The organism is Nocardiopsis xinjiangensis YIM 90004 (assembly GCF_000341145.1).
Classification (GTDB): Bacteria; Actinomycetota; Actinomycetes; order Streptosporangiales; family Streptosporangiaceae; genus Nocardiopsis; species Nocardiopsis xinjiangensis.
This window is the reverse complement of the sequence record NZ_ANBE01000017.1, coordinates 57495-115165: the sequence shown is the minus strand read 5'-3', so window position 1 is coordinate 115165 and position 57671 is coordinate 57495. Positions and strand designations below refer to the sequence as shown.

49 protein-coding genes, 3 tRNA genes and 4 pseudogenes (2 of these 56 cut by a window edge) are annotated in these 57671 nt (G+C 67.9%); 30 read left to right on the top strand and 26 right to left on the bottom strand.

All coding sequences use genetic code 11. The features are described 5' to 3' along the window. Together D473_RS0110290 and D473_RS0110285 are read left to right on the top strand one after the other, a co-directional pair. Positions 1–481, top strand: partial view of a TetR/AcrR family transcriptional regulator gene (locus tag D473_RS0110290; RefSeq protein WP_026126808.1) — the 3' portion only. It extends 182 nt beyond the left edge of the window; only the last 481 of its 663 coding nucleotides appear in the window; the start codon falls outside the window, past its left edge; the stop codon is at positions 479–481. A gap of 43 nt (positions 482–524) precedes the next feature. Beyond that, positions 525–3041 (top strand): MMPL family transporter, encoded by a 2517-nt coding sequence (locus tag D473_RS0110285; protein WP_017608989.1) that lies wholly within the window; start codon positions 525–527, stop codon positions 3039–3041. Positions 3042–3133: 92 nt separating this feature from the next. Here D473_RS0110285 and D473_RS0110280 read toward each other — a convergent pair whose 3' ends face one another. After that, on the bottom strand, positions 3134–4354 hold the full coding sequence (locus D473_RS0110280) for a flavin monoamine oxidase family protein (protein WP_017608988.1): 1221 nt from the start codon (positions 4352–4354) through the stop codon (positions 3134–3136). Positions 4355–4678: 324 nt separating this feature from the next. Between D473_RS0110280 and D473_RS0110275 the strand changes: the two genes are divergently transcribed. Genes D473_RS0110275 through D473_RS0110265 form a run of 3 tightly spaced genes read left to right on the top strand, consistent with a single transcriptional unit; the run spans position 4679 to position 9175 of the window. After that, positions 4679–5707, top strand: a complete 1029-nt coding sequence (locus D473_RS0110275) for a LacI family DNA-binding transcriptional regulator (protein WP_026126807.1) — start codon at positions 4679–4681, stop codon at positions 5705–5707. Further along, on the top strand, positions 5700–7229 hold the full coding sequence (locus D473_RS0110270) for a sugar ABC transporter ATP-binding protein (protein ID WP_017608986.1): 1530 nt from the start codon (positions 5700–5702) through the stop codon (positions 7227–7229). The genes D473_RS0110275 and D473_RS0110270 overlap by 8 nt, the downstream gene beginning before the upstream one ends. Next, positions 7229–9175 carry an ABC transporter permease/substrate-binding protein gene (locus D473_RS0110265; RefSeq protein WP_017608985.1) on the top strand — a complete coding sequence of 649 codons (1947 nt, stop codon included), beginning with the start codon at positions 7229–7231 and terminating at the stop codon, positions 9173–9175. The genes D473_RS0110270 and D473_RS0110265 overlap by 1 nt, the downstream gene beginning before the upstream one ends. A 221-nt stretch (positions 9176–9396) precedes the next feature. Here D473_RS0110265 and D473_RS0110260 read toward each other — a convergent pair whose 3' ends face one another. Continuing rightward, positions 9397–9924, bottom strand: a complete 528-nt coding sequence (locus D473_RS0110260) for an ArsR/SmtB family transcription factor (RefSeq protein ID WP_017608984.1) — start codon at positions 9922–9924, stop codon at positions 9397–9399. A gap of 221 nt (positions 9925–10145) precedes the next feature. On the opposite strand from D473_RS0110260, the gene D473_RS0110255 reads away from it, so the two are divergent. Continuing rightward, a complete protein-coding gene (locus D473_RS0110255; protein ID WP_026126806.1) occupies positions 10146–10649 on the top strand; it encodes a DUF7144 family membrane protein in 504 nt (167 codons plus the stop codon). 110 nt (positions 10650–10759) lie between these two features. Here the strand turns inward: D473_RS0110255 and D473_RS0110250 are convergent, their stop codons facing one another. Both D473_RS0110250 and D473_RS0110245 read right to left on the bottom strand, forming a co-directional pair. Continuing rightward, a complete protein-coding gene (locus D473_RS0110250) occupies positions 10760–11614 on the bottom strand; it encodes an oxygenase MpaB family protein (RefSeq protein ID WP_017608982.1) in 855 nt (284 codons plus the stop codon). Between the two features lie 127 nt (positions 11615–11741). Continuing rightward, a complete protein-coding gene (locus D473_RS0110245; RefSeq protein ID WP_017608981.1) occupies positions 11742–12188 on the bottom strand; it encodes a carboxymuconolactone decarboxylase family protein in 447 nt (148 codons plus the stop codon). A 167-nt stretch (positions 12189–12355) separates the two neighbouring features. Here D473_RS0110245 and D473_RS0110240 point away from each other — a divergent pair, with 167 nt between their 5' ends. Continuing rightward, positions 12356–13714 (top strand): MATE family efflux transporter, encoded by a 1359-nt coding sequence (locus tag D473_RS0110240; RefSeq protein WP_017608980.1) that lies wholly within the window; start codon positions 12356–12358, stop codon positions 13712–13714. Positions 13715–13811: 97 nt separating this feature from the next. Here the strand turns inward: D473_RS0110240 and D473_RS25660 are convergent, their stop codons facing one another. From D473_RS25660 to D473_RS24610, 5 genes are all read right to left on the bottom strand, one after another. Then, the gene (locus D473_RS25660; RefSeq protein ID WP_241474754.1) at positions 13812–15125 is read right to left on the bottom strand and encodes an acyltransferase family protein; all 1314 of its coding nucleotides are present in this window, start codon (positions 15123–15125) and stop codon (positions 13812–13814) included. A 226-nt stretch (positions 15126–15351) separates the two neighbouring features. Continuing rightward, complete coding sequence (locus tag D473_RS0110230) at positions 15352–15996, bottom strand: TetR/AcrR family transcriptional regulator (RefSeq protein WP_017608979.1); 645 nt, start codon at positions 15994–15996, stop codon at positions 15352–15354. Positions 15997–16067: 71 nt separating this feature from the next. Then, the gene (locus tag D473_RS0110225) at positions 16068–16760 is read right to left on the bottom strand and encodes a response regulator (protein ID WP_017608978.1); all 693 of its coding nucleotides are present in this window, start codon (positions 16758–16760) and stop codon (positions 16068–16070) included. Next, positions 16757–17449 (bottom strand): sensor histidine kinase, encoded by a 693-nt coding sequence (locus tag D473_RS28085; RefSeq protein WP_017608977.1) that lies wholly within the window; start codon positions 17447–17449, stop codon positions 16757–16759. Before D473_RS28085 ends, D473_RS0110225 begins: the two co-directional genes overlap by 4 nt. 755 nt (positions 17450–18204) lie before the next feature. Then, a complete protein-coding gene (locus D473_RS24610; protein ID WP_017608974.1) occupies positions 18205–19437 on the bottom strand; it encodes an MFS transporter in 1233 nt (410 codons plus the stop codon). Positions 19438–19527: 90 nt separating this feature from the next. On the opposite strand from D473_RS24610, the gene D473_RS0110210 reads away from it, so the two are divergent. Continuing rightward, a complete protein-coding gene (locus tag D473_RS0110210; protein ID WP_017608973.1) occupies positions 19528–20097 on the top strand; it encodes a TetR/AcrR family transcriptional regulator in 570 nt (189 codons plus the stop codon). Between the two features lie 129 nt (positions 20098–20226). Here the strand turns inward: D473_RS0110210 and D473_RS0110205 are convergent, their stop codons facing one another. Further along, positions 20227–20880 (bottom strand): TetR/AcrR family transcriptional regulator, encoded by a 654-nt coding sequence (locus D473_RS0110205; protein ID WP_017608972.1) that lies wholly within the window; start codon positions 20878–20880, stop codon positions 20227–20229. Positions 20881–21102: 222 nt separating this feature from the next. Here D473_RS0110205 and D473_RS0110200 point away from each other — a divergent pair, with 222 nt between their 5' ends. Continuing rightward, a complete protein-coding gene (locus tag D473_RS0110200; RefSeq protein ID WP_017608971.1) occupies positions 21103–22278 on the top strand; it encodes an acyl-CoA dehydrogenase family protein in 1176 nt (391 codons plus the stop codon). A gap of 256 nt (positions 22279–22534) precedes the next feature. On the opposite strand, the gene D473_RS0110195 is transcribed toward D473_RS0110200, so the two are convergent. The 3 genes and pseudogenes from D473_RS0110195 to D473_RS0110185 form a co-directional block, all read right to left on the bottom strand. After that, complete coding sequence (locus tag D473_RS0110195) at positions 22535–22909, bottom strand: FKBP-type peptidyl-prolyl cis-trans isomerase (protein WP_017608970.1); 375 nt, start codon at positions 22907–22909, stop codon at positions 22535–22537. Positions 22910–23210: 301 nt separating this feature from the next. After that, positions 23211–24389 (bottom strand): annotated as a pseudogene (gene manA / locus D473_RS0110190) (mannose-6-phosphate isomerase, class I); the annotation flags it as partial. A gap of 527 nt (positions 24390–24916) precedes the next feature. Beyond that, a complete protein-coding gene (locus tag D473_RS0110185; RefSeq protein ID WP_017608968.1) occupies positions 24917–25243 on the bottom strand; it encodes a hypothetical protein in 327 nt (108 codons plus the stop codon). 99 nt (positions 25244–25342) lie between these two features. Here D473_RS0110185 and D473_RS26525 point away from each other — a divergent pair, with 99 nt between their 5' ends. The 3 genes from D473_RS26525 to D473_RS24595 are packed head-to-tail and all read left to right on the top strand — an operon-like array spanning position 25343 to position 26583. Beyond that, positions 25343–26116 carry a helix-turn-helix domain-containing protein gene (locus tag D473_RS26525; protein ID WP_033353141.1) on the top strand — a complete coding sequence of 258 codons (774 nt, stop codon included), beginning with the start codon at positions 25343–25345 and terminating at the stop codon, positions 26114–26116. Next, a complete protein-coding gene (locus tag D473_RS26520; RefSeq protein WP_017608967.1) occupies positions 26113–26277 on the top strand; it encodes a DUF397 domain-containing protein in 165 nt (54 codons plus the stop codon). Before D473_RS26525 ends, D473_RS26520 begins: the two co-directional genes overlap by 4 nt. Further along, positions 26278–26583, top strand: coding sequence for a GNAT family N-acetyltransferase (locus D473_RS24595; protein ID WP_083917962.1), 306 nt, complete (start codon positions 26278–26280; stop codon positions 26581–26583). A gap of 20 nt (positions 26584–26603) precedes the next feature. Here D473_RS24595 and D473_RS0110170 read toward each other — a convergent pair whose 3' ends face one another. Next, entirely contained in the window at positions 26604–27161 is a 558-nt protein-coding gene (locus tag D473_RS0110170) for a TetR/AcrR family transcriptional regulator (protein ID WP_017608965.1), read from the bottom strand. A gap of 432 nt (positions 27162–27593) precedes the next feature. Between D473_RS0110170 and D473_RS25650 the strand changes: the two genes are divergently transcribed. Beyond that, positions 27594–29183, top strand: a complete 1590-nt coding sequence (locus D473_RS25650; protein WP_017608964.1) for an MFS transporter — start codon at positions 27594–27596, stop codon at positions 29181–29183. Between the two features lie 162 nt (positions 29184–29345). Here the strand turns inward: D473_RS25650 and D473_RS24590 are convergent, their stop codons facing one another. Further along, on the bottom strand, positions 29346–30749 hold the full coding sequence (locus D473_RS24590; RefSeq protein WP_017608963.1) for a molybdopterin molybdotransferase MoeA: 1404 nt from the start codon (positions 30747–30749) through the stop codon (positions 29346–29348). Positions 30750–31125: 376 nt separating this feature from the next. Here D473_RS24590 and D473_RS0110155 point away from each other — a divergent pair. The 4 genes from D473_RS0110155 (at position 31126) to D473_RS27135 (ending at position 32850) form a co-directional block, all read left to right on the top strand. Next, positions 31126–31198 (top strand) — tRNA-Gly (locus D473_RS0110155). 42 nt (positions 31199–31240) lie between these two features. After that, a tRNA-Cys gene (locus D473_RS0110150) sits at positions 31241–31311 on the top strand. Positions 31312–31323: 12 nt separating this feature from the next. After that, a tRNA-Val gene (locus D473_RS0110145) sits at positions 31324–31400 on the top strand. A gap of 697 nt (positions 31401–32097) precedes the next feature. After that, positions 32098–32850: a hypothetical protein gene (locus D473_RS27135; protein WP_152436811.1), complete on the top strand. Its 753-nt coding sequence runs from the start codon at positions 32098–32100 to the stop codon at positions 32848–32850. Between the two features lie 187 nt (positions 32851–33037). On the opposite strand, the gene D473_RS0110140 is transcribed toward D473_RS27135, so the two are convergent. The 4 genes from D473_RS0110140 to D473_RS0110125 all read right to left on the bottom strand — a co-directional run bounded on the left by D473_RS0110140 (position 33038) and on the right by D473_RS0110125 (position 35379). Further along, on the bottom strand, positions 33038–33238 hold the full coding sequence (locus D473_RS0110140; protein WP_017608962.1) for a helix-turn-helix domain-containing protein: 201 nt from the start codon (positions 33236–33238) through the stop codon (positions 33038–33040). Beyond that, positions 33235–34005, bottom strand: a complete 771-nt coding sequence (locus tag D473_RS0110135; RefSeq protein WP_083917961.1) for a replication-relaxation family protein — start codon at positions 34003–34005, stop codon at positions 33235–33237. Before D473_RS0110135 ends, D473_RS0110140 begins: the two co-directional genes overlap by 4 nt. 418 nt (positions 34006–34423) lie before the next feature. Continuing rightward, a complete protein-coding gene (locus D473_RS0110130; RefSeq protein WP_017608960.1) occupies positions 34424–34606 on the bottom strand; it encodes a DUF397 domain-containing protein in 183 nt (60 codons plus the stop codon). Then, entirely contained in the window at positions 34603–35379 is a 777-nt protein-coding gene (locus D473_RS0110125; protein WP_017608959.1) for a helix-turn-helix domain-containing protein, read from the bottom strand. The genes D473_RS0110130 and D473_RS0110125 overlap by 4 nt, the downstream gene beginning before the upstream one ends. Before the next feature lie 97 nt (positions 35380–35476). Between D473_RS0110125 and D473_RS0110120 the strand changes: the two genes are divergently transcribed. Continuing rightward, entirely contained in the window at positions 35477–35845 is a 369-nt protein-coding gene (locus D473_RS0110120; RefSeq protein WP_017608958.1) for a hypothetical protein, read from the top strand. Between the two features lie 64 nt (positions 35846–35909). On the opposite strand, the gene D473_RS0110115 is transcribed toward D473_RS0110120, so the two are convergent. Together D473_RS0110115 and D473_RS28685 are read right to left on the bottom strand one after the other, a co-directional pair. After that, positions 35910–37262, bottom strand: a complete 1353-nt coding sequence (locus tag D473_RS0110115; RefSeq protein WP_017608957.1) for a tyrosine-type recombinase/integrase — start codon at positions 37260–37262, stop codon at positions 35910–35912. Positions 37263–37940: 678 nt separating this feature from the next. After that, positions 37941–38048 (bottom strand): annotated as a pseudogene (locus D473_RS28685) (transposase); the annotation flags it as partial. 732 nt (positions 38049–38780) lie between these two features. On the opposite strand from D473_RS28685, the gene D473_RS26505 reads away from it, so the two are divergent. Next, the gene (locus tag D473_RS26505) at positions 38781–39305 is read left to right on the top strand and encodes a DUF2087 domain-containing protein (protein WP_241474753.1); all 525 of its coding nucleotides are present in this window, start codon (positions 38781–38783) and stop codon (positions 39303–39305) included. Between the two features lie 86 nt (positions 39306–39391). On the opposite strand, the gene D473_RS28680 is transcribed toward D473_RS26505, so the two are convergent. Then, on the bottom strand, positions 39392–39655 hold the full coding sequence (locus tag D473_RS28680) for a TylF/MycF/NovP-related O-methyltransferase (RefSeq protein WP_394296765.1): 264 nt from the start codon (positions 39653–39655) through the stop codon (positions 39392–39394). Between the two features lie 558 nt (positions 39656–40213). Between D473_RS28680 and D473_RS27450 the strand changes: the two genes are divergently transcribed. Continuing rightward, positions 40214–40474, top strand: coding sequence for a hypothetical protein (locus D473_RS27450; RefSeq protein ID WP_161626417.1), 261 nt, complete (start codon positions 40214–40216; stop codon positions 40472–40474). 448 nt (positions 40475–40922) lie between these two features. On the opposite strand, the gene D473_RS27445 is transcribed toward D473_RS27450, so the two are convergent. Continuing rightward, on the bottom strand, positions 40923–41060 hold the full coding sequence (locus tag D473_RS27445) for a hypothetical protein (RefSeq protein ID WP_161626416.1): 138 nt from the start codon (positions 41058–41060) through the stop codon (positions 40923–40925). A gap of 510 nt (positions 41061–41570) precedes the next feature. On the opposite strand from D473_RS27445, the gene D473_RS0110095 reads away from it, so the two are divergent. The 10 genes and pseudogenes from D473_RS0110095 (at position 41571) to D473_RS0110055 (ending at position 55465) form a co-directional block, all read left to right on the top strand. Then, on the top strand, positions 41571–42731 hold the full coding sequence (locus tag D473_RS0110095; protein ID WP_017608954.1) for a 3-deoxy-7-phosphoheptulonate synthase: 1161 nt from the start codon (positions 41571–41573) through the stop codon (positions 42729–42731). A 74-nt stretch (positions 42732–42805) separates the two neighbouring features. Then, a complete protein-coding gene (locus D473_RS24575; protein ID WP_017608953.1) occupies positions 42806–44758 on the top strand; it encodes an MFS transporter in 1953 nt (650 codons plus the stop codon). Then, positions 44661–45743, top strand: a pseudogene (locus tag D473_RS25640) (glutamine amidotransferase-related protein); the annotation flags it as partial. The gene D473_RS24575 and the pseudogene D473_RS25640, both read left to right, overlap by 98 nt. A gap of 412 nt (positions 45744–46155) precedes the next feature. Then, entirely contained in the window at positions 46156–46737 is a 582-nt protein-coding gene (locus D473_RS28395; protein ID WP_275040648.1) for an anthranilate synthase component I family protein, read from the top strand. After that, positions 46734–47672 (top strand): 2-dehydropantoate 2-reductase N-terminal domain-containing protein, encoded by a 939-nt coding sequence (locus tag D473_RS0110080; protein WP_017608951.1) that lies wholly within the window; start codon positions 46734–46736, stop codon positions 47670–47672. Before D473_RS28395 ends, D473_RS0110080 begins: the two co-directional genes overlap by 4 nt. 7 nt (positions 47673–47679) lie before the next feature. Further along, on the top strand, positions 47680–48918 hold the full coding sequence (locus tag D473_RS0110075) for an aminotransferase class I/II-fold pyridoxal phosphate-dependent enzyme (protein ID WP_017608950.1): 1239 nt from the start codon (positions 47680–47682) through the stop codon (positions 48916–48918). 11 nt (positions 48919–48929) lie between these two features. Beyond that, positions 48930–51260, top strand: coding sequence for a peptide chain release factor N(5)-glutamine methyltransferase (gene prmC / locus D473_RS0110070; protein WP_017608949.1), 2331 nt, complete (start codon positions 48930–48932; stop codon positions 51258–51260). Further along, positions 51257–54388: an amidohydrolase family protein gene (locus tag D473_RS0110065; protein ID WP_017608948.1), complete on the top strand. Its 3132-nt coding sequence runs from the start codon at positions 51257–51259 to the stop codon at positions 54386–54388. The genes prmC and D473_RS0110065 overlap by 4 nt, the downstream gene beginning before the upstream one ends. Before the next feature lie 68 nt (positions 54389–54456). Next, complete coding sequence (locus D473_RS0110060) at positions 54457–55020, top strand: GNAT family N-acetyltransferase (protein ID WP_017608947.1); 564 nt, start codon at positions 54457–54459, stop codon at positions 55018–55020. Positions 55021–55060: 40 nt separating this feature from the next. Beyond that, positions 55061–55465: a RidA family protein gene (locus D473_RS0110055; protein WP_026126804.1), complete on the top strand. Its 405-nt coding sequence runs from the start codon at positions 55061–55063 to the stop codon at positions 55463–55465. Between the two features lie 150 nt (positions 55466–55615). Here D473_RS0110055 and D473_RS27660 read toward each other — a convergent pair. From D473_RS27660 to D473_RS0110040, 3 genes and pseudogenes are all read right to left on the bottom strand, one after another. Beyond that, positions 55616–55816: pseudogene (locus tag D473_RS27660) on the bottom strand (IS5/IS1182 family transposase); the annotation flags it as partial. Between the two features lie 491 nt (positions 55817–56307). After that, a complete protein-coding gene (locus D473_RS0110045; protein WP_017608943.1) occupies positions 56308–56826 on the bottom strand; it encodes a winged helix-turn-helix domain-containing protein in 519 nt (172 codons plus the stop codon). A 103-nt stretch (positions 56827–56929) separates the two neighbouring features. After that, positions 56930–57671, bottom strand: partial view of an MFS transporter gene (locus D473_RS0110040; protein WP_152436810.1) — the 3' portion only. The gene runs 488 nt beyond the window's last position; the window shows 742 of its 1230 coding nt (coding positions 489–1230); the start codon falls outside the window, past its right edge — the gene reads right to left on this strand; its stop codon occupies positions 56930–56932.

The following is a 57671-nucleotide window of genomic DNA, read 5'->3' as shown; positions in this document are numbered from 1 at the left end:
CTCCCTCGACGACCTCGTGCTCGAGGTGTTCGGCGAGATCTTGGAGTCGATCGTCGACGACATCGAGTCCGGTATCGACACCGAGGTCGGTACCCGCCCCGGCGCCATGTTCAACGAAGTCGCCGAGGCCCTGCGCTCGACCGACCTGGTCACCCCGATCACCCGTCTCAAGCGGATGCTCGCCCAGGGAGGAAGTGAACCCTCCCCGAGCCAGTCGGCGCTGTTCGAGAGCGCGATCACCGATGTGATCGACCGCCTCGCCGCCATCGTCCTGCACCACCGTCCCGAGGCCGATCCACTCGTGGTCGACCTCATGTGCGGCGGGTTGGTCAGCGGCGGCGTGGTCGTGGTCCACCACTGGGAGCGGGCCACCGGCGGGGTCGACACCGAGGAATCGCGCCGCACCTGGACCGAACTGGTGGACCGCATGATCTCGGTGAACCGCGACGGCTACGGGTCGGTCGGACCCGACACGTCCTGAGCGCAGGCCGCGCTCCTCACCCACATTCATTGGCGAAAGACCCATGGCTGAATTTCTCTACAAGCTCGGTCGCGCGTGTGCGACCCGGGCGAAGACCGTCATCGCGGTCTGGCTGGCCCTGTTGCTGGCCTCCAGTACCGCGTTCTTCCTCTTCTCCGGTGAGTTGGAGGACAGCTTCTCCATCCCAGGGACCCCCACCGACGAGGTGAACCAGCGCCTGTCGGAGGAGTTCGACGGTATGGGCGGCGGTGCGGGCACCGTCGTGTACCGGACCGAGGACGGGGAGCCCTTCACCGGGGAGCAGGAGGAGGCGATCGCCGACCGCGCCGAGCAGGCCTCCGAGGTCTCCGGTGTCGACGACGCGGTCGACCCCTTCGCCACGGAGCAGGACCGCGCCGACCAGCAGCAGGAGACGGAGGAGGGCCGCGAGGAGCTCGAGGAGGGACTCGAAGAACTCGAGGCTGGCCAGGAAGAGCTCGACCAGGGCCGCGCTCAGGCGGAGGCCGCCGGGATGCTCGACCAGGTCGAGGACGAGCTCGACTCCGAGCAGGCCCAGATCGACGAGAACCGCGAGGCCATCGAGGAGCAGGAGGAGCAGCTCGACCGGGGCGAGGCCATGCTCGAGTTCTCCTCCGAGATCAGCACGGTCTCCGAGGACGGCGCGACCGCACTGGTCAACCTCTCCTTCACCGAGGCCCAGGAAGAGATCTCCCAGGACACCCGCGACACCGTCATGGAGGTCTTCGAGAGCGACCCGATCCCTGGCACGGAGGTCGATTTCGGCAACGACCTCGCCATGAGCATGCCCAGCCTGGTCAGCACGGCCGAGATCATCGGCCTGATCGTGGCCGGCGTGGTGCTGGTGGTCATGCTCGGCACCCTCATCGGTGCCGGCCTGCCGATCCTGACGGCGCTGGTCGGTGTCGGGATCGCCACGCTGACCGCGATGTCGCTGTCGGACGTCTTGGAGATGGCGTCGGTGACGCCGATCCTGGGCCTGATGCTGGGCCTGGCCGTGGGCATCGACTACGCGCTGTTCATCGTCAACCGCCACCGCCGGCAGCTCAAGAAGAGCACCGAACTGCAGGAATCCATCGGCCTGGCCAACGGGACCGCGGGCAACGCGGTGGTCTTCGCCGGTACGACGGTGCTCATCGCGCTGCTGGGCCTGAACATCACCGGGATCGGCTTCCTGGGCCTGATGGGCAGCGTGGGCGCCATCGCCATCACCATCGCGGTGTTCATCGCGGTGACGCTGGTACCGGCCCTGCTGTCGCTGGTGGGCACCCGCGTCCTCTCGCGCCGTGAGCGCGCACACCTCGCCGAGAACGGGGAGTCCGACGGCAAGCACCGCCACGGGGACGAGGACGGCATCCGGCCGATGTCGACCGGGCGGGCACTGCTGCGTTCCGCGGTCGCCGTCCTGGCGCTGGGCATCATCGCCCTGCCCGCGCTGGACCTGCGCTTGGGCATGCCCGACGGCGCCTCCGAACCCAGCGACTCGACCCAGTACCGCGCCTACAGCGCCGTCGAGGAGAACTTCGGCGAGGGCATGAACGGGCCGCTCCTGGTCACGGCCGATCTCTCCGGTGGCCCCACCGACGATGCCGCCGAGGCCACCGCCGAGGAGGAGCAGTTCCAGGTCGCCGAGGAGCTCTACTCCCGCGACGCCGTGGCGGCCGTGGCACCCATCGGGATCTCCGACGACCAGAGCCTGGCGATCTTCCAGGTCGTGCCCGAGGACGGGCCCTCGAGCGAGTCCACCGAGGACCTGGTCCACACCTTCCGTGATCTGGAGGTCATCGAGGGCACCGGTCCACTCGGTGTCGCCGGCATGGCCAGCGGCAACATCGACATCTCCGAGACCCTGAGCGATGCGCTTCCGACCTACCTCGCCGTGGTCGTGGGCCTGTCGCTGGTCATCCTGCTGCTGGTGTTCCGGTCGGTCTTCGTACCGGTCGTGGCCACGCTCGGGTTCATCCTGTCCTACTTCGCCGCGCTGGGCGGGGTGGTGGCCATCTACCAGTGGGGTTGGCTCAGCGCGATCTTCGGGGTCGACAACCCCGGTCCGGTGCTGAACTTCCTTCCGACGCTCTTGGTGGGGATCCTGTTCGGCCTGGCGATGGACTACATGCTCTTCATCGGGACGGGCATGCGCGAGGCCTACGCACACGGCACGCCCGCACGGCTGGCGGTCGTGCGGGGCTTCCGGGCAGGGCGTTCGGTGGTCACCGCCGCTGCGATCATCATGGGTTCGGTCTTCGGCGGGTTCATCTTCTCCGAGACCGTCATGATCAGCTCGATCGGGTTCGCGCTGGCCTTCGGTGTACTCATCGATGCGTTCGTGGTGCGCATGCTGCTGATCCCGGCGCTGATGCACCTGGCCGGGGACGGGGCCTGGTGGCTGCCCAAGTGGCTGGACCGGATCCTGCCCGACATCGACGTGGAGGGCTCGGCCCTGGAGGAGCGCCACCGGAGTGAGCAGGGCTCCGAGGAGCCGGTTTCCCCGGGGGCGGCCCCCGCAGAAGGACCGGCGCCGGGCGGGCCTCCGACGAGGTGACCCGGAGCCGGTACTGACGGCATAGGAGGAGGGGTCCGGGGGCGCGGTCGTTCCCCGGACCCCTCGCGTGTACTCGGCCGGCCCGCGTGCGCTCAGCCGGAGACGATGCGGGCCGCGACGCGGCGACCGCTGCGCAGGGCGCTGTCCAAGTAACCGCTGATGATCTCGGTGTGCTCCCCGGCCGGATACAGGCGGCCGATGGGCTCGCGCAGGCGACGCAGCGAGTCGAGGTCGCCCGGGCCCCGGGCCGAGTAGGTGCAGCCGGTCTCGGGTTCCTCGCTCCACCAGGCCGCCACGGGGGCGCCGTCGGGGGCGCCGAGTTCGGGGAAGAGAGCACCGACCGTGTCCAGGACCTCCGGCTCGGGCAGGGGCCGGTACGCGTACGCGGTCAGGATCCCGGGGACGCCGGGCTGGTCCTCGGGCGCGTTGTCGTACACGTGCTGGAACCCGGCGCGGTCGACGTGGCGGTCGCCCGCGCCGGCGTCGGGGCGCTGCGCGTAGGGCACGAGGAGTTTGCCGCCCCGGCCCTGGTTCACGGAGGGCACCGACACCGCCGGGGCCAGGGTGATGCGTTCCAGAGCGGGCAGGGGCACGGCGATCACGGCGCGGTCGGCGGCGACCGCGCGTCCGTCTGTACGCACCACGACGCCGTCCCGGCCGTGTTCGACCATGCGCACGGGTTCTCCGCGAGCGATGCGGTCCTCCCCCAGCTCGCGCGCCATGGCGTCGGTGAGCTCGGCGGTGCCGCCGGCGATGCGGTACGCGGTCTCACCCGAATCGAGTTCCTCGCCCAGGGCCAGCACGAGCTCGGACAGCTCTTCGGGCTCGACCATGTACTCCGTGCGGACGTAGGCGGTCATCCAGGCACGCTCGCTCGGGGAAAGACCCGCGGTGTCCATCCAGTCGGTGGCGCTGCGGCGGTCCATCTCGCGGGCGACCGGGTCGTTCCAGGGGTGCTCGAGGTCGGTCAGGCGCCCTTCGAGGCCTTCGAGGGCCTCTTCCACGCGTTCGGCGTCGCCGGCTTCCTCGACCTGGGCCCACCCGTCGACGACGAGCGCCTCGAAGCCGCCGCCCGAGCGCAACCCGAGCCCGTAACGTTCGACCAGACCGAGCACTTCGTGGTGTTCGGGGTTGACCCACTCGGCCCCGGCATTGGCGAAACGGCCGTCGGGCAAACGAACGGTGTGGACGCGTCCGCCCACGCGTGCGCGGGCCTCGAGCACCTGCACGTCGTGCCCGGCTGCGGTGAGCTCGAGCGCGGCCATGAGACCGGCGGCGCCCGCTCCGATGACGACGGTGTCCTTGCGTTCCATACCGCCCATTGTGCGGTTCGGGGCCTGTCCATCGGGCGTGCGGCTCCCGGTTCCTACCACTCGGAACCTCGGCGGTAAAAAATGTGATCTGGATGATACAAAGACGCAGGTCCGCGCCACAGGAACCCCGGATCCCCCACTGCACCGCCCTCTCGGCCGCCTGAATCGCACCGCCTTGCCCCCGTGTGCCCCATTCTGTGAACTTATGTGTTACTCACGCATGGTGTAATCGTTTCCAATCATGTAATCGTTTCCACGGTGCACGGGCCCGAGGCTTCCCCCTGTACCGCCCACACGACGGTGACGGAGGAGGTGAGCTCGGACGTGGTGAGTATCAAGGACGTCGCCGAGGCGGCGGGGCTGTCGGTGGCGACGGTCTCCCGTGCGCTCAACGGGCAGTCGGCGGTCAGCGACACCGCCCGGGCCAAGGTCCTCTCGGCCGCCGAGTCGCTCGGGTACCGGCCCAACGTCGTGGCACGGTCCCTGCGCACCGACCGGACCCGCACCATCGGGCTCGTCATCAGCGATGTCCTCAACCCCTACTTCACGGAGCTCGCCAGATCCGTGGAGGAGGAGGCACGGGCGCTCGGCTACAGCGTCATCATCGGCAACGCCGACGAGCGCGCCGAGCTGGAGGCCCACCACGTGCGTTCCCTCTTGGAGCGGCGCATCGACGGCCTGCTCGTCTCCCCCGCCGACGGCCACTCCCCCCTGACCCTGGACGCGGCCGAGGGCCCCACCCCGCTGGTCTTCGTGGACCGCTGGATCCCCGGTTGCGACGCCCCCGTGGTCCGCGCGGACGGGCGCGGCGCCATCCGTGACCTGGTCGCCCACCTGTACGGCCTCGGACACCGCCGGCTCGCGATCATCACCGGGCCCGCCGCCACGACCACGGGCCGGGAACGGGTGGAGGCCTTCCGCGCGGCGCTGTCGGAGCTTGGCCTGTCGCTGCCGGAGTCCCACGTCGGACAGGGCGATTTCCAGGCCGAGAGCGGGCGTCTGGCCACCGAGCGCTTCCTGGACCTGCCCGAACGCCCCGACGCGGTCTTCGCCACCGACAACCTCATGGCTCTGGGCGCACTCAACGCGATCCGTGTGCGCGGCCTGAGCGTGCCCGACGACATCGGTCTGGCCGCCTTCGACGACATCCCCTGGTTCCCGCACACTGCGCCGCCCATCACGACGATCGCCCAGCCCACTGCCGCACTCGGGCGGGTGGCGGTGCGGGCGCTGGCCGACCTCATCTCGGGTGGGCCGGCCCAGTCGACCGTCCTGCCCGCCCATCTCCTCGTCCGCCGCTCCTGCGGCGAGCCCGAAACGTCTGCCCCGACCGGAGGAGCCACACGTGAGTAGTCCGGACGAACTGCTGCGCATCGAGGGCGTACGCAAGGCCTTCCCGGGCGTGGTCGCGCTCGACGAGGTCGACTTCGACCTGAGTCGCGGCGAGGTGCATGTCCTGCTCGGTGAGAACGGGGCCGGCAAGAGCACCCTGATCAAGGTGCTCTCCGGCGCCCACCGCCCCGACGCGGGTCGGGTGCTCGTCGAAGGACAGCAGGTCCAGCTCCGTGACGCCCAGGACGCGGCACGTCTGGGGATCGCCACGATCTACCAGGAGTTCAACCTCGTCCCCGACGTGACGGTGGCCGAGAACATCTTCCTGGGCCGCCAGCCGCGCCGGTTCGGCTTCATCGACACCAAGCGCATGGAGGCCGAGGCCGCGAAGCTCCTGGAACGGGTCGGGGTCGACGTCTCCCCCAGCGCCCGGGTGCGCGGCCTGGGTATCGCCCAGTTGCAGATGGTGGAGATCGCCAAGGCGCTGAGCCTGGACACCAAGATCCTCATCATGGACGAACCCACCGCGGTCCTCACCACCGAGGAGGTCGACCGGCTCTTCGCCATCGCCCTCCGGCTGCGTGAGGAAGGCGTGGGCCTGGTCTTCATCACCCACCACCTGGAGGAGATCGCGGCCCTGGGTGACCGGGTCACGGTCCTGCGCGACGGGCGTTCGGTCGCCCACGTGCCCGCCTCCGAGCCCCAGGAGGAACTGGTCCGCCTCATGGTGGGCCGCAGCATCGACGAGCAGTACCCCCGCGAGCGGCCCGAACCCGGGCAGATGCTCCTGCAGGTGCGCGGCCTGACCCGCAACGGTGTGTTCGAGGACATCGACCTGGACGTGCGCGCCGGTGAGGTCGTCGGGCTGGCGGGGCTCGTGGGCGCGGGCCGCACCGAGGTCGCCCGTGCGGTCTTCGGCGCCGACCCCTACGACTCCGGCGGGGTCGAGGTCCTCGGCAAGAAGCTGCCCGGTGAGGACGTGGGCGCGGCCCTGAACGCCGGCCTGGGCCTGGTGCCCGAGGACCGCAAGGGCCAGGGCCTGGTCCTGGACACCTCCGTGGAGGAGAACCTGGGCCTGGTCACACTGGGCCCCACCAGCAAGGGCGGGTTCGTGGACCTGGCCTCGCAGCGCTCGTCGGCAGCGCGCATCGCCGACGAGCTCGCGATCCGGATGGCCCACATCGGACAGCACGTGCGCACGCTCTCCGGCGGCAACCAGCAGAAGGTCGTCATCGGCAAGTGGCTGCTGGCCGGCTCGCGTGTGCTCATCCTCGACGAACCGACCCGCGGGGTCGACGCCGGCGCCAAGGTCGAGATCTACCGGCTCGTCAACGAGCTGACCACCTCCGGTCACGCGGTCCTGATGATCTCCAGCGACCTGCCCGAGGTGCTGGGGATGAGTGACCGGATCCTCGTCATGGCGCAGGGCCGAGTCACCGGGGAGCTCTCCGCCGAGGAAGCCACCCAGGACTCCGTGATGTCGCTCGCGGTCGCCGCCAACCCCGGGACCAGCCCCGAAGAGAACGAAGTGGAGGGCCGGTAGTGGCCACTGACACAGCAAAGAGCGGCGGCCTCTGGTCCGCCGTGCGTCGTTTCCTGTTGGACAACGGAGCACTGACCGCGCTGGCCCTTCTGGTCGTGGTCATGTCGCTGATGTCCGGTGACTTCCTGACGGCGCAGAACCTCCTCAACGTCGGCGTCCAGGCCGCTGTCATCGCGGTCCTGGCCTTCGGTGTCACCTTCGTCATCATCTCCGGCGGTATCGACCTGTCGGTGGGTTCGGTCGCGGCCTTGTCGGCGACGATGCTGGCCTGGTTGGCGACGGTGGAAGGGGTGCCCGTCTGGCTGGCCATTCCCCTGGCCGCTGCCACGGGCACCGCGGCCGGCCTGGTCAGCGGTGCTCTGGTCGCCTACGGCAAACTTCCCCCGTTCATCGCGACCCTGGCGATGCTCTCCATCGGCCGCGGTCTGTCCCTGGTGCTGTCCGAGGGCAGCCCCATCTCCCTGCCCAGCTCCGTCTCCCGCCTGGGCGACACCGTGGGTGGTTGGCTGCCCGTACCGGTGCTGGTCATGGTCCTGATGGGTCTGATCACCGCCGTGATCCTGCGCCGGACCTTCGCCGGCCGTGCAATGTATGCGATCGGTGGCAACGAGGAGGCCGCACGCCTGTCGGGGATCCGCGTCAAGCGCCACAAGCTGGGTGTGTACGCGCTCTCGGGCCTGTTCGCGGCCGTGGCCGGTGTCATCCTGGCCTCCCGTCTGGCCTCCGCGCAGCCGCAGGCCGCGCAGGGTTACGAGCTCGACGCGATCGCTGCCGTCGTCATCGGCGGTGCCAGCCTCGCCGGCGGTGTCGGGACCGCCTCGGGCACGCTCATCGGTGCGCTCATCCTCGCGGTGTTGCGCAACGGCCTGAATCTGCTCTCGGTCTCGGCGTTCTGGCAGCAGGTCGTCATCGGTGTGGTCATCGCGCTGGCGGTGCTGTTCGACACCGTGCGCCGTCGTTCCGGTTCTGGCGGTTCGGGCACCGGCGGGGGTGGCGCCGTCGGCGGTTCCGGCGGTCGCGGCAAGCGTGTTGCCGTTCTCGGTGCCGCGGCCGCGGTGACGGCGCTCGTGGTGGGTGTGCTGTCGTTCCTGACCCCCGACGCCTCCTCCGACAAGGCCCGGTTGGGCATGTCGGTCTCGACGCTGAACAACCCGTTCTTCCTGCAGATGCGGGACGGCGCCGAGGAAGAGGCCGAGGAGGCGGGTGTGGAGCTGACCATCACCGACGCCCAGGACGACCCCTCGCAGCAGGCCAACCAGATCCAGAACTTCGTGAGCACGGGGGTGGACACGATGGTGATCAACCCGGTGGACTCCGACGCGGTGGGACCACCGGTACGCCGGGCCAACGACGCCGGCATCCCGGTGGTCGCCGCCGACCGCGCGGTCAACGACGCCGAGACCGAGGCGCTCGTGACCTCCGACAATGTCGAGGGCGGGCGTCTGGCCGCCCAGGTCCTGGCCGAGGAGATCGGTGAGGAGGGCCGGATCGTGGTGCTGCAGGGCACCCCGGGCGCATCCGCGAGCCGTGAGCGCGGCGAGGGCTTCGGCGAGGGCATCGCCGAGTACGAGGACATCGAGGTCGTCGCCGAGCAGCCCGCCGACTTCGACCGCACCCGCGGCCTGGACGTGATGACCAACATGCTCCAGGGCAACGACGGCATCGACGCCGTCTTCGCCGAGAACGACGAGATGGCGCTGGGCGCAGCGGCCGCGCTGGACGACAGCGGCGACGACGCGGCGGTGATCGGTTTCGACGGCACCCCGGAGGGCTTCGAGGCGGTCGGGGAGGGCACTCTTCACTCGACCATCGCTCAGCAGCCCGCCGAACTCGGACGTGTCGCGATGCGCAACGCCATCGAGGCTGCGCGCGGCGAGAGCTTGGAGGAGGACGTGCGCGTCCCGGTGGAGATCGTCACCGAGGAGAACGTCGACGACTTCTCGTGACGCCGGCGCGTGTGCGCGGTCGTCGGCCCCTTCGGGGCCGCGGCCGGGCACACGTGCCACCCGCCCGGCCACACGAGGGGCTGGCCCCCAGGCCAGGTGAGATCTCCCCAACCACAAGAAACAGGCTTGCTCAACCACACGAAGAGCCGGGCCCCAGCCCCTCACGTGGCTGAGCGGACGTGATTCTTTCGGTTCGGTGGTACCGGACCCGGATTCCGCCGTCAGGGGGCGTCGCCGACGGCGGCCAGGATCACCAGCAGGGGCACCACACGTTCGGGCGGGATGGAGTAGTGGCCGCGCCGCGTGGGGGCCAACCATCCGGCCGAGGTGAGCTGGTTGACGTGGTGGTAGATCTGGCCGGTCGTGCCGAAACCGGGGCGTTCGGCGAGTTCGGCGACGGTGCCGGCACCGTTCCAGATCTCGTGCAGCAGGTTGAGGCGCACGGAGTTGCCCAGAGCGTCGATGCGCGGGGCCAGCCGGGACCAGTCGGATTCGTCGAGACGCTCGAGGGAGTGACCGTACTGCCATTCCAGGGGATCCTCGTCCTCACTGCGGCGCACGGTACCCGCGTAGAGGACCCCGCCGAGACCTCGGACGCGGCGGCGCAGCTCGTTGACGGCGAAGAAGGTGTCGTCGGTGAGGTCGGGAGCGGTCTCGGTGCGGGGCGGAACGGGTTGGCCGCGCCCCTCCAGGGCGGCGACACGGGCCTCCAGGTCGGCCAGGCGCTGTTCGGTCTTGTCGTCTGCCACGCATCCACCCTAACGGTGACGCGGTTACGTAATCCCCGGGAAACCCAGTGGTCACGGATTTCCCGCTCCGTGTTCCCGACTTTGCCCGATCCTGGGCAAACACGTGGACACCAATGACCCACCCTCGCCGATCATGAAGGGGCGGCGTGCGGAACGGCGCACCCGACCGTGACACCCGAAGGGCGCCCTCCGACCGGACGGCGCCCGGTGAGGAGCACGACATGCGCTACGAGGCCGCCAACGGTTGGCAGTTCTTCGTCGCGACGCTGTTGGTCGTCATCGGATGCGTCAACATCATCCAGGGGCTGGTGGCCTGGTTCGTTCCCGACTTCTACCTTGCCTCCGGCACCGAGATGCTCATGCTCGAGTACGCGTCCTGGGGTGTGCTCCTCGGGCTGTGGGGTGTGGTCCTGGTCGCGGCCGGACTGTCCGTGCTCTCGGGAAGCCCGTGGGCGCGGATCCTCGCGATCGTGCTGGCCTCGCTCAACGCGCTCGCCCAACTCGCGTTCGCACTGGCCATGCCCCTGTGGGCAATGGTGGCGATCGCGATCGACGTCGTCGTCATCTACGGGCTCACGGCCGGTTGGCCACGTGTCGACGGTTACGAGGACGAGGAGGACGAACGCGACGCCGTCTACCGCAGCGGGTACCGGGCCGCCCAGGCCTCGCCCCGGCCCGTGCGTTCACCGGAGGACTCCGGAGGACACGGGCAGCACACCCGCTGACCCGTCGCCCGCCCGGTCCGCACATCTCACGACCGCCCGCTCCCGAGCGGGGTTCTCCTGCCGGGACGGGCGGTCGCTCCTGTGCCGGGGTGCTGTACGGGGCCGCGGACCTACCACCGGCCCCCGCGCTGTCGTCTGCGGCCGACGGCGGCCAGGGCGCGTGTGTGGGCGCGCCGCAGCGGTGGCGGTGTGAGTGCGGCCGCGGCGCGCACGGTGGTGGCGAGCCGGCGCAGGGAGCGTTCCTGCACCGGCCCCCAGTGAAGACCGAAACGTTCCCGCAGCACCGGCGGCAGGCTTCCCACGGTGACGAGCAGGACGGGGCGCGACAGCAGGACCCCCACCGGTTCCCACAGGGCGCGTGGTATCCGGGCGGAGGGGCGGGCGGGATGCGCCAGGACCCACACGACGTCGTCCACGGCCCGGTTGTGTTCGAGCCGCTCGTGCACCATCGCGTCGTAGTAGCGGAGGAAGGATTCCCAGTCGTGCGGAAGGTGGTGTTCGGCCAGTCCCCACACCCGTCCGACCTCGCGCAGGCCCGTGTAGTAGGCCTCCAGTTCGGCGCGTTCCAGGCCGGGACCGAAGAGGCGGTGGGCCTCGACCGGGCCCTTGACCAGGGTGGCGTGCACCCAGTGGTAGGCCTCGGGGTGGAGCGCGTGGTAGCGGCGGCCGTCCTCGTCCACACCCTTGATGGTGGTGTGTTCGCCGCGCACACGCGCGGCCTCGGCCACCGCGGTCTCCTGTCCGCCGTAGACCACGGTGCTCAGTGAGACCAGGGTGCGCCACAACCGCCGCCAGGGGTGTTGCCGGAACTCGCTGTGTTCGAGCACGCCGGCGCCCACGACCGGGTGGGCGACCTGGAGCAAGAGCAGTTGCGGTCCCATCAGCAGGGACCGCACGTCGCCGAACCTGCGCCAGGCCGCCTCACCGGGCCGCGGAACCCTCACGCGTGCGGGGGTATCGGTCACCGTGTCCCCTCTCCGTGGGTGTGCGGGTACCGGACTTCCATCATGACGGGGACGGAGAGAGCCGGGACACGGGGGACACGCGAGGGCGGCGGCACCCGAGGGCGCCGCCGTGGCCGGAAAGCATTGCTCAGCGGCGCTTCGGCCGGAGTTCGCTGGTGACCGCGAGCCGGTTGTAGAGGTTCATCATCGAGATCGCCGCGATGAGCGCCGCGACCTGCTGGTCGTCGAAGTGCTCGGCGGCTTCCTCGTAGACCTCGTCGGAGACCCCGCGGTCGCCCAGGTCGGTGATCTCGTCGGTCAGCGCCAGGGCCGCGCGCTCGGCGCCGGTGAAGAGGTCGCCGGCCTCGTGCCAGGTGGAGACCTGGAAGAGGCGCTGCTGGCTCTCGCCCTCCTTCAGGGCCTTCTGGGTGTGCAGGTCGACGCAGTAAGCGCACCCGTTGACCATGGAGGAACGCAGCTTCACCAGTTCCAGGAGGCCGATCTCGAGATGGCCGCCGATGATCTGGTCGATCTCGTCGAGTTTCTTGTACACGTCGGGCAGTTGCTTGGCCCAGACCACGCGTTTTCCGTCCACGGGGACCTCCTCGAAAAGACCGCGGCCACGGCCGTGACCCGGCCGGGCCGGGGTGCGGACCGTCGTGGCAACGCTACCAAGCGGTCTCTCGGCGGCCCGGCCCGCTGCTAGGTTGAGCGACCGTGTTCGTCCCCGTCTCTTGATTTCCCGGAAACGGAAGACCCCCCGTGCCCCTCGACGAGAACCGCTCCCCCGCCCGAGAAGAGACCGTTTCGACTCCCCCGCGCGTCCGCACACTCGCCGGCCGTATCGGCCGCAAGTCCTTCCCGCTGTACTTGTCGATGCTGTCCAACATGGTCGGCGGCTTCGTCACCGCGGCCGTCCTGGGACACACCGCCGTCGCGGAGCTGGCCGCCTATGCCCTGGCCCTGGCTGTGCTGAACCCGCTGCTCATGGTCGTACAGGGGTGTCTGCGCGGATCGATGCCGTTCGTCGCCGAGAACGAGGACGACCCCGCGGCCCTCGGGTCGGTGGTACGCGACAGCATCTGGTTGTCCCTGATCGTGGGCGCTCTGGGCGCCGGGATGCTGGGCACGTTGCCGCTGACCGCACCGGCCCTCGGTGTCGCCCCCGCTGTCGTCGCCGCGCTCGGGGGTTTCCCTCTCCTGTTGGCCGCCCACATGCTCGTGCTCTCTGTGAAGTCGTCGGTCAGTACCCTGCTCGTCGGGCTCGGCGAGACCACGGGGGTCCTGGCGATCAGCATCGTCACGACCGTGCTGTCGGTGGCCCTGACCCCGGTGCTCGTGCTGGGCGCTGGTCCCGTCCCCGCCCTGGGACTGGCCGGTGCCGGGGCCGCGAAGCTCACCACGAGCGTGCTGACCGCAGGGCTGTCGCAGTACGTGCTCCGTGCCCGGAGCGTGCTGAGCGGACGCCGTGTGGGGATCGGGCTGCCCCAGTGGGCGAGCGTGTGGCACATGGCCCGGGTGGGGTTGCCGTCCGGGGCCACGCTCCTGGTCAAGTTCGGGACGATGAGCGTGCTCGCCGTCACCGTGGCCCGTGCCGGGGTCACCGAGGCCGCTGCCCACCAACTCCTCGTGGTGGTGGCGACGTTCGCGTTCCTGCCCGCGACCGCCGTGGGGCAGTCCACCATCCCCTTCATCGCCCGCGCCGCCAAGGCCGACGACCGTGCGGGTGTGCGCGCTGCGCTCCGTGCCGGCCACACCGTGGCGCTCCCGGTCGTCGTGGGCAGCGCGGTGCTGCTGTGGGCCGCGGCGGGGCCGGCGGTGTCGCTGCTGACCGCCGACCCCGACGTACAAAGGCTCGTCGTGGCGCTGCTTCCGGTGCTCGTCGCGGTGGTGCTGGCCGACACGCTCCAGGCTCTGCCCGGTATGGGTCTTCTGGGACTGAAGAGACCGCGCCCGTCGTTGTACGCGTTCGCGGTCTGTTACGGCCTGCTCGCCGTGACGGCGGTACCCCTCGCCGCCCACGGCGGCCTGGCGCTGCTGTGGTGTGCCTACGCCGTCACGACCGGGGTCCTGTTCCTGTGGCAGTCCACGGCCTTCCGCGTCACCACTGCCCAGCTGTGACCCTGCACCGCACGGGGCCCGGGCTGCCGCAGACCTGCGCACCCCGAGCTCCGACAGCAGACCCGCATCTCCCACCGACCCGCAGGGGGCCGGCCCACTACCGAAGGCCCCACGCCGCGCCGTGCGTGAAGACCGGCGCGCACGTACTTCGGTCCCGGTCCTGAGATGGAACTCCTGGGCCCAGAGTCTCGATCCGTTTCTCTTCCCGCCCCGGCCCTGTCCTTCGAAGGTGTCCGGGGCGGCGCCCCGCCCCGGTGTCAGAAGACACGGTCCGCGCGGGGAAGCGACCGCAGCAGAGCGGCGCACCCCCAGGACACGGGCAGGGCCAGGGCGGCCAGTCCCATGAACTTGGCCAGGGCCGGAGCCTCCCACCACGACAGCAGGTGGCCGCACGCGACGAGCACCGCGGTGTGCAGGAAGTAGACCGCGTAAGCGTTGTCGGAGAGGAAACGGCCGAGGGGCCCTGGCGGTCGAAGCGGCGTTGGAAGAGCCACAGCAGGAACAGGATGGCGCCGACCGCGAAGGTGTTCTCGAAGGCGGCCATGAGCAGTGAGCCCCACGTCCCCGGAAGCAGGGCCGTTTCCAAGGAGGCCAGGGCCGGCGGGGCCAGGAACACGAGGGAGGCGAGGGCGACCGCCAGGCCGCCCCACCCGGCCGCGCGCGGGATCGCGTCGAACCAGCCGCGCCGGTACGCCAGCACTCCGACCGTGAACAACAGGACGTACTGCGGCAGGAAGGCCGGGGTCGGCAGGCCCACGATCGGCCAGTACGTGGTGGCCGGAACCAGGACGCGCCACAGGTAGGTGAGGGTGACAAGACCCAGGGTGAAGCCGGCGATCGCGGCGGGGCCGGGCAGGCGGCCGGTCCGGCGGCGGGCGATCCGTTCCGGGGCCGGGGGCCGGAAGCGCCGGATGAGGAGATAGGCCAGGGCGAACACCAGCAACGTCTCGACGAACCACATGGGGCCGGGGTCCCAGGAGACGAAGTAGTAGAGCCAGTACGGCATCTCGCCGGCGGATTCTTCGATGTAGGTGCCCGCGTCGACCAGGGGGCGCAGCAGCAACAGGAACAACAGCAGTGGGACACCGAGGCGCACCAGCCTGCCGCGCAGGAAGGACCGTGCGCCCCTGCGGTCGGCGGATCCGGGGACGAAGATCCCGGAGACGAGGAAGAAGAACCCCATGAAGAAGGTCTGGTTCAGCGCCATGAAGGCGTCCAGTAGCCCGCCGGTGGGGTCCTGGGCGGGTTCGGTGTAGAACCACACCGGGAGGTTGCCGTAGGTCACCGCGGCGTGGTGGAGCACCACGAACACCGTGAGCAGGATCCGTAGGTTGTCGATGTAGGCGAGCCGGCTTCTCGGTGCGTTCTCGGCCGGCCGGACGTGGCCGGGGGCTGGGTCTTTGGTGGCCATAGGGCAGGCCCTTCCGTGTGGTTGTACTGAGGTGGCCACCTGGTCGTTTTTTTGGCCACGCGGTCAGTTTTCCTGACACACGGACAAACAGCCATCGGGGTTCACCCCGAGATCCGTCTCAGGGGCCCCGCATACGGCGTTCCGAGGTGGACCGCGCCATGGCCGGGCCCGACCGAACCGCCCGCGCCCCCGTCACGGGGGAGGGATCAGTACGGCCCCGGCCCCGTCAACGGTCCAGGGCCCGGGTGGCCCGGTCGAACATTTCCGCCAGCTCCCGGGCGTGGGCCTCCATGCCGCGCTCGGGGCGGGCGACCCAGTACCCGAACATGGAGTCCAGGGCACCCTGCAGGGTCACCGCCATCACCCGCACGTCGAAGTCACGGAACTCGCCCTCCTCCTGACCCCGGCGGAACATCGACTCCAGACCCTGGTAGATCGGCTCGTTGTCGGCGTGGCCGTACCGGGGTCTGCCGTCGCGCGTGCGGGCCCCGGCGAAGATCGCGGTCAGGGCGAGCAGCTGGGACCGGTGAGCCTGCATGTGGCGGGCCACCTCGAGAATGTGGGTGCGCAGGGCCTCGCGGCCATTGCCACGGGCTCGCACCTTGGGTCCCACCTCCTCGGCGATGGCCCCGTAGACCTGCACGACCAATTGCTGGAGTAGCTCGTCCTTGCCGTCGAAGTGGTAGGAGATGACACCTTTACTGATGTCGGCCCGCTGGGCGATACGCGCCAAGGAGGCATCGACGTAGCCGAACTCCGCGATGGTCTCGACCGCCGCATCGATGATCTGGGCCCGGCGGGCCTCCTCGATGAACGAGCGCCGCTTCCCCTCACCGGATCTTTGACCGGTCGACCGATTTTCTGACCCCATGCCTCGAACCTAACAAGGCCCACGCGGCGGGTGGATACGGAAGCCGCGTCACGGTGCTCACCCTCACCTGCTCAGGGGGCGTCCTCGGCCGCGTCGTGGGTGAGCAGCGCCAGCTGCACCCGGCCGGTGAGGTCGAGCTTGCTCAGGGCGTTGGACACGTGTGCCTTGACCGTGCCCATCGACATGTACAGGTGCTCGGCGATCTCCGCGTTCGACAACCCGGCTGTGACCGCCTCGGCGACCTCGCGCTCGCGATCGGTGAGCAGCGCCAGGCGCGCGCGTGCGCGGTCGCGGCGCGAGGTGCGTTCCACGGCGGTACCCGAACCAGCCACGCGGTCCATGAGGGTGCGGGTGACGCTGGGTGAGAGCACCGGTTCCCCCGTCGCGGCGCGCCGTACCGCCTCGACGATGCGTTCGGGATCGGTGTGCTTGAGCAGGTACCCGGCTGCTCCGGCCCGCAGGGCCTCGACGACGGTGGCGTCGGCGTCGAAGGTGGTCAGCACGAGCACCTGCGGGGCCGCGGCCTCCTCGGCCCGCAGTCGTGCGGTGGCGGTGATCCCGTCCATACCGGGCATGCGCACGTCCATGAGCACGACGTCGGGCCGGTGCTCCTCCACAGCGGCGAGCACCTGCGTTCCGTCCGACGCTTCCCCGACGATGGTGATGACCTGGTCTCCGGTGAGCATCATGCGCAGTCCGGAACGCACGAGCGGGTCGTCGTCGACCAACAGCACCCGCACCGGCGTGTTCGTGGTCTCGGTCAACCTCTCTCCTCCGGGGCGCCGCCCTGCGCCGCCTTCGTGGTGTCGTTTCTTCGGCCGTGCTCCCAGGGAAGCACAGCGGTGAGGTGGAACCGGCCGTCCTCGGCCCCGTGGGTGATGCGGCCGCCCTCCAGGGCCACCCGCTCGGTGAGCCCGGCCAGCCCCGCCCCGAGCCCGGGGATCTCGGCGGGCGTGATGCTGGAGGAGAGCCCGTTGGTCACCGTCACCGCCAATCCGTGTTCGGGGCCTCCGGACAGGTCCACGTGCACACGGGATCCGGGCGCGTGTTTACGGGCGTTGGTCAGCCCCTCCTGCACCACTCGGTAGGCGGTGCGTCCCACGGATCCGCCGGGCCCTCCGGCCCCGGGCAGGTCTTTTTCGAGGACGACACGTTGGCCGGCGGCCACGGCCTCCTCCACGAGGGTGTCGATCTGCGCGGCCCCGGGCCGGGGCGGTGCGGTACCGGTGTGTTCCTCGCCGGGGACCAGGTCGTCCGAGCGCAGCACCTCCAGCACCCCGCCGAGTTCGTCGAGGGCCTGGTGGGCGTTGTCCCGCACGACGGCGACGGCGGTGGCGAGTTCCTCGGCTTGCAGGGGTTCGGCCTTGCCCTGGCGGGCGCGTTCGGTGCGGTAGGCCAGCGCCCCGGCGTGCACGCTCAGCAGGGACATGCGGTGGGCGAGGACGTCGTGCATCTCGCGGGCGATGCGTCTGCGTTCCTCGGAACGGGCGTCGTCGAGGTGGCGTTCGCGGTCCTGCCGGGCGCGCGCGACNCCCCATGCACGCGAGCATGAACCCGACGGCGGCGACGAGGGTCACGAGCTGCATCCCCGTGCCGGGGACGACCAAGAGGATCCAGGGGAGCACCAGCACGCTCAGGACCACGAAGGGCACGATCCATACCCGCCAGGACCGGTAGATCGCCGCGCCGGTCAGTCCCACGAACAGGGCCCCCATGGCGCTGACGGCCATGGCGGCGATCAGCCCGACCACCCACATGACGGCAATGGGATGGGAACGCCGCCACCACAGGCTCAGGCAGGCCACCAACCCCATGGTCCCGTCGAGAACGTAGAACCAGGGCGTCTGGACCGCGCCGTAGGTGGCGCCCATGAGGAAGAAGAGGACGAGCTCGATGCCCCACAGGGCAAGGGCGAACAGGAGCAGGGCGAAGTCGACCGTCCGGTCGCGTACGGTGCGCCGGCCCGTCCCGGACGCGTCGTTCACGGCCGTCGTGGGCGTTTCGGCCGTTCCCGCACCCGCGCTCGTGTCCACCGTCCTGCGCCCCTCCGCCGTCGTGGTTCGCCCTTCTCGTGCGCCGCCGAGCCGCCGCTGTTCCGCAGCCGAGTCGCCGTCGAGACGATTGTGACGGATCGTGGCAGAGCCTGCTTCGGCCCTGTGGACGGCTCCCCCGTATCCGCTCCGACCTGCCTCGTCCACTCGTCCTCGCTCACCCGGCGGCCGCGGAGCGGGAACGGGACCAACGTCCCCGCCTCCCTCCGGCCATGACGACGAGGAGCGCGAGAGCGGCCGTTGACGCGGCGGCCGCCGGCAGCAGTCCGGTACTGACCGCAACGGCCGCCCCGCCCAACACACCTCCGAGAGCCGCGCCGACGTGCACCGAGCTGCTCTGCACCGCCATCGCCGGGGTGGCCGCGCGCGGTCCGACCCGGTCGAGCACGAGCGCCTGGAGCGCGGGAGGAGCCGCCCAGGCCGCCGCGGACCAGACCACGAGCACGGCGGTGACCAGCAGGATCGGTACCGGTCGCGCGTTCCAGGTCAAGGCGAGGACGGCCATGGCCACGCAGAAGACGGCGAGGGTGAGGCACAGGGTGCGTTCGGCACCGAAACGGTCCACGGCTCGTCCCGCTCCCTGTGTCCCGAGGACCCCGCCCGCGCCGGCGACCACGAGGACAGCGGCGAGAGTGTGCGGGGTGCCCCCGGCGGTGTCGGCGAGGAAGGGCGACAGGTAGGTCTGGAAGGCCAGATTCCCGGCGACGGCCAGCACAGTGGCCAGGAGCAGGACAGCCACAGAGGGCGCAACCAGCGGACTCAGCAGTCCACGGGCGGAGGCCGGTTGCCCGGCCTCGGTCTCCTCGTCGGCGGCCGCCCCGGATTCGACCCTTCCGCCTCCCTCCGGCAAGGTCCGGCCGCCCACCACCAGTGCGAGCACACCCAGCACCCCGCAGAGCACGAACGCAGCCGCCCATCCCAGAGCGGCCCCGGCCCAGGCCCCTGCGGGCACCCCGAGCAGGACGGCCGCGGTCAGTCCGGTCATGACGGTGGCCAGGTACCGCCCGCGCCGTTCACGGGGAGCCCTGGCCCCGGCCAGGGCCAGGGCGGCGGGCAGGACCACGGCACCGGCGAGCGCGGCCACCACCCGCACCGCCATGAGCTGGGTGTAGGTGTCCACGAGCGGCACGACGAGGTTGGCGGCGCTGAACACGGCCAGCGCGGTCAACAGTGCGGCCCGGGTGGGAAGGCGGGTGAGCAGGAGCGCCCACAGCGGCGCGGTCACGGCGTAGGTGAGCGAGTAGACGGTGACCAGCTGCCCCGCGGCGGTCTCGGAGACCGACAGGTCGTCGGCGAGTTCGGGGAGTACACCGAGCACGATGAAGTCGTCGGTCTGGATGGTGAAGGCGGCCAGTGCCAGGGCGAGGATCCACAGAGGCGGCAAACGCATCGAATTAAGGTAACACTTGTTTCCCTAACGGCGTGTGCCAAGGTGAAGACCGACCTCACCTGCGAGCCCAACTCCGGAAGGTGGTGCCCCGTGGCCCGTCCCGCCGACCCCACCCGCCGCCGCGCGGTACTCGACGCCGTTGTCGAGCAGCTCACCCACACCGGCATGAGCGGGTTCACGCTGCGCGGCCTCGCCCAAGGCATGGGGCAGAGCACCCGCGTGCTGACCCACCACTTCGCGGACAAGGAGGCGCTGCTCGCTGCCGTCCTCGCCCACCTGGACGAACGCCAGCACACGGCTCTGCGCGCCACCCCCGGCTGGGACGACGCCACGGTGCCGGTCTCGGCGATCGTGCGCGGTTCCTGGCGGCGCCACATGTCCGAAGAGGAACGACCGATGACCCGCCTGGTACTGGAGATCGAGGGCCTGGCGGCGGCGGGACACCTGCCCGTGGACCCGAGGTTCGTGCGCGGACGGGCCGAGTTCGTCGCCGACTGCCTGCGGGTGCGCGGCGTTTCCCCGGGGACAGCTCTGACCGGGGCGACCTTGCTCAACGCGGCCTATTCGGGCCTGGAGACGGACCTGCTCGTCACCGGTGACCACGAGCGCGCGGAGGCCGGGCTCGAAGCACTGTGCACATGGGTGGACACCCTCTCTTGACCCGGACACCACCGGAGAGCAACGGCACCCCCGACGGCGCCTGCCCCTGGGCCGGGCCGCGCCGAGCGCGCGAACCGGAGCCTTCCCAGGCGTCCCGCCCCCCGCGCCCCCGAAAGCCCCGACTCGCGCTCAGGTACCCCCGGCGCCCACGCCTTCGTCCCGCGTGATCCGGGCGAACAGCCCCTCGAGCCCGTCCAGGAAAGCGGTCAGCGCGAGCTCGAAACTGGCGTCGTCGATCTCCGAGGCGTGTTCGGGCAGCCTGTGGGCCTGGGTCAGATTCGGGTACCGGTCGCGGTAGACCCGCACGTCGTCGTCGAACCCGCGCGCGAACGACTGCGTGGCCGCGCCCACGATCAGGTACTTGGCCGAGGCGCCGATCATCGTGGCCTGCTTGGGCGGCCATCCGGCGCCCACGAGCCCGCCGTGCACGGCGTCGGCTCGGCGCAGGGCCTCCTCGCGCCGTCCAGGCCCGGCTGCGGCCACGGGCAGCAGGTTGGGGTGGCGGGTGAGCGCGTCACGGTAGGAGCGCGCCCAGCGGGACAGCCCCTCGCGCCAGTCCTGGTCGAAACCGGACACGTCGATGTCGGCGGTGACCTCCTCGGAGATCTCCGCGAGCAGTTCGTCCTTGTTGCCGTAGTGGCTGTACAGGGAGGCGGCGCGCACGTCCAGTTCCTGGGCGAGTTTGCGCATGGACAGCTTCTCGAGCCCGTCCCGGTCGATGACCGCCAGTGCGGCCGCACGGATGGCCGGCTTGCTCAGGATCGGCGTCTTGGGTCGGGCCACGGACTCGTCTCCCTACTTCTCCGGGCGCGGACTTCCCGGGGCTGTCGGTGTCCGGCCTGATCATTGCACGTCGGCCGGGAACAGGGGCCACCGCGGCCCACATCTTGCCACTCCGCGGCCGGGGAGCTGGGGCGATCCGTCACGTCCCGGGTCTTGCACGAGCGGCACGGGAGACCGTATTCTCCAATAACCGAACAGTGTTAGGTTATTGGGGAGCTGACCGTGATCGACTTCTCGTTGAGCGACGAACAACGCGCCGTGCGCGACTGGGTCCGGACCTTCGTCGAGCGCGAACTCATGCCGCTGGAGAACGAGGTCCTGCGCCGCGAACGCGCAGGGGCCGAACCGGGCCTCAACGCGGAGGAGGTCCGGGAACTGCGTGCCCTGGCCCGCAAATCCGACTTCTGGGGCGTGGAGACCCCGGAGGAGTACGGCGGGATGGGCCTGGACCCGGTCACCGCCGCCATCATCGAGATCGAGCTCGGCCGTACCTTCCTGACCTTCAAGTTCGGCGGCGAGGCCGACAACATCCTCTTCCACGCCAACGAGCAGCAGAAGCGCGACTACCTGCTGCCGACCATCAACGGCGAGCGCCGCTCCTGCTTCGCCATCACCGAACCCGGCGCCGGCTCCGACGCCAAGGCGATCCGCGCGACAGCGGTCCGCGACGGCGACGAGTGGGTCATCAACGGCGAGAAGACCTTCATCACCGGCGGGAACGAGGCCGACTTCGCGCTCGTCTTCGCCGTCACCGACCAGGAGAAGGGCGCCAACGGCGGGGTGACCTGCTTCCTCGTCGACCGCGAGCACGGCTGGACCTCCGAACCCATCGACACCATGGGTGAGCGCCGTCCCGCCTCCCTCGTCTTCCAGGACGTGCGTGTGCCCCACGCCAACATCCTGGGCGAGGAGGGACGCGGCTTCGAGCTCGCGATGAAGTGGATCGGCAAGGGCCGCTACCTGCTGCCCGCCCGCGCGCTCGGCGGCTGCGAGCGGCTCCTGGACATGGCGATCGAGTACTCCAGGACCCGGCAGACCTTCGGCTCACCCATCGCCGACCGCCAGGCCATCCAGTGGATGATCGCCGATTCCCAGACCGAGATCGAGGCGCTGCGGCTGCTCGTGCTGCACGCCGCGTGGCAGGTGGAGCAGGGACACGACTCCCGCCACGCGCAATCCATCGCCAAGCTGTACGGCGGCGTGAAGGCCAACGAGATCGTCGACCGGGTCATGCAGATCCACGGCGGGATGGGCTACACGCGCGAACTGCCGATCGAGCGTTTCTACCGGGACCTGCGGCTGCTGCGGATCTTCGAGGGCACCGACGAGATCCAGCGGCGCACGATCGCCCGTGACCTGCTCAAGGGCCATGTCAAGGTGGGCGCAACCTTGGGCTAGCGCGGGAGCCGGGGCCGTGTTCGGTCGATGCCTTCCGTTACGGTGTCCGCCGAGCGCGGCCAGGGGCCCGACCGGACGGTATGGAGTCCGGTCGGGCCTTTCGCGCGTCACGGGCGGGTGGCTCCTACGCCTGACGTGCGGCACGCACGGCGCAGGGGTCACACACCGTGTGTGGCCCTCGTGTGTGCCCCGGGCCAGGGGCTGGGCCCTGCACACCGGGGACGACGGTGCCCGAGGGCTCACGCGCGAGAGGTCTCTAGCTGACGCCGACCAGGTCGCAGACGAAGACCAGGGTCTCGCCGGGCTTGATGACGCCCCCGGCACCGCGCTCGCCGTAGGCCAGGTGCGGCGGGATGACCAGCTGACGGCGGCCGCCCACGCGCATACCCATCACACCCTGGTCCCAGCCGGAGATGACCATGCCCGAGCCGACGCGGAAGCTCAGGGGCTCACCGCGGTTCCAACTGGCGTCGAACTCCTCGCCGGTGGAGTGGGAGACACCCACGTAGTGGACCTGAACGGTGCTGCCGTGCCCGGCTTGTTCACCCTCACCGATTTTCAGGTCGGTGACCTGCAGGTCGGCCGGCGGCGGGCCGTCGATGAAGTCGATCTCGGGGCGCTCGAGCTCCATGGTGTTCCCCTCGTTCTCCGTCGAAACGGATGGATGTGGACTGAAGGGGCCCAGGTTATCCGTGGGACCGGTGTGCGGAGGCCGGTGCTGCGTGGGCCGAAGCCCTGGCGGTGGCCCCGGCCCCGAACCCGGCAGTGGCACCGGCCGACGCGCCGGCCGTGGCAACAGGTGCCGATCCGGCGGTTCCGGCCGTAGCTCCGGCGGAAGAACCGGCGCCCGGATCAGCAGCCGCCCCGGCGGAAGCGGCGGAGGAACCGGCGGGCGTCCCGGCCACGGCCCCCACGACGACGTTCGAGGCGACCCCGACGGTGGTGGCGACGACGTGTCCGCGGCCTTCGACCTTGACCGAACCGCTGTCGGCCGGGACGAAGACCGACTCCCCGCGGGAGAGGGTCATCCCCTCACCCACCTCGGCGACCAGGTCGACCTGACCGTCGAGGACGAGCACCACGCAGGGCCCCGCCCCGGGCAGGTGGGCGGTGATGCGGCCCGGCCCGATCTCGTGCAGCGCGAACTCCGGAGCGCCGGGCCGGTACTCGCGCCTGCCGTCCAGGAACTCCGGTCGGGCGTAGGGGATCGGCAGCACGGAGAAGTCGACCACCTCGAGCAGCTCCGCGGCGTCCACGTGCTTGCCGGTCAGTCCGGCCCGGAGCACGTTGTCGGAGCTGGCCATGACCTCGATCGCGGTGCCCTGCAGATACGCGTGCAGGTTGCCCGCCGGCAGGAACAGCGCCTGGCCGGGCCACAGGGTGATGCGGTTGAGCAGGAGCGAGGCGACCGCCCCCGGGTCGCCCGGGTAGCGCTCGGCCAGGTCCGGGACGATACGTCCGTGCGGCCCGCGCCGGTCGCACGCGGACCATTCGGCCACGAAATCCGACAGCAGCCGTTCGCGGCGGTCCTCGGAGAGGGTGAGCAGACGTGTCAGGGCCGAGCGCAGGGCCCTGTGGGTGTCGGCGTCCGCGAGGTCTGCGCGCAGGTCGCGGGCGAGTTCGCAGGTCAGGTCGCGCAGGTCGTACCGGGCGGCCTCGGGTTCACGGAACCCGCACAGGGCCTCGAAGGGCTCCAGGGCCAGCAGGAGCTCGGGTTTGTGGTGCGGGTCGCGGTAGTTTCGGTGCGGTGCGCCGACCGGGATCCCGCGGTGCTCCTCGGCGGCGAACCCCTGACGGGCGCGTTCGGCGTCGGGATGGACCTGAAGGGACAGGGGCTGTTCGGCGGCCAGGTACTTGAGGAGGAACGGCAGGCGCGCGCCGAACCGTTCGGTGACCTCGTGCCCCAGGACGCGGTGCGGAGCGTCGGAGATCAGGTGCGGCAGCGGGTGGACGGAGCCGTCGTCGGACCGGGCCGAGCTGGGGGCGCCGTGGTGGGCGCCGAGCCAGAGTTCGGCCTGCGGGGTGCCGTCGGCATCGGTGCCCAGGAGGTCGGGGATGGCCGTGCGCGCGCCCCAGGCGTACGGTCTTACCTGGTTGGTGAGCCTGTGCATGCGCTCCCCGCTTTCCGGTCTGCGTCGTCCCTTCCCGTGGCCGCGCCGCGAGGTCCACGAGAATCGCGAGGTTGGATCAGTCTCGCGAAGAGCCCTGCCGGAGTCGATCCGGCGCGCCCCCTCTCGTCGGGCTCGGACACTGTGCACCTCGCCTGCTGGGTGGGCCCGGAGGGTACCGGGTCCGCCGATACGACCACGAAAGTTACTCGGAAGTAAACCATGACCGGTGCCACGTGAACAGCACCACATAGTCACCTTCCGGTAGCTACGTCCGGTTACTCCTTACTCTTCCGACTCTCCCACCTGGTCTTCCCTGATGGCACCCCCGTGCGACCTGTTCGGCTCGCCCTTGCGGGAACACTCGCAGGAACACCTGCCGGACACCCATCGGAACCCTTGCGGGACCGATGGGAACCGGACCCATGGGATGCCCGCGCGTACGTACGCGCACGCACCAGCGGCGCATGATCGGCGACACACGGCGCCGAGTCCGCGCGCACCTGTGGATACACCTTCGAGCCGGCCCCTCACCTCCCCCGGGGCAGACCCCTGCGCGGCAGAGGCGAGAGGTAACCGGCGAACTCGTCACAGACCTCGTCCACCAGCTTGCTCAGCTGTTCGCGTGGGACGGTCCGCACCGATCCGCCGTCCCGTGAGCGATAGGCCCAGTAGGCACCGTCCTTCAAGCCGATCCTCATGTTCCCGAGGTAGGCGGGGCCGACGAGCGCGCAGTCGAGGTCGGCACCGTGCGTCCATTCGAAGCGGTGCCACTCGATCGTGAAGTGGAGCCCTCGGAGGTCACGGAAGGCGTTACGGGCTTCGGCATGAGCGTTGAGCTTGCTACGGGTGATCATGCGTCCAGCGTGGAGCGAATCCGCTGTGTCCCACAGAAAGTGATGTCTAACTTCTCCGCCACTGGCTCAGACTGGGAAATGGCGCTTAATCTGTGGGACATGGTGGAGCAAGACTTTGGCACATACCTCTCGTCGGAACGCAAACGCGCCGGTCACACGCTCCGCAGGCTCGCGGCAAAATCCAACACGTCTTCCTCGACCTTGTCCCGCTGGGAAAGGGGGCATTTCACCCCAGCCCGGGACGACATCATCAAACTGGACAAGGCTATGGGGCTCAATGGCGCTTTGGTGCACAAGTGGGAGGTTCTTACTTCCCCCTCGGCTTTGCTCCCATGGATGCAGAATGCGGGCAAGCTGGAGGAGTCTGCTTCTCTCATCGAGTACGTCTCACCAGTACTTGTCCCAGGACTGTTGCAATCCCCCGCGTACGCCTCCATGGTTTTCCGGGAGGGACAACCCCTGACGCCTCCCAGTGAGATCGAGCGGCTCACCGCAGTCCGGTGCGCCCGTCACCAGCAGCTACGCGCACGCAACGCACCTGAGATCTCATCCGTCTTCCCAGTCACAGCCCTAACATGCGTCACAGAGAAAGTCCGCCGAGAAGAAGCTGAGCACCTTTGCAACTTGCTGGACGCAGGCGGACTCTCGATCCATCTTGTACCGGAAGGATCTGTCCTGGTAGGCATCACCTCGCCCATGCTGATGGTGAGGCTCTTGTCCGGGGGCAAGGCTGCCAGCGCCGACCATCTCACCGGTAACGTTGTGTACGGCGAAACAGACAACTTCGATCGACTGTCGGAACTGGTGAAGCGTGCGTTCGCGCAAGCCCTCCCGCCAAAACAGTCACGAAAAGTCATCGAGGAGCTACTTTGAGCGAATGGCACAAGTCGTCCTACAGCAACACGGGGGGCCAGTGCGTCGAGGTTCGTGAGTCCCGCGACGGCACGGACGTGCGCGACACCGTCCACCGCGAAGCCGGGCACCTGACCTTCCCCACCACCGAGTGGGCCGCCCTCCTCCGAGTCGCACACTGACTGAACTGGAACACTCCGTCCCACTACCCCACTCCCCCGTCCTACGCTCCGGCCGTCGACGAACGTGAGCTGTACCTCCACCTGCTCCCGGTCTCCCGCTCACACCCGGGCCGGGGGATCGGACCCCGGCTCCTCGACCACGCCCGTGAGCAGGCACGCGCACGGGGCGTCTCCCTCGTGCGCGTGGACTGCTGGAGCGGCGGGGACGGCGCCCTGATCCGTTACTACGAGCGTCAGGGCTTCACCCCGACCGAACGGGCCCCGGTGGGCGAGCGCGAGGCCCAGGTCCTCGAGGCCCGCGTCTGACCCACCGGCCGACCCGCCCGTTACCGGCCGGCCCGCTCGTTCGCCTCGTCCGCCATCTCGACCAACCGGTCGATCATCTGCTGATTCATCTCCGGCGACGGCTGCGGCATGCCCGCGATCGCCGACATGTACAGACCGTCCCCCGCGCGCAGGATCACCTCCGCCAACACCGGGTCGGCGACGGCCTCGTGCAGCATCTCCCCCCAACGGGTGAAAGTGCCCTGCACCTTGGCCACCGCTTCCTCGGGCAGCTCGTCGTGCGTGCGCAGCGCGGCGATCACGGCCCAGTACAGTTCCCGTTCCTCGACGCTCTGCGGCAACGACGTGCGCAGGAAGACCCGCACGACGCCTTCGTCGCCTTCCTCCGCCTCCCGGAACTCCTCCTCGGCCATCTCGGAGAGCCGGTCGATGAGCCCGGTCAGCATCGCCGCCTTGGAGGGGAAGTGGTACAGCAGACCGCCCTTGGAGACCGAGGCGTCGCGCGCCACCGCCTCCAGGGTCACGGAGGAGTACCCGTCACTGATCAGGATGTCCTGGAGCGCGTCCAGGATCCGTTCGCGCGTATTCGAAGCAGTCACGATTGACACTGTACCGGCCGGACGGTACTGTACCGGCTGGACGGTCCAAGGATGGGCAGAGTGCACCTTTTCGGACACGTGAGACCTCCGGGGAACGCAACCGCTTCCGAGGAACGCCTTCGCGGAAACGACTCCGGGGAGCAGCCCCGAAGGAAACAGCACCACCGGGGTAGGGCGTTCCGGTCCGGGCCACAGCACCGGCACAGCACCCCGGTGAGCACAGACCTGCGCACCCGCAGCCCTTCACCACATCCACTCCCGAGCCCTGAGCGGCGCCACCGTCGCCCTCGGGCCGGCCGCCCTCACACCGTGCGGCGGCAGAGAAAACCCACACGTTACGAGGAAAGATGAGTTCCGCCATGGCCGGNGGGAACCCCGCCGGCGCTCGCGGGCCCCCGCGAATGGGCCGCACTCGCGGTACTGGTCCTGCCGGTGATCCTGATCTCGGTCGACATGACCGTGCTGGGCTTCGCCGTGCCCGCACTCAGCGAGGCACTCGAGCCCTCCGCGGGCCAGCTGCTGTGGATCGTCGACATCTACGGCTTCGTCCTCGCCGGCCTGCTGATCACCATGGGTTCCCTCGGCGACCGCATCGGCCGCCGACGCCTGCTGATGATGGGTTCGGCCGCTTTCGGAGCGGCCTCGCTCCTGGCCGCCTTCGCGCCCGCACCCGAGGTGCTCATCGCCGCGCGGGCCCTCCTGGGCCTGGCCGGCGCCACCCTGATGCCCTCGACCCTGTCGCTGCTGCGCAACATCTTCCTCGACGCACGCCAGCGGCTGTTGGCCATCGCGATCTGGGCCTCCGGGTTCTCCGGCGGCGCGGCGCTCGGCCCGATCCTCGGCGGGTGGCTGCTCGAGCACTTCTTCTGGGGTTCGGTCTTCCTCATCAACCTGCCGGTGATGGCGCTGATCCTGGTGCTGGTCCCGTGGCTGGTCCGTGAGTCCCGCAACCCCGACGCGGGCCGACTGGACCTGCCCAGCGTGGTCCTGTCCATGGGCGCCATGCTGCCCGTCGTCTACGGCATCAAGAAGATCGCCACCGACGGCACCGACGCGCTCGCGCTCGCCTCCCTGCTGTTCGGGCTGGTCGTGGGCTGGCTGTTCGTCCGCCGCCAGCGCAGGCTCGAGGACCCGCTCATCGACGTGGGCCTGTTCCGCTACCGCGTGTTCACCATCGCGGTCGTCACCAACCTGATGATCGTCTTCGCGATGGTGGGGTCGCTGTTCTTCCTCACCCAGTACCTGCAGCTCGTGCTCGGCATCTCGCCCATGCGCGCCGGCATGGTCCTGCTGCCCGGACTGCTGCTGTCGGTCGTCGCGGGCCTGATCGCGGCGCGGGTGGCCCGACGGCTGAGCCTGTCCACGGTGATCGGGGTGGCCCTGCTGGTGACCGCGAGCGGCTTCGCCACCTTCGCGTTCACCCCGGTGGAGAACGTGACCCTGGGTGTGGTGCTCATCTCGACCGGGTTCGCACTCATCGCGACCGGGTCCGGGTTCGCCGAGACCCTCACCAACGGCGCGATCATGTCGACCGCCCCGCCCAAGCGCGCGGGTGCGGCCTCGGCGATCTCCGAGACCGCCTACGAACTGGGCGGTGCGTTCGGTATCGCGGTGTTGGGCAGCATCCTGACCGGTTTCTACCGCGGCAACCTCACCGGCGTGGAAGAGGTCTCCGGCACTGCTCTGGAGACCTCGCGCGAGACCCTGGGCGGTGCCGCCAACGCGGCCGAGGCCGTGGGCGGACCGGCCGGCAGCGCGCTCATGGACGCTGCCCGGGTGGCCTTCACCGACGGCATGCACCTGACCTCGGCCATCGCCGCGGTGATCGTCCTGGTCGCCGCGGGCCAGGCCTGGATCTCGCTGCGCGGTCAGGGCAACCCGGCCGTGGAGGGCAGGCAGCCCGGGACGGAGGTCGTGGTGCAGCGCAAGGACACCGCCGCGAACACGGACGCCGCCACGGCCCGTGAGAAGCCCGCTCAGGAAACCGTGGCCGTCGACGCGGGCGAAGAACCCCGCGGGTGACTCAGAGGCCGCACAAGCGCCTGACACGTCCGCACGGGTCGGCGCCCGGCCCCAGGAGAGCCGACGGCCCCGGTCGCATCGCGCGGCCGGGACCGTTCTCGTGCATGCACGTGTCGGGCGGTCCGGGGCAGGAACACGGAACGCGGTGAGACGGCGCCCGGGTCAGGGCAGGCGCACCAGTTCCACGCCGTCGGTTCCGGTATCAGCGTTGGTATGAGCCCTGTCGCCGGCGCCGACCACATCTTCACCGTCCGCGCCGGTCTCACCCGCAGCAGCCGACCACCCGGGCGGAACGACCGCGTAGGCGTCGGCCAGTGCCGCGCCCCGCAAGCTCCCGGGCCGGTCGTGTCCGACCGGGACCGCACGCCCACGTTCGTCCAAGCGCACAGCGACCAAGCGCGTGTCCCTGGGATGGGAAGCGATCTGCCCTGACGCCGGAACGCGCCCGTCCACACGCGCCGGGTCGGGGCGGCCGGCGAGCGCGCTGACCAGGGGTGTGAACAGCGTCAGAGCCGCGACCATCGCCGCACCGGGGTTGCCGGGAAGGCCGACGACGATCGTGTCCCCGGCTTCCTTGCCCTCACCAGAGGTTTCTGGGCCCCCGCGTGCCTCGGTGTTCATCGGATCGCCGCTGCCGTGGTGGCCTCCGGGACCTCCAGGGCCGTTGGAACCCACGGAACCACCGGCGCCGGCCTTCGTGAGGCGAGCGAGCAGCTGAGGATGCCCCGGCCGACACTGCACCCCGTCCACGACCGTCTCCGCACCCGCCTCCGCCAGGATCGAACGCACGTGGTCGGCGGGCCCCTTGGAGGAGGAGCCGCACACCACGACCACGTCCGTGTCCCCCTCGGTCATCACCTTCGCCAGTGCAGCGCGATCGTCACCCAGGTACCGGACCGGCCCCACCTGCGCGCCCGCCCAGTCGGCGATCCCCGGCAGGATCGGCCCGATGGCGTCGCGCACACGCCCGTCCCCGGGCAATCCGCTGCGGGTGATCTCATCGCCGGTGACCACGATCGCCACTGCCGGGGCGAAGACCGGCAGGGTCTCGTGCCCCAGGCTCGCGGCGATCCCGAGCGAGGCCGGCCCCACCCGGTGTCCGCGCGTGAGAACGGTTTCCCCGGGCGCGGTCTCCTCACCCGACCACCGCACGTGGCGCCCGTGCTCGACCTCACCACGCACACGGGTCACGCCGGAGCCGGGGGTGTCCTCGAGCCGGGCCTGTTCGTAGGGGAGCACGCTCTCGGCCCCCTTGGGAATCCGCGCACCGGTGGCGATCTCCACCGTTTCCCCGGATCTCAACGCCACGCTGGGTCCGGAGCTTCCGGCCAGGCGTCGGCCGACCAGGCGCCACGGACCTGGACCCGCCACGGCGTAACCGTCCATGGCGGAGGCGTCGAAGGCCGGCAGCCCCGCGAGGGCGCGGACATCGCGCGCGAGCACACCGCCGATCGCGCGGTCCAGGGGCAGCTCCCGCACCGGCGCGGGCAGGCACTCCCCCAGTTCCCGCGCACGTCGGCGCGCGTGTTCCCAGGAAAGGTGTCCGTCGTGTTCGCACCCGTGCATGTCGGTCTCCCCATCGCCCTCTCCGCCGGTCCTTCCAATTGTCCCTGCCGTCCGACGGAGGAAGGGCACCCCGTCGGCGCGGCCTGTCGGGACGGGGCCGACCGGTGACGGGGCTTTGCCTCCCGGGACCAGGGACGGTTCACCGGAGCAGCCCGTGCGCCGGTGCCACGAACACCTCTGCGCTCCCCCGCAGCACAGGGTTTCCGCAGGATCCGCACCTCGAAGGGCGCAGGGGACACATGCCTCTCCGGTGTCACGTCCCACACAGGCTGTTCGTCCACTCCGATTTGCCGTCTCGCCACTTTCCGCTAAAGTCTTTACCAGCGGCACGGCGAGGGCCACGGAGACGGGGCCCGCACAAGAAGCCGGGCAGCAAGCGGACGTAGCTCAGCTGGTAGAGCATCACCTTGCCAAGGTGAAAGTCGCGGGTTCGAATCCCGTCGTCCGCTCGGAGGAGACGCGGGGAGCCGAAGGCGCCTCACGTGTGACTCGGTGGAGTGGCCGAGAGGCGAGGCAACGGCCTGCAAAGCCGTCTACACGGGTTCGAATCCCGTCTCCACCTCACAACAAGAGCGGGCGGTTAGCTCAGTTGGTTAGAGCGCTACCTTGACACGGTAGAGGTCACAGGTTCGAATCCTGTATCGCCCACCACGTTTCACCAGTTCAGGGCATGTTCCGGAGCGATCCGGCACATGCCCTGAGTTGTGTCTGACCGTCGTTCGACCGTGACACAGGACGTCACCCGGCGGCCCCGACCGTTCAGATCCGGCACTCGGCGACACCTCAGGCTCCGGTCGCGTCAGCCCGTATGAACCGCTGATGCAAGCCCGCTGAGTCCCGTGGTCGTGAGCTGGAACCTAGCTTTCAGATTTGGCCCTCACCCTCCGGCCCGGCGGCGGGATGCTCACCTCCCGAGCTCCGCTGCTTGCCTCCTTCTCAACAAGCAACCCTCTCCAAGCGCGTCGCCGCCGTCGGCCAACCCTGATGTTGCGAAGCAGAAGAGGCTTCATGTATGTTCATCATGCGTGTAATCACGGTGGCACCTTCCTTAACCCTTGGATCCCGGCTTTCCAGGGCAGGACAAGAACTCTTCGCAGTTCCCGTGGAAGTTGAATCGACGAAGCGAGACGTACGAGCTTGCCTCTAAGCGCTTAGCCGGGAAGTGCGGGGGATACGTATGTCTGGGAAAACTAGTACGCAACGCGCCGCTTCGCGATGCAGCCATGCAACGGGCTACAGATATCCCGATTGCCTGAACTGGGCAAAAGAAGGAAAGATCTCACCTTTCCAGCCAGTTCCCGATGCAAGCTCCCCACCCCAGAAGAGCTTTGAAGCTTTCGTTGTCCACGTGATCGCAGAAGCATTGCGGGACAAGCAGATCGACTCAGCGATTCTTGGAATCAAAAAGGTTGAGCCCCGACCCGACGGACCCATTCTTTACGTTCACCCCGAAATGGCTAACACCATCGTCGCCGAGCTTTTGCCGGTTTTCGATTCGGATTATGACGGAGTTCGAGGGGTTCCAGGGCTACGCCTTGGGCACCAAGGCAACGGACGCCTGACACTCGTGGATGCATCCAGCAGATCCACTGTCTTTCTGCAACATGAGGACAAAAACTGGCGCCCTAACCTTCCTTCTGGCAAGCCAGGAATAAATCAGCTCTGGCTCGACCAAAATAAACTCATCCATAGCGAGCGTCACACGCTTCATTACTGGCACTCTGATTGGGGAACCGGTTCAAGAGATACCAGAAACCTTCTTCTCAGTAGGGTTCTACGCCGACCAAAAATAATCGACCGCGCAGGATCCTCCCATGGCTGGGCCAATACTTATACGCACAGCTACTTCGACTTGGTAATCGAGTCCTGCTGCGGGGACGACCCTCGCGACATCTCTTCCAACCTCATAGAAAGTGGGCTACTTTCAGGAATTGAAGGGGTAGACGAAGAGGACTTCATTCCCACGCCCACCTCCGTCAATATGGGGGTCGGGAGCGCAAACATATGCGTTCGCCGACTGTCAATCGGCCCCTGCAGAAGAACGCCAGAAATGATCAAGAGAACTTCTGAGGCAATTCGTGAGGGACACAAGACCTCATGACCTCTACGATAATCCTCGCATCAGGTATAATGTTTCTGGCGATCCTCCTGAGGGCTATGAGGGATATAAGCATAGTATGGTGTTTCTACTGGCTTTCTCGCAACGGCAGTACCGAACAACGAGTCCGACTCTGTAAGGACCTGATTTCAGTCCTCAAGCAGGACAAAATTATTCAGGTAAAGGGATGTCACTCCTCAGCTCGAATGAACCGCAGAAGGTCGGCGGTCGAGACTCGGTACAGGCCACCGATGCGCACTACGTGCACCGGGAATTCGTCGGCACGGGCGAGTTCGTAGGCCTTGGTCCGACCGATGCCCAGCACACGTGCGGCGGTCATCAGGTCTACGGTCGGTGGAAGCTCGCGCACCTGTTCCACGGTCAGGCTCACGCGCCCACCTCCGGAAGTTCGCTCAGCAGAACCCGGCCAGCGGGGGCTTTCAAGGGCCACCACACCGCGTTCTCCGGGTTGTGTGTTTCGGGCAGGTGAGCTGTGGCGACCGGTGCATGATCAGCGCCCTGCACACTCCGCAGGGCACTGCGTGCGTGCGTTTCGCGTCGGGCCGTGGGGAAGACGAACAGCACCCACGGCATCGGGCCCACCAGGGTTGGTGCGAAGTCGACGTAGCGCTGCATCTTGGTGCGCAACTGGCGATGGGTCTCGCTACCGGTGTCCCACTCCAAGAAGAAGGCCACAGACTGGCCGTCGGCGTCCCAGCGACCGAACCCGTCAGCATGCGGAACCGGGATGAGCCCATCACGCGTGTGGAATTCGGCCCAACCATGGGCGTCGGAGGCGTTCAGCCACTCCCCCAGCTCGGCCGTTCGCTCGCTGGCGCGGCCGGCCGCCACCAAGGCGGTGAAGAACCCGTTGGCCCCCACTCGATGGTCCAAGTGCGTGCTCCGTGCGAGGGCAAGCTGACGGTCCCGGCGCACACTCGCGCGATCGGTGTTGCGACCGCCTTCGGCCGCCATGACGTGAGCGCCAGCAGTGTCGAGAACGTAGTGCCACGGCGCTGATCCGCGATCGCGCCGAGGACGGAAACGCGCGACCAGACCGAGACCGGTCAGGATTCGCATGCGTTGGACGGCTCGGCTCTGGCTGTTGAAGGCGACTTGAGCGACCTGCGGAGTGGTCAGCACACGGTGGGTGTGGATGAGCGACAGGATGCGTCGGTCACGGTCGGTCAGATGCGCGGCCAGCCGCAGCAGGTGGCCTCCATCGACGCGGGCGGGAGTCCTCTCGGTAAGAATCTGTACAACCCCTTCTGGGTGGGAAGGTTTTCGGATCCATCACCCGCCGGGCTTGCGCACGCTCTGTCCTGGGACAGCAGATGCGCGCACCCCAGCGGGTCAGAGGAGTCCACGCATGCGCCCACCGATCCGTCGGGGGATCAGCCGGGGACAATCCGCGAAAACTCCCCTCACCCATCCAGGGCGTTGAACCTACCGAAATCGCTCACCCTTGCGGGTACCGATTTCACAATCACTGCCGGAGAGCAGGTCATGGGACCGACATGGGTGTGGCCCATCCCAGTAGTCGGGGACGGGCCACAGCCAAGCCAGTGGAGGAGCGTCAGCGCCGGTGATCGGGCCCGGCTTCAACAGCGACCAGCGCGGCCCACTCCGCATCAGGGAAAGACAACAGAGCGTCCTTCCGGTTCTGGGTGTCGCGCATCTGGACCCGACTCGGCAGGTGGCGCAGTTCCACGCACTGAGCGGCGTTCTCCGAGTACGAGGACTTGTACCACTCGTTCACAGCAACTCCTCCAGCAGTCGGACCGTGTCATCCACGGGGAAGCAACGACCGATCACGTGCGTCACGATCCCCTCGATTTTGTCAGCTTCCTCGGTCGACTCGTACACGTGGTTACCGCTGGCGTGATCGGAGGCGGCGACCTTCCTGCCGTCCATCAAGCGGTACACCTGGATGGGGGTTGCGACCGGAAGGATCGGAGTGTGGTCAGGGATCAGGTGGGCCGCCAAGCGTCCCCGCCCGATGTGTCGGAGCAACGCTTCGAGCTGGTCGGCCCTGACATGGCCAGGAAGACCCTTGAGCGCGGAGAGTGGGAAGACCACCGTCACGAAGGGGTCGTTCCTGCGGGTCAACGACTCGTACCGTGCCACCCGCAGTTGCGCCAGCCGCTCGACCTCGTCCGCCGACACGGTCAGATGACCTGTGCGGAACACGTGACGTGCGTACTCGATCGATTGGACCATCCCGGGAACCAGGTTGGAGACGGTCACACTCGCGATCGAGACGGCCTTGTCCTCCAGAGCCCCGGCCGAGCGCATCCACGGTGGCATCTGGAGCCCCGTCGCGACCGGTTCCCAGGCTCGCGCCAACCGCCCACGGCCGTGCAAGACCTGATCCAGTTCTTCGACCTTCGCCCGCTTGGGGGTGACGACACCGTTCTCCCATCGGGACACGGAGGCCGAGGAAGATTCGACCCGGTCAGCGAGTTCACCCTGACTCAAACCGGACAATTCACGGAGCTTGAACAGCAGCGATGTGAAGTCGTTCTCAGGCACACGTCGAGGCTATACACGATCTTGCACGCGGACCCATTGCTTTCCGGTTAGTTATTGCTCTCTGTGTAAATGCACAGGTCACATTCAGAGTGAGTCCATGGATGTAATCGAGCAGCTACGGCACCTTCAGGACGAACTCAACGCTCGCGGCCTGCACTCGCAGATCAGCGACAAGCCCCACTGGTTCAGCATGGATCCCTTGCCCACCCTGACCTGTGGCCCCTACCTCGGATATGCACAGGTCACCGTCGCCGACCACGGTCTCTACCGATGGCTGGACGGGCGCGGCAACTACAAGACCCATCCCCGGGTCTTCGCCGCGCTCGTGGTCGACGACCTCATCCGCACCCGCGCGGGCACACAGACCCCACCCGAACTGCCCGAGTGGCGCACAAAAGCAGAACGCCACGCGCCCCCGCCTCTACCACGACGCAGCCAACACCGGCGAGGCAACGACCGCCCCTGACCGCCCTCCGCGCAGCTGGGCCCCGACCAGTGCGGTCGGGGCCCAGCTGCGTACGCATACCCCTCTACCCGCCCCGAGCACGGCCACGGATGGAGTCCAGCGCGGTCAATGCGGTCTCGTCGGCCTCGGGCAGGGTGTGCAGGTACCGGGCCGTGGTCGCGATGTCGGAGTGGCCCAACCGTTCCTTGACCACTTGCAGGTCCGCTCCCCCGGCCAACAGCCACGAAGCATGCGCATGCCGTAGATCGTGGAAGCGCACCCGCTGTCCCACTTCGGCGCGGGACAGCGCAGGCCGCCAGACTTGTCGGCGGAACCAGTCGGCCGGGATGTGGCCGTCGGTGTCACGTGTGCGCGGATGGCGTGGTTCGTCCTTGCCCTTGGCACGCCGTTGCGCACGGTAGTGGGCGTAGGCGCCCTTGCAGTGCTCGCACTTGCACTTGCCCGCCGAGTAGCCACTGAGCGTGCCGTGCTTGTACTGGCGCCCGTGCGCCTTCGGTTCGGTCAGGCCCAGAGCGTCGGGGTCGGGTACCGGCCGCAGGCGCTTCTCGGGAGACGGCCCCTCTTCGGCTGCGAACAGCAGGTCTTGCGGCTTCAGTGCGTACGCAGTGATGTGGTCTGCGAGCCTGCGTACCAGGGGTGGGCTGAGCTTGAAGCGCCGGTATTCGCGGTCCTTGGGGTAATCCTTGACGTGGAACCTTCCGCCCGTGGGGTGGAAGCGGGGGTTGACCTCAACCACCGCACGGCTGACCGTGAGCACGCTCGAACGGGGATCCAGGTCCTGCGTACGCAGCTCGGAGAGTTCGCCCCAGCGCAGGCCACTTTCGATGGCGGTTTCCACCAGCAGGCGCATGCGCGCGTCGGGCAGGGCCCAGTACAAGGTGTCGAACTGCTCCGGGGTGATGATCGTGCGCGGCTTGGCCGCCACGGGCGGGGTCTTGACCCCCTTGCACGGGTGCACGAACGTCACCTGATCATTCAAAGCCGTGGTGAAGACCGCGCTGAGAATGGCCTTGTTGGCGTTGACCGTGCCCGCCGAGACGCCCTCCTCGCGCAGGCGGGCCACCCAGGCGCGTACGTGTTCGGGCAAGATGTCCACCATCCTCATCGGGCCGAACTCCGGGAGGATGTGTTTGCGCAGTGAGTACGTGTAGCGCTGGCGTGTGCTGGCCTCCATCTGGTGGTGGGGAAGCCAGGTCTCTTCCACGTAGCGGGCGAAGGTCATGCGCCCGCGTGCGGGGTCACCGACCCTGCCTTCGGCCAACTGCGTCTCGGCCCGTTGCCACGCCTTGTCGGCGTCCTTCTTGTTGGGGAACGTGCCCGCCGACCGTTCCCGGCCCTTCAAGTCCTTGTAGTAGGCGGTGTAGCGCACCCGGCCGTTGCGCCCGCCCCTCTTGCGGGAGAAACCCACGTCGTTCACCTCAGGGGGTTGACCGTGATCTGACCGTGGACCGTGCGTCATCGGGCGGTAGCCGCCGACCCTGCACGGCATTCCGATTTCCTAATCTACCTGCGATTTTACCCAGCAGACAGGGAACGGTCGAGGTCGAGTTGAACGCGAAAAGGGTTTTGACACGGTAGAGGTCACAGGTTCGAATCCTGTATCGCCCACCAGCATCACCGCAGGTCAGAGGTTCCCTCTGGAGTGCGGGTCCTGGATGATCACCCAGCAATGGGAGATAGTCGGGAGATCATCTTCGAAGCGGGCTCCTCCGGGAGCCCGTTTTTCGTGTCTCCATGGTGGTGCTCTTCCAGGATCGGAGCCGTGGAGAACGAGCACCCGCGTCTGACGGGGCAGATCCCGCGCACTCTGGCCCCACAGGGTCTCGAGCACCGTGAGTACACGCTCCTCCATCTGCGCAGTGACGTGTTCATGGATCCGAGCCATCCCCGGCATCCGGTGGCCGAGCCGAGCTGCCCGAGCCACTTCCGGGACACCGGCAGCCGCCGGCTGCGTACGCAACGAATGCCGACCGGCCTCGTTGAACGTCACCCCCGGCAGGAGAGGACGCCGTATCCACACCACTTCGTGTGTGGATGCCCCGTCCCAGGCCGGCCGCCAGAAGCGCGCCCGGAAGTTGCCGCGCCGCAGAACNCGGGGGTGTTTCTCCGGGCGTCCGCCGGTGTTGGCCGGTGGGAGCAGGGGCTCGATCAGGGCCCACTGCTCGTCGGTCGGGTCCGAGGGGTAGGTCGGCTCACACGTCATGAGGGCCAGGCTCACAGGGCCTGCGGCCGGGTGAGAGCGAAGTGCTCGGAGCGTTACCCACCCTTCTCAAACACGCTCTCAGGCCTTCAGCGAGTTCACGCCACAAGGATTTGGCCTCTGGCCGCTCATCAGTCATAGGTTCACGGGCCACACTCATCGATGCTGCACTTACTGCTGATGCCCCATCATGCAAAAATGAGCTGGTCCCGGGCCCCAGCCACCCGAAGGCCGTGCTCCCGAGAGAAGGACCCGAGAGCTCTGCTGCAGTCTGAGCGCTCCCGCCCCCGAGAGTTCGCCTCGGCCAGTAAGGGCTTGTCGACGAGGCGTGGAATCATTGCTTGACTGCCGACCTCGAATACCGCCCCGAGTCAGGCGACAAAAATGAAATTGCTAAAAGCCAAACAAAACTGCTAAGATCACTCAGCAACAAAAGTGCAATGGCAACCCCGATGACCACCTGGGCCACACCTACCAGCGACAGAAGCTTCTTTTTTCAGCGAAGCCGGTCAATGTATACGCCCAACGACAGGCCTAAAGCGAGCAACACAAACTGCTGAGATGCAACGACCACAGAGACCGAAGTTGAGACCAACAAAGGAGTTTCGACAGCGAGCAACCGGACGAGGACGCCTACGCAAGTGACCGACGTGACGAGACTTGCGCCTGAAGTCCAGCAGAGGCAAAGTTAACAACTGAAATACGAATTCACTTATTTTCTTAGAATGGATTTCCATGGATGAAGCAAGGAAGCAGAGATCTTCGCCAAGATTGCTTGCCCTTCTGGGTGAGCCTGATCGACTTTCCGTGGTCGCCGGACTGATAGCCAACAACGAACCGCCTCAAGACCTGAAAAAGACCTCCTCCGAAATGATGATCGGGCAGTTGGAAGCCGGCGGTGTTCTCAGCAACGGGGAGGTGACGAAAGAGAGCCTGTCTGCCCTTTTGAAGGAATGCCTCACCGAAGTCCGCGAGTTGATCAAGGACGAGCACACCCCACCGAGTGCCAAGCACTTGCGGCAGCTTAAATTCAAGCATGGGCGCCTCGTCCGGATCCCGAGCAACCCTGCACAGCGAGCTGAGCTGCTGAGCTGGCTGGTCGACTCTCTTCTGGTCGATCCCTCTTACCAGGAGAGTGAACTGAAAGTCCTGCTGAGGACAGTGCATGACGACCATGCAGCTTTGCGGCGCTATCTTGTCGACGGGGGGTACATGAGGCGTGAACCACACAGCGGAACTTACTACCTTTGTCGGGATTGAGTGTACGCAGCGGGATTGATTAGAATTGTTCCTTGAACATCGAGTCGCGTGAACAGCGGGCGCGTGTTCTCCCCCAGGAGAAGTATTCATCCACAGCACTCGTGCCCCCCTGACTGCTTTCCATAAATGTGCACCAATTCGCACATGGTGGAGTCGTAGTTGCCCGCACCGAGCCGAAGCAGCCCGATCCGATCCGGTGCATGCCTTGGTAGTACATCATGAACAAATGCCGGGATGAAGCGCATCGAATATCCTGAGCAACCGGCACTCAGGAAGGTTTGTCGAACCTCACAGGCGGATACTCCAATTCTACCCCGTTTGCCCCCCTTCGGGCTCGCCCGCCACGGCATTTCCAACACCCTCGACATCGAGGAACTCGAGGCCGTCCTCGGTGCCCTGGTCACGCCAACTCAGCTCATACGTGCCATAAAGCCAAAGATCCCTTGGGCCTTACAGCGAGAGGAACTTCTTAGAGCTCATCTCAAAATCCGTGGGGGTGCTTGGCCGGGTGCTTGTAGCAGATGAGGACGCAGGCGATGCCCGGCATCGCCGGAAAGGTGGAGGCCTTGCGCTCCCAGCGCATGTTCGACCTGCGGTAGGAGCCCAGCCAGGCGAGCCAGCGCTGACCTTGTACCGGTGGCGTCCCAAGCGTTGGGAGGACTCGATGCCGGGACGGGCGATGCACAGCTCACAGCACGTGATCATGCCGGGTTCAGAGCCGCCCCGCAGGGCTTTCAAGGTGAGCTCTCGGTGACGTGAGGTTTGTTCCCGTGCTGATCGCGAACCGCATACAGCTCTGGCTCCGCCGGCTCCGACTCCACCTGCCTTTACCTCTTCGGGGCCGGAGGTGAGTCGTTTGAAGGATGCGTACGCTCCGCGTGAGCGCTGCGTTCGCACGGAATCGGCGCATGAGCAACTCATACGCATCAATCAGCGCGAACGAAGGCCAGACATGGATGGTGCGCGACCACATCGTCGGATCAGCGACCGCGACATTGGCCGCCAGGGAGGCGCCGGGCCCGATGATCAACAACGTCCAGGGCAACACCCCGCCCTTGCGTCCGTTGCGGGCATCGCTCAACAACGTCATGGACGATGCCACGACCATGCCGTCGGCCAAGCGGGGGACAGGACTGGGCGCCGCTCGGGTTCCCCGTGGCGCAGGGTGAGTTCGTACATGTGCGATTAGGAGACCACCGCGGTGATCACGGCGAGAACGAGAACGGTGCCGATGGTGCTCCAGCGGGACCAGCGGGAAGTATCCATCACAGGTCACCGCCCGCCCAGAGCTAGCTCGGTGGAGACCGTGAGGGGCATGTAGGAAACCGACAAGCCCGCCTGGAAGCCGCCCTGTGCTCGCCTGCCCCGAGAAACTCAGGACGGACACCCACCGGATCCACGCCAGCGGCACCAGCGGCCCGTGACCCGAACCCGACGCGGGCAAGACCGAGCCTCTGAAGGTCACCACCCGCGCGCCGATCCTGACACGGTCGTCATCGTTGACGCTCCGCAGAGGCGATGAGGCCACCACCCCATCGGGCGTGCGGGTGGTGCCGAGGTGTTGCACCCCTCGCAAGGGCGATGAGGCATGTGCCGTGCCCTGTCGGCGGCACTACTTCAGAACTTGGTGCAGATAGGGAGCTTGGTCGGCCGCACGTCGATGGCCTCGTGCAGGCAACGGTCGCCGGTGGCCTGGAAGATGCCCGCATCCAGGGCCAGGCTGTGCACACATCCGGCTTCGCGGAACCAATGCAAGGTGAAGAGCGCTTGGCCTCCGGTTCCTCAGCCTGCGTTTCGCCGAGAAAACCTCGACCAGCTCAGCCCAGCCGAGTGTGAACGTCATCATGCTCAGGCTACTCAAGCTCGGATTGCAGAGTCACCCCTATGCAGCACAAAAACCCAGCTCATGAGTGCCCACCGGGTTGAATAAACTTCAACCGAAACAGCTCCCGTGATTGTCAATAGCCCCCATTGGCCACATTCGGACGGGGCGGCGCGTCGGACTGCTACCTGGAAATACGTCCGCCACATCCGACCTGAACAGGCACAATCTCTGATTAGCACCCCCGCCCACCCTGCGCTAGAGTCCCAACGGGAATTCGGGATGCATGCCCCGGCAAGCACCAAAGGAGCGATTTGCTCCTGACCCTTTTATTGCTGTTTGCTTGTTGTTCAAGCACCTTTACTCCGAGGACACAAGGAGTGTTCGCAAGTGTCCTGCTGTTCTTTTCTGTATTTCCTTTGTCGGCTTGAGGTGTGGGAAGGATGCTGAGAGGTGCGGGGGTCGCTCCCGCGGAACAGCAACCACAGTGGCCCGACCCGAGGGCCCTCGTCGCGGTGGAGGAGGAGCTGCGAGCTCTACCCTCACTGGTCACCGAAGAGGAAGTCGAAGCGCTCAGTGTCAACCTGGGGGCGGTGGCCTCTGGAGAGGCGTTGCTGCTGCACGGCGGTGACTGCATGGAACCCTTCGCCGACTCGGGACCGGACAGAGTGGCTCTCAAAGTGGGGCAACTGTCCGACCTGGCTGCTCTCATGCGTGCCGACTGCGGGGTGTCGCGGGTGGCGATGATCGGAAGGATCGCAGGCCAACACGCCAAGCCGCGGTCACAGGCGTACGAGCAGGGTCCGGACGGGACGATGATCCCCGCTTACCGAGGGGATGCCGTCAACGAGCCGGCCCCGGACAGCCGTCTGCGCGAGGCCGACCCGGGCAGGATGCTGGATTCCTACAGACATTCCGCGCTCGCCCTCTCCGAGCTCCGTCGGGGATGGGACGGTCAGCCCGTCCACGACCGCGTCTTCGCCTCCCACGAATTCCTACTCCTTCCTTACGAAAAAGCCCTGTTCAGGAAGGCTAAGCGTGGATCTTATTCCACCTCCGCCCATTTCGGGTGGATCGGGGAACGCACTCGCTCTCTTTCCGGTGCACATGTGGACTTCTCCGCTTCGGCGCACAACCCGATCGGCGTGAAGCTGGGACCCGACATTACTCCTCCGGAGTCGGTGTCCTTGGTGAAGAGACTCAATCCGGAAAGGTTGTCGGGGCGTTTGACGCTAATCGCTCGAATGGGTGTACGGAATGTCGAATCGGTGCTTCCGAGCGTGGTGACAGCCGTTCGCGAAAGCGGTGTCCCGGTGACGTGGATCTGCGATCCCATGCACGGCAACACCTACCGATCCGCTTCCGGGGTGAAGACCCGCTCGGTCCCCGACATCCAAGAGGAGACCGCCTCCTTTGTCCGCGTACTCCGGCACGCGGGTGTCAGGCCCGCGGGCCTGAGCCTGGAGATCACTCCGGACCAGGTCACGGAGTGTGTCTGGGACTCCGGGCAGGACCACTTCCCCCGGTACTGGTCCGCTTGCGACCCCCGGCTCGCCCCCCAGCAGGCGGCAGCTGTGGTGGAGGCGTTCACGACGGAGCTGTGAGCCGCGCCGGGAACCGGCCCGTCAGTGCCGGGGACGGCGTCCTTCCGCCTGCCCACCGCCCGATGCGAAGGACCATGAAAGAGCACTTCACCAAGAACCACCCAGGGCCACCGGAGGATTCGGCCCGGGAAGCAGCGGGGCCCAGTGAATGGGCCGCGCTGGCCGCCCTCGTGCTGCCGGTCCTGTTGATCTCCGTCGACATGACCATCCTCAGCTTCGCGGTGCCCCACCTGAGCAAGGACCTCGCGCCCGGCCCCACGCAGCTGCTGTGGATCGTGGACGTCTACTCGTTCGTGCTGGCCGCTTCCCTGGTCACGATGGGGACCCTCGGAGACCGGGTCGGTCGGCGCAGGCTCCTCGTCTGGGGTTCGGCGGGCTTCGGCCTGGCCTCCCTGCTCGTCGCCTACGCCCAGAGCCCTGAGATGTTGATCCTGGGCCGGGCCCTGCTCGGCGTGGCCGGGGCCGCTCTCATGCCCTCCACCCTCGCCCTCATCCGTACGGTCTTCGCCCAGGAGCGCCAACGCGCGATCGCGGTCGCGGTCTGGGCCTCGGTGCTCTCCGTAGGCTCGGCGCTGGGACCCATCTTCGGCGGTCTCCTGCTGGAGCACTTCTGGTGGGGTTCGCTGTTCCTCGCCAACGTCCCGGTCGTGGTTCTCCTGGTGGTGGCTGTACCCCTGCTGGTACCGGAAAGCAGGGCCGACGAGCCCGGATCGCTCGACCCGGCCAGCGTCCTATTCCTGGTCATGATGATGATCCCGATTGTCTACGGGATCAAACAGACCGTCGTCCACGGACCGGGCCTGCTAGCGGCGCTGTCAGCGCTGGTGGGGGCCGTCAGCCTCGTGCTGTTCGTGCGCAGGCAGGCCGCCCTCACCACACCGATGCTGGACCTGGGGCTCTTCAGTATCGCGTCCTTCCGCATCGCGGTCCTGCTCAACATGTTCACGCTCTTCGCCATGGTCTCGGTGCTGTTCTACCTGTCCCAGCATCTTCAGGCCGTCCTCGGGATGGCGCCTGTCCAGGCAGGCCTGGCCCTGTTGCCGGGGCTCACCCTGAGCGTCGTCGGCAGCTTCTGCGCCTTGGCCGTGGTGGCGAGGCTGGGGTCGCCCCGTGTCCTGCTCCTGGGCCTGGGCCACATGGTGGTCGGGTTCGCCATGCTCAGCCTGATGCCCGACCCCGGCCGAGTCGCCTACCTCATCGGAGCCTTCTGCCTGGTCTGTTTCGGTGCGGGGCTGGTCCAGAGCCTGACCAACAACATCGTCATCACCTCCACACCGCCCGACCGGGCCGGCTCGGCCTCCTCGGTCTCCGAGACCGGCTACGAACTCGGCGCCGCCCTGGGCATCGCCCTGATGGGAAGCGTCCTGGCAGCGGTCTACCAAACGGGGCTGGCCGGCGAACCCAGCGTGACCGCCGAGGCCCGAGGAAGCATCGCCGGGGCGATGGAAGCCGCCTCGCAACTGCCCCCCGAAGAGGCCCGCCTCTTGGAGGAGGCGGCGAGCGCCGCCTTCACTCACGCCGTCCACGTCACCAGCGCCGTCATCGCCGCGGTGCTGATCCTAATCACGGCGGTGACCGCTCTGAGCCTGCGCGGCGAACGACGGTCCGCCGATTCCCCCAGCGTTCCCACTGACCCAGATGCAAGGAGCGACCCCGAGACGATGCCCGACAGGAACGAACCACACGACAGCCTCGACGAGCTCAGACACGAACTCGATTCCGTCGACCGGATCCTGCTGAACAGCCTGTTGCTGCGCCGCGACTGCATCCGCCGCATCGGGCTGGTCAAACACGCCACGAACACCTCCGTCATGCAGCCCGAACGAGTGCGCTCGGTGCTCGGCAGAGCAACCGAGTTCGCGCTGGACAGCGGCATGAATCCATACGTGCTTCAAGACGTCTACGCGTCGCTGATCAAGGAGGCCTGCCGTGAGGAGGACGGCACCGGGCTTCCGGAGGGCGACCCGAAAGACCGGATCGAGGTACTGGCCGAGGAGATCGAGAACCGTGCGCACACTACTGATTGACAACTACGACTCCTTCACCTACAACCTGTACGATCTCCTGTTCCGAGTGAACGGTGCCGCCCCGCACGTGGTCACCAACGACACACCCTGGTCGGAGATCCAGCTGGGCGAGTACGACTGTGTCGTCGTCTCCCCGGGGCCAGGGCGTCCACAGGAAGACGCCGACCTCGGGATATCGCTCATAGCGCTCAAGCAGACACAGATCCCCGTACTGGGTATCTGCCTGGGACACCAAGGGCTCTCCCATCTGTTGGGGGCCAAGGTCGGGCACGCCGCCGAACCGGTGCACGGCCGCGTTTCTGAAGTGCACCACGCATCCACCGACCTATTCGTGCGGATCCCAACCCCGTTCGACGCGGTTCGATACCACTCCCTGTCGGTCAGCGACCTTCCGACCGAACTCGAACCGCTGGCCTGGACGACCGACGGCGTGGTGATGGCCGCGCGCAACAGGAACGCCCCCCAGTGGGGAGTCCAGTTCCACCCCGAATCCATTCTGACCGAATACGGAGAGGAGCTGCTCCACAACTTTCGGGAACTGGTCACCGGCGGGCACAGTGGTCCTGCCAAGGGCGGAGGCGAATCCGGTTACCGGGTCGAACACCGGGAGATCGACACCGAGCCGGACACCGAGGTGCTGTTCACCGGACTCTACGGGGGGTCAGACGCTGCCTTCTGGTTGGACAGCTCCGACAACCGGGAGAGCGGACGGTTCTCCATCCTGGGTGACTCCTCCGGCCCGCTCGCCGAATACCTGGAGTACTCGGTGCGGAACCATCGCTGGACCATCAAGAGCGAAGGCCGCACCACCGAAATTGACGCCGGTTTCTTCGACTACCTCGAAGAACAGCTCGTCCGGCGACGGGCCGACATCCCCGACGGCCTCCCCTTCGATTTCAACCTGGGTTACGTCGGCGCGCTCGGCTACGAACTCAAGGCCCAGACCGGAGGCCGGGCATACCACGCCTCCCCTCGACCGGACAGCCAGCTCGTCTTCGCCGACCGTGCCGTCGTCGTCGACCACCTGCGGGGCCGGACCCACCTGCTGGCACTGACCACGAGCCGCTCGCCCGAGACCGTCCGGTACAACGCGCGGTGGTTCGCCGAGACGGAACGACAGGTACGAGATGCCGCCGGCACTGCCCCGGAACCCGTCCCGGAGCCTCCGTCCGGGTTCCGAGACTTCCACTTCGACCAATCCCGGTCGGCCTACCTGCACAGCATCGCCCGGAGCCTCAGGGAGATCATCGACGGGGAATCCTACGAGATCTGCCTGACCAACACGGCCGAGTCCGAACCGGTCCGCGACCCCCTCGGCGTCTACCGGAGGCTGCGGTCGTTGAGCCCCGTGCCCTTCGGCGCGTTCCTCCGGATGGGAACCACCTCGNGGGGACAGGTTGGTCCAGGCCAAGCCGATCAAGGGGACCCGGCCCCGGGGCGGTACCGAGGCGGAGGACACCGCCATCGTGCGGGACCTGGCAACCAGTACCAAGGACCAGGCCGAGAACCTCATGATCGTCGACCTCCTGCGCAACGACCTGAACAGGGTCTGTGTCGCGGGCAGCGTCCACGCACCCAAGCTGTTCGACATCGAGACCTACTCACAGGTCCACCAGATGGTGAGCACCATCGAGGGCCGCCTGGCCCCTGACCGGACCGCGGTCGGCTGCGTGCGCTCTTGCTTCCCCGGCGGCTCGATGACAGGGGCGCCCAAGGTCCGCACGATGGAGATCATCGACAGCCTCGAACACCGCGCGCGCGGTTACTACTCCGGTGCTGTCGGCTGGTTCTCCCTGTCCGGCGCGGCCGACCTGAACATCGTGATCCGCACCCTCGTCAGCGACGAGCACAGCTGCACCTTCGGGGTGGGTGGCGCCATCGTGGCGCTCTCCGACCCCGAAGAGGAGCACGAGGAGACCCTGGTCAAGTCGAGGGCAGTCCTCACCGCGCTCAACGCCCGGATCGAGGGACTGTCATGAACACACCGAACCCCCGGACGGAGGGAGAACCCGAGGCCGTCGTGATCGGGCACGGAGCGGTGGGGGCGCTCATCACCGCCCTGATGGCCGAGGCCGGATGGTCGGCCCTCTCGGTGGACCGCGCCGACCACACCCGCGACAGCGCCGGGATCCTGCACGGTGACATCACCGCCCCCACGCCGGCACTACGGGACAAGCTGGCCCGAGCCGACATGGTCGTGGTGGCGGTACCGGAACAAGCTGCCGTGGACGGTCTCGGCACCATCGCCGAAGCCACCGATCCCCGCACCACGATCGTGGAGACCCTCTCCCACAAGAGCGGCTTCCTGGACAGGGCGGAGCCCCTCCTGGAACCTCGTCCCGTCCTGAGCCTCAACCCGCTCTTCCACCCTTCTCTGGGGTGGGCGGACAACACCGTGACGGCTTCCGCCATCCGTGCCGGGAACACGGCCGAGCGCCTGCTCACCCTGATCGAGGGAGCCGGGGCCCGGGTCCACCGCCTCAGACACGAAGAACACGACCACATCGTCACCTCAGTGCAGGCGGTGACCCACGCAGCACTCCTGTCCTTCGTCGATGCCGTCCGGCGTCTGGGGCTGGCACCGGCCGACCTCGTGGCCTGCGCCCCACCGCCCACCCGCACGCTCCTGGCACTGTCCGCGCGTGTTCTCACCTCGCAGGCCGAAACCTACTGGGACATCCAGAACTCGGGCCGGCCGGGCGACGACGCACGCCGGGCACTGGCCGAATCACTCCAAGCCCTGGACGTCGGGGCCGGTGCCGGCGACCGGGACGGCTTCGGCGAGAGGTTCGCCGGGCTCGGCACCTGGCTCGGAGAGAACCTCGACCCCTTCGCCGACGACGCAGCGCGTGCCCTGAAGACGCTCCTGAACCGGCCAACCGACCACGACGACCCCTCCCACGGCAAAAGGTAAGGACACGATGACCCGACCGTCCCGGAGCAACCACATCCTCCGCAGGTCACAGTCGATCACCGACATGTACACACGGTCCGTCGGGGCCGGCCTGACTGGACACGCCATCACCGAGCGTTCAGGCAAGACCGTACGCCTGGCCGACGGGGACCACTGCGTCGAATTCGTCTCCTGCTCCTACCTCGGACTGGAGGAGCACCCCCGGATGGTCCAGGCGGTGCGGACAGCGCTCGACAAGTACGGCACCCACTTCTCCTCCTCACGCAACAGCGTCGAACCGGCCGAGATCCGCGAACTGGAGGACCTGCTCGGTGAGATCTACCCCGGGATGAACGCGCTGGTGTTCAACTCGGTCAGCAGCGTCCACCTGGGCGTCCTGCCGCTGCTCGGGGCGGGTCTGCTGCCCGGCTACCCGGTCGCGGCCGACGGGCCCCTCTTCGTCATCGAGCGCACCGCCCACGCCTCCATGCAAGCGATCCGAGGCGTGCTGGAACAGACCGGAGAGGCGACCCGCTTCGACGTCGAGGACCCGGAGTCATTCACCCGGGCCCTCCGTCTGGCCGAGGGGTCCGGACGCACCCCCGTCGTCCTGGTGGACGGTATCGGTTCCATGGGTGGGCTGATCGACGTGGCAGCGCTCTCCGAGAAGGCCGCCGAGTACCACGGTTACCTCTACATCGACGACGCGCACGGCATCTCCGTCAGCGGTACGAACGGCGCCGGGTACGCGTTCGACGCCTTGGGCGGCCACGTGCCGGAGCACGTCCTCCTCGTCGGTTCTCTGTCCAAGGCGTTCGGCGGGTCGGGCGGCTTCCTCCTCACCCACGCCCCCGAGGACATCATCCGGCTGAGGCGCGAGGCCAACCCGATGGTGTTCGGCCACTCGAACATGATCACCCACGTCCTGGCCAACCTGGAGTCGGCCGCCACGCACTTGGACGGCACCGTCTCCACCCTCCAGAAGAACCTGTGGGACAACGTCGCCCTCTTCGACCGCAGCCTGGGCCGCACTCGGAACGTGAACCTGGTCAACGCGGGCAGCCGGTCCCCGATCCGCGGGCTGGCCATGGAGACCGAGGAACAGGCGTTCCACGCAGCCAAACGCCTGCGCACCGCGGGCATCCTCTGCTTCCCCGTCTTCTACCCGGTCGTCGCGCCGGGTACGGGGCTGCTCAGGTTCGCCATCTCAGCCAACCACACCCACGAGCAGATCGAGTCCATCGCCCACCAGCTGTCCTCCTCCTGAAAGGGAACACCATGAACTCATCCGGTCCACCCAGCTTCTTCGACACGATCGTCGTCGGCAACGGAGCGTTGGGCTCTTCTCTGGCGGTGGAACTCGCCGAACGGGGCGCACGGGTCGCTCTGGTCGGCCGTGCCCACCGGCCCTACGCGGCCTCCACCGCTGCTGGTGCCATGCTCGGCTGTTTCGGTGAGGTCACCACCTCTCTCCTGGGAAACGAGTACGGCCGCACCAAGTTCTCTCTCGATCTCGCGGCCAAGGACATCTGGCCGGAATGGCTGGAGCGGATCTCCACGGACGACTCCGACGGCAGGGACATCCTCACGGCCAAGGGCACCACCGTCCTCCTCAACACCGTGGGCACCGGTGCAATTGACTCCGACAACTTCGAGGCGATCCGCTCGGCGCTGGAAGCCAACGGTGAGCCGCATGAGAACGTCGACCCCGACGACGTGGAGTGGTTGGATCCCGACCCCAACTCACGGCCACTCAGGGCCCTGCACATCCCCGGCGAGCACGCCGTGGACTCCGGGCGGCTGCTGCACCGGCTCACCGCGGTGGCGCAGCGGCTCGAGGTGAGCCTGGTGGACGCCCAGGCCACCAAGGTCCTCAACGACGGCGGCCAGGCACAGGGCGTGGAGTTGGAGGACGGCAGGGTCCTCCACGCGCCGAAGGTGGTGCTCGCGAGCGGTGTCGGCTCACAGGAGCTGGTCGACTCCGTCGACGGTCTGGGCGAGTGCATTCCCCGGCTGGTCAGCGGGTACGGGGTGTCGGCCCTGGTCACCACGGACGACGGTACACAGCCGGAGTCGGTGATCCGGACCCCCAACCGTGCGTTCGCGTGCGGCCTGCACGTCGTCCCGCGCAGCATGGCCCGCGTGTACGTCGGTGCCACCAACATCATCAACCCGCGCCCCATGGCCGACCCGGTCATGCGGGACCTGCTTTTCCTGCTGGAGTGCTCGCACCGGCAGATCCGGCGCAACCTGTGGTCCAGCAGTGTGGTGGATGTCAAGGTCGGCAACCGCCCGGTGTCACTCGACGGCTTCCCGCTCCTGGGCGAGACCCCGCTCACGGGGCTGTGGATGATGACCGGCACCTACCGGGACGGCCTGTTCCTCTCGCCCCTCCTGGCCCGTGACTTCGCCGACCGGCTCAACGGCACCGCGGCCGGGCTCGACCTGGAGGCGTTCGCCCCGGAGCGGGCACCGCTAACGGGGGTCTCCCGGGAGGAGACGGTCAGGACGACCGTCGAGCACATGCTCGCGACCGGATACGAGCACCACTGGCACGTACCAACCGACTGGCAGGAGTACCTCGCCGCGGACCTCAAGCCCATTTACACCGACTGGGCCGACCGGATCGACCCGGACTTCACCCCCCCGCCCGAGCTGGTTGCCTCCTCCCGTCTCCACCCGCAGATGGTGGAGTGGATGCGCACGTACTACGCGAACTGCCGCGCCCGCTTCGGGCCCCCGGAGAAGCCGGCCCCGACCGTCGGCGACCGGGTCGCCGGGGCCGAGGAGAGCCTGGCCGAGGCCCGGACCTGGACACCACGCCAGGACGCCCTCACCCTGGCTGCCCACACCCTCGGGGGCACGGTGGAGGAACTCGACCTCGACGCCCCGATGCCCCCCGAACACGAGGAGCGCTTCGCCTCGCTCGTGGCGAAGCGGGCCGAGCGCGTCCCCCTGGAGTACCTGATCGGGCGCACAGAACTGTTCGGCCTGCCGTTGGCCATCCAGGAGGGGGTCTTCGTCCCCCGCGTCCACTCCGAGGCGATGGTCCACGACGCTCTCGCCCGGGTGGAGGAGGGGGCTCCCCGTGTCGTGGACCTGTGCACCGGCTCGGGCGCAATCGCCCTGGCCGTGGCCAAGCTCCGTGCTGGAGCCACGGTCACCGGGGTGGATATTTCGGACAAGGCGCTCGAATGCGCCCTGCGCAACCGCGACGACCTGCGCGACCGGGTTCCCGGGGAGGTCGACTTCGTCCGGGGCGATGCCGCGGACCCGCTCCTGCTCGCCGAACTCGACGGCACCGTTGACCTGGTGACGGCCAACCCGCCCTACGTGCCGCACAGCCTGCGGATGCCGCCGGAATGGGCCGTCCACCAGCCCTCCGAGGCCCTTTACGCCGGCTGGGACGGGCTCGACCTGATCCGATCGGCCGTGCGCTCCGCCGCCCGGCTCCTGCGCAAGGGGGGTGTGCTGGCCGTCGAACACTACGACGTGGTCGTGGACGAGGTCGTGGAGATCGTCCAGCAGGCCGGATTCGGCTCCGTGACGAGCCACCCTGACCACGAGGGCTTCCCCCGGTACGTGACGGCGAGGCGTTCTGACGCATGACCGAGCAGCAAAGCCCGGCGACGGTCCCCGACAGGTCCGCCCACCCCTCCCGGCGCGACGTCGTCCGCAGCGGGGTCCTCCTCCCGGGCGGGATGGGCGTCTCAGGACTGGCCGGGGCGGCCCACGCCGCCCCGGCCGTCCCGGCCGGCCCCTCCAGCTACGGGATCGTCATCAGCCAGGGAACCAACCTGAAACTGTCCTACGACGAGGCTTCCTCCCGCCTGGCTGTGGACACGACCAACGTGCTGTGGCTGCTCCCCCAGGAAGGAGGGCGTGCCCGCCGGCTCACCGAGGACGCGGAGGACGCCACCTGTCCGGCGTTCCTCCCCGGAGGCGACCGGCTGGTCTTCCAGTCGTTCCGGCACGGGGCCTACGACCTCTGTTCCGTGGACGTGGACACGGGCGAGATCGACAGGCACACCTCGGGGCCGCAGCACGACGTCGAACCCGCAGTGTGCCCCAGAGGGGAACGGGTCGTCTACGTCTCCGACAGCGGCGGCACCAGCGCCGTGTGGATCCTGGACCTCGGGAGCGGTGAGGTCGAGCCCGTGGTCGGGGCAGAGAACGCCGCCGCGTACCGGAGCCCGACCTGGCACCCGGACGGGAACGGGATCGCCTACATCGTCGACGGCGAACGGATCGAGACGCTGGACCTGTCCTCGAACACGAAGGACACCGTCCGCCAGGCGCCGGAAAGCGGCGAGTTCTGGGCGGTCTCCTACGGCCCGAGCGGCAAGCTCGCCCATGTCCTCGTCGAGTGGCCGCACACCACACTGTTCGTCGACGGGGAGCCTCTGACCGCACCCCCCGACGAACCGGCTGCCCTGCCCCCGGCCTGGATCAGTGCCGAGGAGATCGTCCACGGCATGGACGGCGACATCCACCGCCTGTCCGTGGACGGGTCGTCCGAGGCCGGAACGATCCCGTTCAGCGCGGTACTGGACGCGGCAGGTGTCCCACCGGAACTGGGACAGCCGGTCGTCCTTCCCGAGGAGTTCGACGCGCAGGGAATCGCGAGCCCGGTCCTGTCTCCGGACGGCGAGAGCGTCTGCTTTCGTGCACTGGGGGCGATCTGGCTCCTGCGGTGGGGCGGCGAACCGGAGCGGATCATCGGCGACGGCGCGTTCAACACCGACCCTTCCTGGCTCCCCAACGGCCGGTCCATCGTCTACTCCAGTGATCGGACCGGGGTGCCGAACCTCTGGCGGCACACCCTGGGCGAGGACAGCGACGAGCAGCTGACCGACCTGGAGACCGGCGCCTTCGTTCCCAGCGTCTCGCCCGATGGCGCGCAGGTCGCCTTCCAGGACGAGGGGGGCACGATCTTCGTCCTCGTCCTGGGCAACGGCGAGGTGCGGGAGCTGGTCGAACCCACCTACCGGCCGGGGCGGCCGTCGTGGTCACCGGATTGCAGCCGTGTGGCCATGGCTGTCACCGCTCCGGTGTCGCCCCGGGACGACAGCGGGCACAACGGCTGTCTGGTGGTGGAGGTCTCCTCCGGGGAGAACACGGTCCACACCGTGGCCGAACACCGCTCCATCGCTACCAGAGGGGATGACGGACCGGTCTGGTCCCCGGACGGGGAACACATGATCGCGGTCGTCGACAGCCTGGTTCACCGGGTTCCGGTCGACGGGGCGGGAAAGCCGACCGGTGAACCGGTCGCCCTGTCGGAACTGGTGGCGGACTCCGTGTCGGTGTCCGCCGACGGGGACGTCCTCTTCCTCTCCATCGGTGAACTGGTGCTGCTGCGCAGGGAGGGGGGCGACGCCGAACGGCACCCGCCCGGGCTTAGGTGCACACAGCGGGAAGCCGCCCCCACCCGTGTGATCAGGGCGGGTGCCCTGTGGGACGGATGCTCCGACGACTACCGCCGCAACGTGGACATCACCGTGCGGGAGGGTGTCATCGAAGAGGTCACCGACGCCGACGCGGGAACCGAACCCGACCTGGACGCCTCGGACCGGACCGTCATCCCCGGACTCATCGACACCCACAACCACTGGCACCTGCACGGGCGCCAGTGGGCGGGTCGGCAGGGGCCGCTCTGGCTGGCCTACGGGGTCACCACGAGCCGATCCCCAGGCGATCCCGCCTACCAGATGGTCGAGACCAGGGAGGCGATCCACTCCGGTGCCGCGATCGGCCCCAGGTTCCTCGGCTCGGGAGAGGGCTTGGACGGAAGACGCTGCTACTTCGGCTTCATGAGATGCGTCTCCTCCGAGACCCAACTGGAGCTGGAGGTCCAGCGCATCCTGGGGCTGGGCTACAACGTGGTCAAGTCCTACCAGCACCTCCCCGTGTACCTGGAACACGAACTCGTGGACCGGATGCGGGAAGAAGAGGTCCCGGTCGTTTCCCACTACCTCTACCCGGCGCTCTCCACGGGGCTGAACGGGATGGAACACACGGGGGGAGGCAACCGGCTCGGCTACTCCCGGACCCTGAGCTTCGCGGGCGGCCGGACCGCGGAGGACACAGTGAGTCTCCTGGCCGAGTCGCACATGTGGGTCTCCTCCACCCTGCTGTTCGCCAACGAGCTCTTCCGTGACTCCCTCGACCTGGTCGAGGACGAACGGACCGGGGTGATGTTCCCCTCATGGGAGTACGCGAGGCTGCTGGACAAGGTCGAGGAGGCGAAGGGGCCGCACAACGACCTGAACGAGGCCTGGACCGAGGGGGACGTCGATCTGCTCCTACGCGTTCACCAGGCAGGCGGCACGGTGGTGGCCGGTACCGACGCCCCGCTCGACGACGTCGGTATCAGCATCCACCAGAACCTCAGGGCGATGGTCAAGTACGGGTTCTCCCCCGTGGAGGCGTTGCAGACCGCCACCGTGAACGCCGCCGGCTGCCTGGGCGCTGAAGGAACCCTCGGCTGCGTGCTCCCGGAGGCCAGGGCGGACCTGCTGATCATCGACGGGGATCCACTGTCCGACATCAACGACGCGGCCCGTATCGACAAGGTCATGGTGGACGGGCACGTGCACGAGGTGCCCGAACTCGTCGAACCCTTCCGGGAAGTGTCGGGCAACAGGGAGGATGCGGTTTTCACCCGGACCTCCCACAGATCGGACCGAAAACCGAGAAGGGACAGATGCTGCAGAACGCAACCGAAGCGACCGTAAAATATGTTAGGTTCGCCAACTGAACGGGGGACTTTCCCCCTACGCTTTCCACGATAAGGAGACGCCTAGTGATCGAAATTTCCGATCCGATCAAGACCGAACGCCTGAGCTTGCGCCCGTTCACCGCAGAAGACGAGCGGGACATGCTGGAGTTCGAATCGAAACCTGAGGTCGCCCGGTATCTTTTCAACGAACCGCGAGACCCCGAGGACAACACCCAGGAACTCGCGGTACGCCAGAAGCAGACCCGGATCGACAAAGAGGGCGACACGCTGATGCTCGCCGTCGACCTCGACGGAAAGGCCATCGGTTACGTCCTGCTCAACTGGCTCAGCGAGCAGAACAAACAGGGCGAGTTCGGCTACGTCCTCCACCCGGGGTACCACGGTAAGGGTTATGCCGGCGAGGCCGCCGTCGAGATGCTGCGCCTGGGGTTCGAAAATCTGGGCTTGCACCGCGTCATCGGGCGCTGCGACCCGCGCAACGAGTCCTCGGCGAAACTGATGGAACGGCTCGGCATGCGCAAGGAGGCTCATTTCATCGAATCCGAGATCTTCAAGGGGGAATGGGGCGGAGAACTCCATTACGCCATGCTCGCCAGGGAATGGCGGGACTCGCGCTGGGCCTCCTGACCCGAGCCGTTCCATGGTTCGATGCGATCGAAGGGATACGGTGCCGAGAACGAACCGCCTGAACCCGCCCAGGATGCACCAGCCCCCGGGGTACCACCACGTGACCGTCGTGGAGGCGGGACGTCTCGCCTACCTGTCGGGGCAGTGCCCGCTCGGGCTGGACGGCAACGTCGTGGAGGGCGGGCTCTGGCCCCAGGTGAACCAGATGCTCGCCAACACCATGACGGTCCTGGAGGCTGTTGAGGCCTCTCCGGCGGACGTCGTGCGTTCCGCGATCTACGTGGTCTCCGACGAGAGTGACTTGTTGTCCCGCGTCTGGTTCTATCTCCTGAACTCGGCGATGGGGTCCGCCTTCACCAGTTCGAGCACATTGCTCGGAGTCAACCAATTGGGTTATTCCGGCCAGCTCGTTGAAGTGGATCTGACGGTGGCCCTGCCCGACTGAGGATGTGGGGGCTCCCATCGGGGAGCCCCCCATTGAACCTCCCCGGGTGGCGTGTCCTTCGTTTTCGGATTCCTGGACTCTGGTTTCACGTGCCCTCCAAGATCTCATCTCATCTGGATTCGCTTACCAAGTTTTTCGTCAGAGGTCATCTCAAAATCCGTGGGGGTGCTTGGCCGGGTGCTTGTAGCAGATGAGGTTGCAGGCGATGCCCGGCATCGCCGGAAAGGTGGAGGCCTTGCGCTCCCAGCGCACGTTCGACCTGCGGTAGGAGCCCAGCCAGGCGATCGAGCGCTCGACCTTGTACCGGTGGCGTCCCAAGCGTTGGGAGGACTCGATGCCGGGACGGGCGATGCACAGCTCACAGCACGTGATCATGTCGGGTTCAGAGCCGCCCCGCAGAACTTTTGAGATGCGCTCTGGGTGCTGGACGGTGAGACGGGTCGATGAAGGGCCGGTTATTACACTTGGGATTGGCCGCATGCGGCCACAATTATTTGACCATCATCCCAGTTTTATTTCCGGTTTGAAACACAAGAACCATCTTCATGGAAAAACTGGTGCCAAGTAGGACGGGGGCCGCATCCGCTCTGGTCAGGGGATCTGAAGGGGCTCGAGAGGACGGGCGGAAACGGGGCCGCCCTCCTCACGTCCTCCGTGTGTACTCGAGAGCCCTTCACGGGGTCGGGTCCGGGTGGTGGAAGACCTCTGGGAGATCGTCTTCGAATCCGGCTCCTCCTGGAGTCCGTTTCTGGCCCCGTCCAGCGCTCGGTCCCTGGAGGAAGGGTGCCCGGAGCGCGCGTAAGGGGCTCGCCCCCGTATCGTCCGGCCCGGATCCGGAAAGTCTACTCCGCTTCGAAGGCGGCGACCGTCAGCGAGGCATTGACAGGGGCATCACCGGAGGGCCCCTCCGCCAGTTCATGGACGACCCGTCCGAGCTCGCGGGCGAGCTCGCGAACGCGCGGCCATTCCTCGGCCGGGATGGTGACGTGCGCATCGGTGAAGGCGAAAGACGTGCCCTCACGGTACAAGGGCGCGCGCACGGACATCTGTTGGGCGAGCGCCTGCATGAGGGCGAGAAAGCTTTCCCGGTCAGAACCTCCGAGTACTTCGCCGCTGCTGGGCTCGTGCGTGTACCGCTTGGCGATGCCGCCGCGTACGGGCTTTTCGTCGACGAACTCGAGCAGCCCTCCCTTGGCGAGCCGCCGGATGTGGTAGCTGACGTTGGCCTGGGTCTCCCCCAGCTCGCGCGCCGCTTCCGCGGCGCTCATCGCCCGCCCGGTCAGCAATGAGAGCAGCCGGAGGCGGAGTGGGTGAGCGACCATCCGCAGTCCGTTCAGGTCGACGCGGTCGTCATCGCCCATACCCGCTCTCCTCGACCTTCTCGAGACACCGTTGAGCCGCTCATCAGGGCCTCGGCCCGAGTCAACCACTGTAGTCGGCGACACTCCGGGCTCGTGCTCCGGATCAGCGTGACGGCGATGCCCGCGCGCGGCCTGCCTGTGTCAGTACCGCGAACAGCACGGCGACGGCGATGAACGCTGCAGCGGTAGCGGCCATGAGGGCCGTTGACACCGTGATCGTCACGCTGTCCAGCAGCGCGCCACCCATGGCGAAGGCGAGCGCCGCTCCCGCGTTCACCGCCGTGTTGATCAGGGCGGAGGCCTCCGTCCGCTCTTCGATCGGAGCGATCTCATCGGCGGCGAGGTAGCCGGTGATCATCGACGGCGCGACGAAGAGCCCCACCACGGTGAACAGGACGATCAGGACGGCCAAGCCGCTGCCCCAGGCCGCGCAGAACAGAGCGAGGCACGCCGCCAGTCCCAGGCAGACCATCCGCGGTAGCGGCGCCGCCGCCCAGGTGCGTGAACCGTAGAACAACCCGCCTGCCGCGCTGCCCACGGCGAAGAACGCCAGCAGGATCCCGGCCAGGCTGGAATTGCCCATCGCGTGGCCGTGCGCCGTGGAGAGCAGCTCGATCGCGCCGAGCACGAGACCGACGGCCGCGAGCACGGACAGAACCGGCCAGAGGCGTGCGTGCCGCAACGGGCCTACCCACCCGCTCCACACCGACGTGCGGCGTTCCACCTGCCCCGGCTTCGGCACCGGCGCGAGCACCATACCGACCGTGCCCAGCAGGCCGGCGGCCGCCGACGCGAGGACCGCGATGGTCGGGCCGTGCGGCAGCAGCACGATGAGGCTCACCAGC

Bases quoted from the DNA above. Each gene is read 5' to 3' on its own strand.
- D473_RS0110285 (WP_017608989.1), top strand. From the start codon at position 525: ATGGCTGAATTTCTCTACAAGCTCGGTCGCGCGTGTGCGACCCGGGCG.
- D473_RS0110280 (WP_017608988.1), bottom strand. From the start codon at position 4,354: ATGGAACGCAAGGACACCGTCGTCATCGGAGCGGGCGCCGCCGGTCTC.
- D473_RS0110255 (WP_026126806.1), top strand. From the start codon at position 10,146: ATGCGCTACGAGGCCGCCAACGGTTGGCAGTTCTTCGTCGCGACGCTG.
- D473_RS25660 (WP_241474754.1), bottom strand. From the start codon at position 15,125: ATGGCCACCAAAGACCCAGCCCCCGGCCACGTCCGGCCGGCCGAGAAC.
- D473_RS0110230 (WP_017608979.1), bottom strand. From the start codon at position 15,996: ATGGGGTCAGAAAATCGGTCGACCGGTCAAAGATCCGGTGAGGGGAAG.
- D473_RS28085 (WP_017608977.1), bottom strand. From the start codon at position 17,449: ATGCACGACGTCCTCGCCCACCGCATGTCCCTGCTGAGCGTGCACGCC.
- D473_RS24610 (WP_017608974.1), bottom strand. From the start codon at position 19,437: ATGCGTTTGCCGCCTCTGTGGATCCTCGCCCTGGCACTGGCCGCCTTC.
- D473_RS0110195 (WP_017608970.1), bottom strand. From the start codon at position 22,909: ATGGAGCTCGAGCGCCCCGAGATCGACTTCATCGACGGCCCGCCGCCG.
- D473_RS0110185 (WP_017608968.1), bottom strand. From the start codon at position 25,243: ATGATCACCCGTAGCAAGCTCAACGCTCATGCCGAAGCCCGTAACGCC.
- D473_RS26525 (WP_033353141.1), top strand. From the start codon at position 25,343: ATGGTGGAGCAAGACTTTGGCACATACCTCTCGTCGGAACGCAAACGC.
- D473_RS24590 (WP_017608963.1), bottom strand. From the start codon at position 30,749: ATGCACGGGTGCGAACACGACGGACACCTTTCCTGGGAACACGCGCGC.
- D473_RS0110120 (WP_017608958.1), top strand. From the start codon at position 35,477: ATGGATGTAATCGAGCAGCTACGGCACCTTCAGGACGAACTCAACGCT.
- D473_RS26505 (WP_241474753.1), top strand. From the start codon at position 38,781: ATGGATGAAGCAAGGAAGCAGAGATCTTCGCCAAGATTGCTTGCCCTT.
- D473_RS28680 (WP_394296765.1), bottom strand. From the start codon at position 39,655: ATGCCGTGGCGGGCGAGCCCGAAGGGGGGCAAACGGGGTAGAATTGGA.
- D473_RS27450 (WP_161626417.1), top strand. From the start codon at position 40,214: ATGAGCAACTCATACGCATCAATCAGCGCGAACGAAGGCCAGACATGG.
- D473_RS0110095 (WP_017608954.1), top strand. From the start codon at position 41,571: ATGCTGAGAGGTGCGGGGGTCGCTCCCGCGGAACAGCAACCACAGTGG.
- D473_RS24575 (WP_017608953.1), top strand. From the start codon at position 42,806: ATGAAAGAGCACTTCACCAAGAACCACCCAGGGCCACCGGAGGATTCG.
- D473_RS0110080 (WP_017608951.1), top strand. From the start codon at position 46,734: ATGAACACACCGAACCCCCGGACGGAGGGAGAACCCGAGGCCGTCGTG.
- D473_RS0110075 (WP_017608950.1), top strand. From the start codon at position 47,680: ATGACCCGACCGTCCCGGAGCAACCACATCCTCCGCAGGTCACAGTCG.
- prmC (WP_017608949.1), top strand. From the start codon at position 48,930: ATGAACTCATCCGGTCCACCCAGCTTCTTCGACACGATCGTCGTCGGC.
- D473_RS0110065 (WP_017608948.1), top strand. From the start codon at position 51,257: ATGACCGAGCAGCAAAGCCCGGCGACGGTCCCCGACAGGTCCGCCCAC.
- D473_RS0110045 (WP_017608943.1), bottom strand. From the start codon at position 56,826: ATGGGCGATGACGACCGCGTCGACCTGAACGGACTGCGGATGGTCGCT.